Genomic DNA, 40669 nt, shown 5'->3' with positions numbered 1-40669 from the left:
AACTAAATGACGCACAACCTAACTTTCGCGCTCAAATTGACATGAGGCACCACGGGGGTGTGGCCGTCTTTCCGGGGACACAAACCACGCCTGTCATCGGTTTACGGGCAGGCGAGCTATTTCCGGGTGCGAATCCACAGGCGGTCGAATTCCCAAGCGGAGAGTTCCGCGGCGACTTCGCCGTCGCGTTCCATGCCGTGGAGCAAATCCCCGGCTTCGCGCAGCAGCGAAAGCGCCCAGCGGATAGTGGTTTCCCGGTCCGACCCGGCGGAATAAACCAGTTGCACCGCGCATTTTCGCAGGTAGCGAGCCCGCAAGAGCGGTTGTTCGCTGTACAAATCCGCGGCGCAGCCATAGAGCCCGGCGGCGCGGATACCTTGCAGGTCGCGCGCCGCCAAGTCCGCGGCGATGACCGTAAATTCTTGCTCCAGTTCCAGATTTTCGTGGCTTTGCGCCCAAGCCGACACTTCCTCGGCATATTCAATGCCTTTCTTGGCGCGCCCCATTCGCGCTAGCGAACGAGCCAGTATCGCTTTGATGCCGATGCGGCGGGTTTCTCCCAGATTCAGCTGGTCAAATAGTTGGAGGGTTTCGATGCCGTGGACGATGACGTCCTGATCCAGGTGCATTTCGGCGCTGATCTCAGTACGCGTGGCGCTCAGCAGGGCTTGTTGGAGCAGCAGACCCTCTGATTTAGCCTGCTGGGATAACGTTTTCACTCGCTCCAGCGCCGCGGCGAGGTCTCCGCTGTCCTGATCTAGGCTCAGGCGAAACATGCCAATAGTCATGCGGGCACCTTGCACGTCAGAAAATATCCCCGGGTTGCATTCCAAATCGTCAAGGAAAAACTGTGCCTGTTCCCGGTGTCCCTGAGCCAGGAATATTTTCGCTTGTAACAGCGCAGAATCAAGGCGAACGTGAGCCGAGCTGCCGGCCGCTTCGTCGCGAAGGATTTGGGCGGCTCGCAAATCCCCCAGTTCCAGCAGACTGGTTGCCAAAACAATCATCGATTCAGACTTTTCCCGCGAATCGGGGACTCTGATGAGGAACTTAATCAGCTGCGCCGCGGTGTCGGAAGCCTCTGCCGGGGGAATCTGGGGCAAGAGCAGGGCATGGGCTTGCACCAGGGCGTAGGTAGCGCCCTGCAAGTCGTCCAGGTGGTGGCACCACACCGCAACTTGCTTCCAAGTGGAGGCAGCCGCGCCGTTTTCACCGCGAGCCACCAGCATGTCTGCCCAAAGACGCAAAATATTCAGATTTTCTGTCTCGCTGCGATTGGGGCTAGGGGCGAAAGGCTCGGCTAGGGGGAAAGACTGCAGAGCATAGGCGAGCAGGCGCAAGCTGACGGAGTGGGACGCCGTGGCATACTGGTTGGCTAAATCCGGCAGCAGCAGCGTGGTATCCATCCGATTGACCATTATGCTTCGTCCTCCCTAGGCAAATCTGGCGGTAGCTGGGCACTTTCGTCAGACGCTACCGATGGCTGAGCACCCTCCTCGACCTCGGCCATCCAAGCGCGCAGTTCATTCCACTTGGCGAGTTCCGGGGCGGCGAGGCCGCGTTCTCCTTTCGGGGTGGACATCAACAGGGAGAGGGCTTCATCCATGAGGTCTTTCGCTAAGGACAGTGCGGTACGAGCTTCGATGGAATTAATATTCGGGGCAGTCTCGAGGTGTTTTAGAGTTTCAGCGTCCACTCTCGCGGCGGGGGTGTCTGCCGTGTGGGGAACTGCACAAGGTTCCTCGGAGGGCTTTTCGCGGGGAGGTTTCAGTCCGACGGTGGCCAAAATGGCCGCAGATTCTTTGCGGAGGAAACGGGCTTGCAGCGAAATTTCGCCGCCGGCGAGTTCGGCGCAAAAACCGTAGAGGTTCGCGGCGCGAGCCTGGTCCCCACTGATTCTGGCGGATTTCGCTCCCATTTCATAGAGCAGAATGGCGGTATCAACGTCCCCGTGCTCCCGCGCTCGGGTGCCGGCGATTTCAGCACAGTTGACGGCCTGAATGTGACGCCCCAAACTGGCCAAACTTTGGACCAAGACGATGTCCAAGGTTCGCACCACCTCGTTGTTGATGCCGAGATCGTGGGCTACGTCCAGAGCCCACGAAGCCAAATCAACTACGATTTCCAGTTTGTTCAATTCCACCAGGGAAGAAATCTGTTCCATCGCCGCAACGACCGCCATATAGGGCAGGTCGTAGTCGCGGCACAGGTCGGTCACAATTCTGAGGTGGTTAGCCGCGTCCACGTGACGGCCGATAGCCCGATACCAGGTCCCCAGGAACTCGCGCACCTCGACTTGCAGAGCCAGGGGATCCTCGGAATCACGCCCTAAGATAAGCTCGCCGAATTCTAAGGCCTCATCGATCTGCCCGCTGCAAGCCAACAACACGGCGTCAGCCAAGTCCAAACGGGCTTTGAGGGATTCTTTTTCGGGACAGATGACCCGAGCTTGGTCCAGGGTTTCCCGCCCATCGGCGTTGGCACCGATAAGGGCGAACCCGTGAACCAGATGGGCGAGGGTAGCGGTGGTCAAATCTGGATTTTGCGTCATCGCCGCGGGGTTATCCAACAGCAAATCCACGATGTCTCGCAAATCTTGACGAATTGCCCCTACAAAAGGCGAACCGTGTTCGGTGTCATCATCGAGACGGAAAGACCGGTCTACGTGCAGCTGCGCGAGAGCCGCCGCTTGAGACACAATATCGCCCGCCCCCGCGGCTTGGGTGGCGGCGAACTTAAAGATAGCCCGACACGCGCTGACATCCCCCAAAGCGTCCAAAATGGTCGCCCGCAATCGTAGGAACGAAATAGCGTGGTGGGGCGCCACCGCGCTGAGGGGAGCATTGGGAAAAGTCCGCAGCATCCGGTCAGCCAGACGCCATGCGTAAGAGCCGGTGGCATCTGTGTACGCTTCACACAGCTCATCCAGAGAATCTGGAACGGGAGGAAGGGTGAAACGTTGCATGAGGAAAGTTTATCCCGCCAACAGGGACAAATCGTCCAAAAGCGCGCGAGGTTTGTCCGAAACAGTAGCATCTACGAATTCATCAGCTCGCACCAGCCAGTTGCGCGCTGCGCCCAAATCGTTCAACTGCCAATAGGCTTGCACCAGGTAACACGCCAAACGCAGCGATTGACGATGATCATCAATTCGTTCACCAATTTCCAGCAGCAGTTCGCCCGTATCGATAACCGCGTTCCACTTCCCGGCCGCGGCCAGGAACGTCACCCGGTTTGCCCCCAGTACCAAGCGTTCCTTATCAACAGAGATTGCGGCCGGCAGCGCCGAAAAATCGACTAATTCCTCGAAAGCCCGCAACTGTTTCTCAACCGCAGCGGCCTGTGAAAAGTCCAGCAATCGAAACTCTGGAACGGGTTGGCGCAACCAGGACGGGTCATCTAGGTCGGGCAGCACCCATTCCGGACTATTTTCGCTCAAGCCCTGTTCAGCGAGCAGATTTTTCACACCAAAACGGGCGCTCAAAAGGTCTTTTACCGAAGCGAAAGAACACAGCGGGGCTTCGTGCAGGCTTTGAATGACCCGCGTGGACATGGTGTTGTTGGCGTTGCGGGAGTCAAAAGCCAGAGCAAGTTTCATGGCGACCGACTCCAGCCGGGCTTGTGCCAGCGCCAGGGTATCTGTCGGGTTGAGACTCTCGAAAGGAAGCCAGCGATTCGACCCGTTGATAGTAAAACCGAGGGGTGGCACTTTCGTGCCCGTCCCGATGAACGCCCCCACGGCTCGGGAGAGGAAAGTCGCCGCCGAACGGGTCGCCACCAGCAAATCCCAAGGGTCCTCGGGGTTAGAGAACCACTGCGCGTGGGTTTCCAGCAGCTCCAAACCCTCGGAAATGTTCCAAGTAGCCGCACAAAAACGCAGGTGAGAGGCAATGTCGCCGAGGTATTGGGACGTTTCGGTCTGGTGGCGGTAAGAGCGTTCGTGGGCGCGCCACGCCGCGTCGCCCTCGCCCGCCCAAGACAGCGGCAGCATCAAAAGGGGGTTGATGTCATCAGGTTGAATGCACTGCCAATCTGACTCGGCGCAGCGTTCCAATGCGTCGCGGTACAGGGAGAGGGCTTGGGGAAACTCCGAAGCGTTGACCGCCCAGGCGATGCGGGAACGAAAATGGTGCAGGGGACAGTCCGCTTCGTCACGGACCTCGCGAGGCACCTGTTCCAGAGCGGAAATAATATCGAGAGCTTCGCGAGCGGCTTCCCGGTGGCCTCGTCCCAGTTCCACCTGGTGACGGGTAATCCAGCGGGAACGCAAGGAAATACCCGCTTCAGTCGTGAAATATTCCATCCAAAAAGTCAGGTGCTCGAGTAGTTTCGCGTTCACGCCGGGGTGTCGGGCTGCCAGGGTGGGGATTTGCAGCATCTGCTGGGCAATGACCTGGTTTTGAGTCTGGTTGGGAACCATTTGGCCCTGCGCGACCTGCTGCAACACCCACGACAGAGTGGCTAAGGCGGATTCGGTGTCGCCGGATTCGAGAGCATCCCACACGAGTTCCAAGCGGACGGTAGTTTCCGTTTCGTCCAGGCCGTGTTTTTGAGCCAAAGTCGCCAGTTCCTCCAAGCGGTGCAGGCGCTCTAAACTCAAGGGTTCACCCAGGGCGGTTTCCAGATCATCGCCAATCTGCTTGGACAGAATCTCTGGATCCACTCCCGGAACGAAACCGTCGGACTCGAAAATGCTCATCAGCACCCATTCTTGCATATTCACGAGTTCCCCCGTCCGGTTTCCCGGTGTGTCACGCGCGCCGGGGCAACGCGCGCCGGTATGGTGAGTTTAACCGGGATAGTTTAAGGGGGAGTCTGTTGAGCATAACGTTTTCAGATGATGCTTACTCCTTCGACTCCGCATCGGATGATTCTGCCTCTTACAGTGCTGCGGTGTTAGCCACGCAGTTGATGAATGCGGCTTCGATCCCGCCAGGGCTGCCACGCACGAAAGCGACTTTGGACGTGGTGAGTGCGGCGCGTGACGCCGGCTACGATGACTTGCTGGCCGGGGCTGAAATTGAGCTGATTGGCTGCTATTTGGAAGGGCGTAACCCCGGTAAGGCACTGGAAGCATTTTCCTCAACGTTGACGCGTTTGCTGCACCGCCCGGAACTGTATGATTCACGCCAGCTGGAGCAGCTCGCCCGGTACTATCCCGACGTTATTGAAAGCGCTTGCACTCACCCCGACGTTCCCCTGTCACTGTTGAATCATTTACTGGCAGGTTTGCAGGCTTTCCAAGATAGCCTGGGACCCTCGTCAGCGGCCGGAGACTATTTACGCCATCGGATGCGGGAGGCGTTGGGGAACCCCGCTAGTGACCGGTATTTCTTGGACCGCGCTATTGACCGGATTACCCTGGCGGATCATCCGGCGCTGGGACGTGCGGTCGATATTTCTCAGGTAGAACTGGCTTGGGAACGCCACCCTGAACAGGCGCTGCAGGTTTCGTGGCGGATGTTGACTCATGAGCTTCCCGGTCCGCAAAAGGCGCGACTGCTAAGGGTTATGCTGCCCGGGCTGGTAGCCACGGATGCCTGGCAGGTCGCCTGGGAAGCGCACTTGGTGGCTTATGAATATGACCGCGAGGAATCCCGGCTTTCCGAGATTAGTGAACATTTCCGGTTCCTGGGGGTGGCGGGAATGTGGCCGCGCCTGCTCCTGCTGCTGGAGCGGCACCTGGGTTTAATCCGCCATACTCACGACCCGTGGGATTTGTTGGTTGGGATGCGCGCTATCATCGGGGCTTTGGAGTCTTTGGACTGGGCTGGATACGGGAGGTATTCCTTGAAAGTGTCGCTGGCTCCGACTTCGCGTTTCCACGAGATTCCCGCCTTGGTACACCCGACTGTCGCACAGGCTCGCGATTTGCTGGGCCAGGCAGCCGCCACTCTGGCGGCCCGTTATGACGAACGTAACGGCAATGTTGAGGTGTCGTCCTCTCTGGGGCTGCTGGATTCACATCCCCTACCTGACGGTCTGTTGCTGCAAGGAACCGAAGGGGACGCACGGTTCATGGCGCGGCTGCTGCGGGCGCGAGCACTGCTGGAATGCAACCAAGGATTCGACGCTTTGCTGCTGTTGGGAGGGCTGGAACAGACGAATTTCCCCTCCGTGCGGCGCCTGGGCCCCGAGATTCGGATGCTGACATCCCTGGCGCGGATGCAGATGTCGCATGACTCGGCCAGCGCCGCGGAATCATCGGCTGCTGGGTCCCACTCGGAATCCCAATCCGCCTAGCTTTGCCGCGGCCTGGTCAAAAGCGGCGTTAGTGCGGCTGTTCGCCCTGGAGTTTGTGGAGGAACTGGCGAGTGCGCTCCTGAGTGGGGTGGTGAATGAGCTGTTCCGCGGGGCCTTCTTCCAATACGGTCCCGCCGTCCATGAAAACGGCACGGTCAGCGACCTGGGCGGCAAACTCCATCTCGTGAGTGACGATAACCATCGTCATGCGTTCGTCAGCCAGAGAGCGGATAATGGCTAGGATTTCACCAGTCAGCTCCGGGTCCAGCGCGGAAGTCGGTTCGTCAAAGTACAGCATTCGCGGTTTCAACGCGAGCGCCCGGGCGATGGCCACGCGCTGCTTTTGACCCCCGCTCAGCTCGGAGGGGTAAGCGTTGCCTTTGTCTGCCAGGTTCATGCGCTCCAGGAGCTGTTGGGCTTCAGTGCGGACTTCAGCGGGATTGCGATGCTGAACTTTGATTGGGGCGTCGGTGAGGTTACGCATGACGTTCCAGTGTGGGAACAGGTTGAAATTCTGGAACACCAATCCGTAGTCATGCCGGAACCGTTTTTCATCACCGCTCGAGGTTTTTTCCCCGTTTTTCATGGTCAGAGCGGTTTCTCCGAAGTATTCGATGCTCCCGGAATCCATGTAGTCCAGGAAAGTGGCACAGCGCAGCAAGGTGGACTTCCCTGAACCGGAAGGGCCCAGAATCGCCAGGACCTCGCCCTGCTCGACCTGTACGCAGACACCCTTCAGGACTTCCAAATCGCCGAAGCTCTTGTGCATGTCTTTAATAGATAGTGCGGTGCTCATGATTCCCTGCTTTGCTGGTGACTGTTTCAGATTTGATACTTGCTGACGCGTTTTTCCAACTTGTTCATGGTCACGGCCACCACCATGTTAAAGACGTAATAGAAAATGCCGGCAGCGACGAAAGGTGCCATGGAAGCGGTGGTGGAGGCGTATTCCCTGGCGATAGAAAACATTTCCAAGAAGGAAATGACCTGGGCCAGAGAAGTGTCCTTGACCAGGGTGATGACTTCGTTAGTGATGGAGGGCAGCACCGTGCGAAACATCTGGGGCAACTTGATGGTATAGAAAGTGCGCTGCTGGGAATAGCCTAGGACAAATGCCGCTTCAGTTTGCCCTTGGGGGATAGCTTGGAAACCGCCGCGATAAATTTCGGCGAAATAGGCAGCGTAGTTGATTGAAAAGGCAATGATGGCAGCCCAGAAATTGTAAGACGCGCTGATAGGCACTTTGAACAGGTAATAGGGCCCGAAATAAACGACCATGAGCTGCAGCATCAAGGGAGTGCCGCGCATAATCGAGATATAGAACTGAACTATCCAGTTCAGGGGTTTAAAAGGGACCACCCGCCCGGCGTACACCAGTAATCCCAGGGGGAGGGAAATGACCAGTGTCAACGCGAACAGAATCACGGTCCGACCAAAGCCCAAGGCCAGTTCAGGAAGGAAAGTCCACTCGTTCATGTTGCATTCTAAAACTGAGGAGTTTTCGGTGCCGCTGACCGCTGTCCCGCGCTAAGAGGGACACCGAAAACTCAACTTTGGCTACGTTTACTTGGTGATGACGGCGTTTTCCAAGCCGTACTTCTGGGCCAGTTCCATGAACTTACCGTCCGCAATCATCTCATCCAGGGTGGTTTGTACCTGGTCGCGCAGGGCTTCGTTGCCGAGTTTGAAGCCCACGCCGTACTGTTCGGTCTGCACCGGCTTTTCCATGATGGTGAACAGTCCCTTCTTTCGCGTCTCCAGCTGGTAGTTGGCGACACCGATGTCCACGGCCACCGCATCGGCCGCCCCGGCTTCCAGACTCATGAACGCGTTGTTGTAGTCGGGAACTTTGTTCAGGGCTTTGAACGAAGCGAGCAAATCCTTGTTGGCTTCGTCCTCCAGGGCTGCCAAACCGGAAGAATCAGCCTGCACAATGACGGTCTTGCCCTCCAGAGCCGCGGCGTCTTTCAGGTTGTCCGCGCTGCGGGTTACAAAAACAATGGAGTTATCTACATAAGGTTTTGACCAGGTGTACTTGTCCTCGCGGCCGTTCATGGTGAAACCGTTCCACAAGCAGTCCACCGATCCAGAATCGAGTTGCATATCTTTGGCATCCCAGTCAATAGGTTTCTTTTCCAGGGTCCAGTCGTTGCGCTCCGCTACCTCGGCAGCTAGATCCAAGTCGAAACCGGTGTATTCTCCAGTCGTTTCGTCCTTGTAGCCGTAAGGCGGGAAGTTTGCGTCAAAGCCGACCACGAACTTGTCGCCCGCGCTTTTCGCGGTGTTGCCCCCTTCGGTGCCGGCGTTGTTAGATGAATCGCCGCCGCAAGCGGTCAAAGAAAAAGCTACGGCGAGGCCCGCCGCCAGGCTGACAATTTTTTTAAAAACCATTGTTTTTCCTTTAGATAGTGAAAATTGCTTTTGCCTTTCGCAGTCTAACAGTGTGGCCGCCGGGAATTAAACTGCGTCAAAAATCTGAAATTCCAAAACACGCCGAAGCGCATCCCGGTTAATTGCACAACACTCACTAAATTTCTGGCGTCAAAAAGACGGCATTACTTTAACCCTTAAGTTCAAGGTTAAGGTTGGAAGGGGAAAACCATGATGGAACCAGCACCACTGGCAGTCATCCGCGTCGTAGGCGTCGGAGGCGGCGGTGTCAACGCGGTAAACCGGATGATTGAATCAAATCTGCGCGGGGTCGAGTTCATCGCGATTAACACCGATGCACAAGACCTGCTGATGTCGGATGCTGATGTCAAACTCGAGATTGGCAGGGAGTCCACCCGCGGGTTGGGCGCTGGAGCTGATCCCGAAGTTGGCAAAGCGGCAGCGTCTGCTCACGAGGAAGATATCCGTGAGGCGCTGCGCGATTCCAACATGGTTTTTGTCACCGCTGGTGAGGGTGGTGGCACCGGCACGGGCGCGGCACCGATTGTGGCCGGTATCGCCCGTGAGCTCGGCGCTTTGACCATCGGTGTGGTTACTCGGCCTTTCCAATTTGAGGGACGTCGTCGAGAGCAACAAGCCGATCGAGGTATCGAAGCGCTGCGTGAACAAGTTGATGCCCTCATTGTCATTCCTAACCAACGTCTGTTGGAATCTACGGATGCCAACCTCTCGGTACTGGAAGCCTTCCGTGCCGCTGACCAGGTCCTGCAATCCTCCGTACAGGGCATCACCGAAATCATCACCATCCCCGGTACCATCAATGTCGATTTCGCTGACGTGACCACCACATTGAAAGATGCCAAGACCGCGCTGATGGGCATTGGCACCGCTACTGGCCCGGATCGGGCTCTCAGCTCAGTAGAGATGGCAATCTCTTCGCCGCTGCTAGAAAGCTCTATGGACGGGGCTGACCGTGTGCTCATCTTCTTCCAAGGCGGGACGGACCTGGGGATGCAAGAGATGAACGATGCTGCCCAGATGGTTCGCGAACTGGCCGATCCAGACGCTAACGTCATTATCGGTTACGCCCCGAACGAAGAATTTGCTGATGAGATTAAAGTCACGGTTATCGCCGCGGGCTTTGAAGGCAAGGGTGGATATGCCACCTCCGCGCATGCCGCTCAGAAGTCATCTGCCGCCCGTGCCACAGCAGCGCGTCCCGCCCCGGCCGCTCCGAGTGCCAAGCAGCCGGCTTCGCCCCGGACTAACGAACCGAGCCAGCAGACGGCACCGCAGCCGAATGCGGAAGCTCCGGCGACGCCGAAGCCCGCCCCGGCAACTGCTGAACCTGCTTCTGAAAAGGAAGAAATCCTTGACGGAATCGAGGCCCGGCTGGCTCAGCACCGCCACGAACCGGCTGCGAAAGTTCCCGAGTTGAAAGCCCCGAAGTTCCCCGCTGGAACCGAGGCGGTGGGCGCCTTGCGGCCCAAGTCAGAGACGCATCAACCGGAAATCAAACTCACCGGCCTGAACGGAATTCCTGACGCAAAGCGGGAGCCTCTAGCCGTTACCTCAGGGATTCGTCCAGTGTCGCCCGATGCGGCGAGCGTACCGGACTATGTTGATTCCTCCCGGGAACAGCGTGCGCCAGCACTGCGCCTGGAACACGTCTTTGACGACATCGCGGCAGACGATGAACTCGACATTCCGGACTTTTTGAAATAATTCCACTGCGCTCCAGGGGCGATACCGGCGCAGCTCGAAACTTTTTCCTCTCTCCCAAAAGAAACCGTTCCCGTCGTTGACTAACAGTCATCGACGGGGCGGCTTTCGCAATTTTTCGCTCTGATTAGCGACACTCCGTAAAAATTCCCCAATAAACCACCGGTCTTCGCATAGTCTCATTCCAGTTGTCCAAATCACACCGAAACCTAGGGGAGAAATTATGGGTCTGGCGCTGCGTAACGTTTTAGAGAAGGTCGGCTTGCGGGAACCCGACATCGACGATTACGAAGATGAGGAATTCCTCGAAGATGAAGCTCCTTTGGGTGAGCTTCATGAATTTCCCGGTTCCACCGAATCGGAAACTGCTCCGCACACCCACCCGGACGCTCCTGCTGAGGCGCCAATCGGCACTATTGACCGGATTAAGACGGCCAAGCCCACCACGTACTCGGATGCCAAAGAAATAGGAGACTACCTGCGCGACAATGTGCCAGTCATCCTCAATCTGGCTTATCTTTCCGCCAAGGAAGCACAGCGCATGGTGGACTTTGCTTCCGGCTTGACTTACGGTCTGCGCGGTTCTTTTGAGGAAGTTGGCACCCGAGTGTTCCTGCTTTCCCCGCAGAACCTTAAGACTATCGAGGCTAGTCCGAATCGCTCGGCCTCCCTTTTGCAGACTTTGTGACTGCTAATTTCCTTCCATTCTGAGGTTCCCCCATCGCGTCCAGTGATGGGGGAAACTTGGTCTGTTTAGCCGAGCGCTGTCAGGTAGGATTGTCTGCGTGGATATGGTACGACTCATCGGCTTGGTTATTTACTACGTGATAAACGTCTATGTTTTCATCCTGGTTCTGAGGGTAGTTCTGGACTGGGTCCAGATTTTGGCTAGAGATTGGCGCCCCCGGGGAATTATTTTGGTGTTGGCTAACTTGATTTATGCCTTGACAGATCCACCGGTACGCTTTTTTGGGCGTTTGATACCTCCGCTTCGTATCGGCGGATTGGCGCTTGACATGGGGTTTTTAGTGTTCTTCATCCTCCTGTTCGGATTGCAATGGTTGGTGGTCAGGCTCACTTTTATGGTTTAGACGCCGTTTTTCCATTTTCATCGCTCTGGGCAATTAGCAAATTTCCCCTCTTTCGGAGTAAGTTTTAAACCTCAGTATTCACACAAGTAACAAAAAATGTGTAACAATGTCTTTTGTACAAAACGTGCGAATGCCCAAAAGGTTTTGGAAATCGGGGCGCAAGCCCCCTGATACGGACGAGGTGACGAATATGGCGTTGCTCACCACAGATGACATCGTCAACAAGAAGTTTCAGCCCACGAAATTCCGCGAAGGCTATGACCAGGATGAAGTGGACGATTTCTTGGACGAGGTGGTGAATACCCTCGATACCCTGACCAAAGAGCGTGATGCGCTCCGGGCCGAGCTGGATGAAGCAAACCGCAAGATTGCCGAACTGAGCAGCGGTGTGGCGCCAGCGGCAGAAGCAGTTCCCGAGCCGGCCACTCCCGAACCTACCCCGGTGGTGGAATCTGCTCCGGCTACTGCAGAGGCCCCCGAGTCGACTTCTGCGGTCTCCATGCTGGATATGGCGCAACGTCTGCACGACGAATACGTGCAAGACGGCCAAAAGAAGGGCGAAGAAATCATTGCCGATGCTCGCGTCGAAGCCGATCGTATTATTGCCGAGGCAGAGCAAGAGCATTCCCGCGTCCTGGCGCAGTTGGAACAAGAACGCGGCATGTTGGAGCGCAAGATTGAAGAGCTCAAGACTTTTGAATCCGAGTATCGCGCCAAGATGAGTTCGTTCTTGGAAGGCATTCTTTCGGACTTGGCGAGTTCCGCACCGACCAACTAAGTTGTCGTTCAAATCCATCTTTAGTCATCAGCCGACGGGAGATCCCCACCGTTTCTCCCGCTGGCTGATGGTGCTTTTAATCATGGTGGTGGTGGGCGGCATCGACCAGATGACGAAACGTCTGGCCCAGCGTTTCCTGGTTGCCGGTACAGAGCCGCAGCCTCTGCTGGGCTCATACGTGACACTGCACCTCACTCACAACCCCGGTGCCGCTTTGTCTATTGGTCAGGGCCAGACCCTGGTCGTGACCATATTTAGCTTGATATTGGTGTTTATATTGACTGTGTTGTCTTTCTCGACACACAGCCGGATGTGGGCTTACACCTTGGCGGTTGTGTCGGGAGGGGGACTGGCGAACCTGGTAGATAGGTTCCAAGGTCCGACATGGGGTACCGGAGAGGTCGTTGACTTTATCGATTACTTCGGTTGGTTCGTCGGCAATGTGGCTGACATTTTCGTAGTTGTTGGGGTAGCGGTAGTCTTCGTTTTGCTGGTTCGCGGCGTACCGCTGTTCGCCACTCCTCAATCCGAACCCAAACCGAGGTGCGCCGAAGAGGGTACAGATCAGGATGGTCTCGAAAAGGATAAAGATTAGTGAGTCGTTTGTTGCCGGTACCGGAGGGACTTGCGGGGCTTCGCGCTGACGTGGGATTGTCGCGGCTTTTGGGGCTGTCACGAGCAAAAGCGGGAACTCTGTTGGAATCGGGAGCGGCCACGCAAAACGGCGAGACTCTGAAAAAATCCGATCAACTGACCCCGGGAAGTCTGTTGGAAATCGAAATTCCCGAACCTACCGGCTATGTTCCCGAAGTCACCCGCGTGGAAAACTTGGGAATTTTATATGCCGATGATGATTTGGTGGTGGTGGACAAGCCGGCCGGGGTCGCCGCTCACACCGGCCCCGGTTGGGAGGGGCCTACGGTAGTTGGGGCGCTGCGTGCTGCCGGGATTCCGGTGTCAACTTCCGGTCCGGTGGAACGCGAAGGTATCGTGCATCGTTTAGACGCGGGAACATCGGGAGCGATGGTGGTCGCAAAATCGGAACTCGCCTACGGCAAACTGAAAAACGAGTTTCGCTACCACCGGGTCGAAAAAATTTATACCGCCCTAGCTACGGGAAGGGTAAAACCCCCAGTAGGAACTATTGATGCCCCCATCGGACGGGCGCCGGGGCGTGAGTTTAAGATGGCGGTGGTGTCCGGTGGAAAGCCCGCGGTGACGCACTACGACGTCACCGAGGAACTTTCGGGAGCAACTTTGTTGAAAGTCCAGCTGGAGACGGGACGTACCCACCAGATTCGCGTGCATCTCGCGGCTATCGGGCACCCCTTGGTAGGTGATACAGAATATGGAGCGGATCGGAAAACGGCGGCTCGGCTGGGACTGGAGCGGCAATGGCTGCATGCCAGTCGGCTGGCGTTTAAACACCCGCGAACCGGGCTGGAAGTCGCGGTGCAGGCTCCGCTACCAGCTGATTTAGCGGCGGCTTTAGAGCTTTTGCGTCAATAGTAGGGCTGAAAATCTCGACTCGCGTCCCCACCTGGGAGACTAGGGCTGCGGAGCTTCACTAAGCAAAAATCGACTAGGATTAACCCATGCCCAAATCCGATTTCGTCCATCTTCATGTCCACACTGACTACTCGATTTTGGATGGGGCGGCAAAGATTAAGCGGCTGGTCGCCAAAGCGGTAGAAAACCAGCAAAAGGCCGTGGCGATCACCGATCATGGTTACCTGTTCGGGGCTTTTGAGTTTTATCAAGAATGTCATGATGCCGGGATTAAACCCATTATCGGCTTGGAAGCCTATGTCACTCCGGGAACTTCGCGTTTCGACACCACGAAAGTGCAGTGGGGGACTTTGGAGCAGCAAAAGGCCGGTGATGACGTGTCTGCTCGGGGTGCCTATACGCATATGACGCTGTTGTCCCAAACTACCGAGGGAATGCACAACCTGTTCCGGCTGGGCTCGTACGCCTCCCTGGACGGACAGATGGGAAAATGGCCGCGGGCTGACCGGGAACTGTTGGAGCGCTATCACGAGGGGCTCATTGGCACGGCAGGCTGTCCCTCCGGGGAGGTCCAGACCCGGTTGCGGTTGGGGCAGTACCAGGAGGCCCGGCGGGCTGCCGGGGAACTGCAGGACATCTTTGGCAAAGACAATTTTTATGTGGAGCTGATGGATCACGGTCTATCCATCGAAAACCGCGTACGCAAAGACTTGCTGCGCTTAGCTCGGGAAATCAATGCACCTGTCATCGCTACCAATGACTCTCACTATGTCTATAAGGAAGACCGGGAAATTCAAGACGCGATGCTGTGCATCAACTCCGGAGATCGGCTGTCCAACCCGGATCGATTCCGCTTTGACGGCACGGATTATTATCTGCGACCCAGCGAAGAAATGCACGAACTGTTTGCGGAAATCCCCGAGGCTCTGGACAATACCCTGTTGATTGCCGAGCAGTGCAATGTTGAATTCCCAGACGTGAAGGAAGGCACCTTCATGCCGGTTTTCCCGGTGCCAGCTGGAGAAGACGAAGTATCCTGGTTCATTAAGGAAGTCGAACGTGGTTTACAGTATCGGTTCCCGAACGGTGTCTCCGAGGAAGTCCGCAAACGCGCCGACTACGAGGTTGAGATTATTATCCAAATGGGATTCCCCTCCTACTTCCTGATTGTTTCGGACTACATCCAATGGGCGAAGGACAACGGAATTCGTGTCGGACCGGGGCGCGGCTCCGGCGCTGGCTCCATGGTCGCCTACGCCATGCGTATCACGGATTTGGACCCCATCAAGCACGGGCTGTTGTTTGAACGGTTCCTTAATCCGGAGCGGGTGTCCATGCCGGATATCGACGTGGATTTCGACGATCGTCGCCGTCAAGATGTGATTGACTACGTGACCCGCAAATACGGCAAGGACAAAGTGTCCCAGGTCGTGACCTACGGCACGATTAAATCAAAACAAGCCCTTAAGGACGCGGCACGCATTTCGGGCGCGGATTTCTCAAAAGGTGAAAAGCTCACCAAGGCGATGCCGCCGGCGGTCATGGGTAAAGACATCCCGTTGTCCGGCATGTACGATTCGCAGCATCCCCGCTACAAAGAGGCAGAAGAATTCCGCAAAGTCGTGGCTGAAGATCCCTTTAACCGCCAAATTTTTGACCTGGCAGCCGGCGTGGAGGGCATGGTGCGCCAGTGGGGGGTCCACGCGTGTGCGGTCATCATGTCGCGGGAAACCTTGACCGACGTCATTCCGATGATGAAACGCCCGCAAGACGGAGCCATGATTACCCAGTTCGACTACCCGACTTGTGAGCACCTGGGTCTGCTAAAGATGGACTTCCTGGGGCTAAAGAACCTCACCATTATTTCCGATGCCCTGGACAACATTAAGATTAACGGGAAAACCCCACCCGACCTTGAGCGTTTGGAAGTTGATGACAAAACGACTTATGAAATGCTGTCCACGGGCGAGACTTTGGGGGTGTTCCAGCTCGATGGCGGGGGGATGCGCACCTTGCTGAAGCAGCTGCGGCCTACCGAGTTCGATGATATTTCCGCTTTGGTGGCACTGTATCGACCCGGACCGATGGGGGCGAATTCCCACACGAACTATGCATTTCGGAAAAACGGTCTGCAAAAGATTGAGCCGATTCATCGTGAGCTGGAAGAACCGCTGAAAGATATCCTGGGCTACACCTACGGCCTGATTATCTATCAGGAACAGGTCATGGCTATCGCCCAAAAGGTCGCCGGGTTCACACTGGGGCAGGCCGATATTTTGCGTAAAGCCATGGGGAAAAAGAAGAAAGACGTCCTGGCCGAACAGTACGTGAAATTCCACGATGGGATGATTGCTAACGGCTACTCCGAGGATTGCTGTAAAACCCTGTGGGATATCCTGGTGCCTTTCGCCGACTATGCGTTCAACAAGTCTCACTCAGCCGCTTACGGGCTGATTGCGTACTGGACTGCCTATCTCAAGGCAAACTTCCCGACCGAATATATGGCGGCCGTGCTGACTACCCAGACGGATAAAGACAAGCTGGGGATGTATTTGAACGAGGTGCGTCGCATGGGGATTCGGGTCTTGCCTCCTGACGTGAACCAGTCCTATGGGGCTTTTGCACCTGACGGAAACGACATTCGTTTTGGACTGGCCTCGATTCGCAACGTCGGAGAAAACGTGGTGGCGGAAATCATCAAGGCGCGGCAGGAAAAAGGTGCCTACACGTCCTTTTCCGACTTCCTGAAAAAAGTTCCGGCGGAAGTCTGCAACAAACGCACCATCGGTTCACTCATTAAGGCCGGAGCATTTGACGCTTTCGGGGCTTCGCGCCGCGCCCTTACCGTGATTCATGAACAGGCAGTGGAAGCGGTGGTGTCCACGAAACGTCAAGAGTCCAATGGGCAGTTCGACCTGTTCGCGGCCCTAGAGATGGATGGGGCCGAGGCAGAGGATGATTTGCTGGGTTCAGCCAGCATCGATATTCCCGATCTCCCGGAGTGGCCCAAGAACGAACTGCTCGCGTTTGAACGTGAAATGTTGGGAATGTATGTTTCGGACCACCCGCTCTCGGGGATGAAACGGGTGTTGGAAGGCCTGGCTGAGGACCATATCGTGGATTTGACCTCGGACGAAGGCAAAGACAATGATTCCCCGGTCAAAATTGCCGGTTTGGTGACAGCGGTTAACGTAAAAATTTCCAAACGTTCCGGCCAGCAGTGGGCGATTGCGAAAATCGAGGACATGACCGGCTCTGTGGAAGTGCTGTTCTTTGCGAAAACCTACGAAAACATTGCCGCTGACCTGGTCCAAGACAATATCGTGGTGGTCGGTGGACGGCTGCGCCGTGAGGATGAATCCGTTTCGATTTACGCCAGCGACCTGAGCGTGCCGAACTTATCGCTACATCTGGATCACTTGGACGAAGTTGATTTATTGCTACCCGCTGAGCGCTGTACGACAGAGAATATGCGTGCTTTTGGGGCCCTGCTGGAGCGTTTCCCCGGCCAGGCTCCCGTGCGTCTGCATATTTTGGAGCAAGGGGAGCTACAGGTTCTGGACTTGGGTCCCGAACGCCTGGTTAACGCCGGCCCGGATTTCTTAGGCGAGCTGCGCGCCATGCTGGGATATGACTCGATTATCACTCCGGGAACTAACCCCTTAGAATCCACCGCGGCCGCCGAACTGGCCGAGCTGGACCCGAATCCCCCCGTGCCTCCAGAATCCCCGGAGGCCACCCTGTTCGACACCGGCAGCTAGCCGTTTCGCGCTGCGGGTTGTCCCGGTAGTCCCTCACCGTTTCACCAGCCGGGTCTGCTTGACGCACCGGGTTTGCGGGGTTTCCGGGCTGGTCAGTTAGCTGTTAAGATAAATACCGTGTTCAACGTATTGGATTTTTCAAAAGAAAACGTAGATGCCGCGGTGCTACGTGAGCGGCTGCCGCGGGCGGCTCTCAATGTCGAGCGGGCTGTGGAGGCGGTAGCGCCCCTAATCGATGCGGTGCGCCGCGAAGGTGCTAAGGCCTTGCGTGACCAAGCCGAGCAGTTTGACCGGGTGCGACCGCGCCTGTTGCGGGTCCCGACGGCTGAAATTGAGCGAGCTTTACAGGAACTGGATCCGGGGCTGCGCGAGGCGATTGAAACGTCCATTGCTAATAACCGGAAAGGTCACGAGGCGCAGCTGCCTCGCCCGGTCGTTACCGAAATTATTCCCGGCGGCACCGTTACACAACGCTGGATTCCGGTGCGGCGCGTGGGCCTGTACGTTCCGGGCGGGCTCGCGGTCTATCCCAGCTCGGTCATCATGAACGTGGTGGCGGCACAAGTGGCGGGGGTGAGCCAGATTGCTTTGGCCTCTCCGGCGCAGCAGGCTTTCGATGGCTCGGTACACCCCACCGTGCTGGCGACCTGCGCCTTACTGGGCGTGAACGAAGTCTATGCCATGGGCGGGGCCGGAGCGATTGGTGCGTTTGCTTACGGCGCCAAGGGCGAAACGCCAGACGACGGTCAGGTTTTGGTGGAGCCTGTGGACGTCGTTACCGGTCCGGGCAATATCTATGTTGCGGCCGCGAAACGTGTGGTGTCCAGCGTCTGCGGTATCGACGCGGAAGCCGGCACTACCGAGATTGCCATAATTGCTGATAGCAGCGCCACGCCGAAATTTGTCGCTGCGGATCTAATCAGCCAAGCCGAGCACGACCCGGTCGCCGCCTCGGTCCTCATTACCGACTCGACCGACCTTGTGACTCAGGTGAGAGCAGAACTGGAGCGTCAAGTTCCCCAACGCGACCATCACGAACGCATCGCCACCGCCCTATCCGGGCCGCAGTCGGGCGCTATCCTCACTCGAGATATCGAACAATCCATTGCCGTGGCTAACGCTTACGGAGCTGAACACCTCGAAATTCAAACCGCTGGTGCCCGCGAAGTGGCAGCAAAAATTCACAATGCGGGGGCGATCTTTGTCGGCGACTACACCCCGGTGCCGCTGGGGGACTACCTGGCAGGCTCCAACCACGTCTTGCCCACCGGAGGCACCGCCTCCCACGCTTCGGGCCTGAACGTGATGGCATTCCTGAAGTCCGTGCAACAGATTGAATACACCCAACAGGCCGCGGACGCGCTGACCGACCGCCTGGTGGTATTCAGCCATGCCGAGGACCTGGAAGGCCACGGAGCATCCCTGCTGGCACGTCGGGAAGGCAAGTAAATGAGCCCAACAGACGCCATCGTCACGCCGGAAGGCTCCATGCAACTGCCCTTGCGCGAGGACTTGGCAGGGCTCGAACCCTACGGGGCGCCCCAGCTGCAGGTACCGGTGGCCATCAATGTGAACGAAAACCCCTATCCGGTGCCGGCTCCGGTGGTAGAGGCGATTACCGCGGCAGTGCACGAGGCGGCGGGCAGCCTGAATCGTTATCCCGACCGGGATTTTCCGGCTCTACGCCTTGCCTTGAGCGACTATCTGGAGCGGGAATCTGGAGTGCGGGTGGCTCCAGAATGGTTGTGGGCCGCCAATGGCTCCAACGAGGTCATGCATCATTTGTTCAGCGCTTTTGGGGGGCCGGGACATCCGGCGCTGTCGTCCTCACCCACGTACTCGATGTATCCCGAATATGCCCGCAACACCCTGACCGAGTTGCTGGACGTGCCGCGGCGAGAGGATTTCTCCGTGGACGTGGCTGCGTTGAGGAAAGCCGTAGACCGTGCACACCCGGCGCTGCTGGTGCTGGCTTCCCCCAACAATCCCACGGGAACCCACCTGAGCTCCGCGGACGTGGCTGAAATCCTGAATTTTACCCGCACCAGCGGGCCGCAGGGGAGCGCGACCCTGGTGGTCATTGACGAAGCCTACGGCGAGTTTCGCCGTGACGGGGTGCCTTCCGCACTGGAACTGTTGGCGGCGCACCAACACCTGGTGGTGTCCAGAACCATGTCCAAGGCTTTCGCGATGGCCGGTTTGCGGTTGGGGTACCTGGCGGCTCATCCCCAGATTATTTCCCAGCTCATGCTGGTGCGATTGCCCTATCACCTGTCGGCTCTGACCCAGGCGGCAGCTCTGGCGGCGCTATCCCAGTCAGATTTACTGCAAGCCCAGGTGGACAAAATGCGCCACACTCGCGACCAGATGGTGCAAACCCTGCGAGAAATGGGGTTGAGCGTGGCAGAATCGGATACGAACTTTGTTTTCTTTGGAAAGTTCAGCGACCGCCAAAAAGTCTGGCAAGATTTGCTTGACCGCGGCGTGTTGATTCGCGTAGTCGGCCCCGATGGCTGGCTGCGAGCCAGCGTGGGCACCGAGGAGGAAACTGAGGTGTTTCTTTCCGCCCTTAAGGAGGTATTGCAATGAACGAAACTCGGACCCCCCGGGTGGCGCAGGTCACGCGGGAAACGTCAGAATCACGGGTAAAGGTGCGGGTGAACCTGGACGGGACCGGCTCAGCCAACATTCACACCACGGTGCCGTTCTATGACCACATGCTCACCGCTTTGGCACGTCATTCCCTGATTGATTTGGACATCGAAGCCTCGGGGGACACCGACATTGATGTCCATCACACGGTGGAGGATACGGCCATCGTGTTGGGTCAGGCTCTGCGCGAAGCGTTGGGGGACAAGGCTGGTATCCGCCGTTACGGTGACGCTTGTGTGCCGTTGGACGAGGCTTTGGCTCACGCCGTGGTGGATTTGGCGGGACGGCCCTACGTCGTTTGCGAAGGGGAACCGGAAGGCCAGCAGTATCACCTCATCGGAGGGCACTTCACCGGTTCGTTGACTTATCACGTGTTTGAGTCCCTGGCGTTAAATGCCGGGATATGCCTGCATCTGCGCCTGTTGGCAGGACGCGATCCGCATCACATCGTGGAGGCCCAATTCAAGGCCTTGGCGCGGGCGTTAAAGGCCGCGGTGGAATACGATCCGCGGGTGGTGGGCGTCCCCTCCACCAAAGGAACTCTGTAACGTCGGGGAAGGCTAGTGATGAGTGAACCGCAAGAACCCCGAAATCCCGAGGACAGAGGGGACAAACCTGGCGATCAGCAAGCCTACGATGCCGAGTTTGCCGACCTCATCGCCAAATTGGGAGATGTTGACTTTGAGCCCGAATCCCCAGTGACAGGTTCGGACGAAACGCTGGATTTACCGGAAGAATCGGAGCCTCCGCTGGTGAACCGGCGAGCCACCGCGTGTTTCTTAACTCCGGTGGCTTCGGCGGAAGCCTTGGGGGCGCTGTGTGCGTTGAGTGATATTTCGGCCGTGGTGGTGCCGACGGACGCCGGGGCGCTGGTGGTACAAAACCTGGAGTTGACCGAAGAACAGTGGGGAATGGCACTGCTGGTTGAAAGCCTCAATGAGCTGGACTCGGACTTGGATACGGTGGCGTCTACGCTTACTGAGATTATTCGAATGCCGGTGGTGGTGTTTTCTGCCCTGCTGGCTCCCGGCACCGAACAGGAACCCGGAGTGACCGGTCAAGTCCTGGCGGGCCGCTGGGCCAATCAGGCTTTTGAAGTGGATTTGCCGGCCGGCCTGGTCATTGCGCAGATGCCAATGGTCATCGAGGATTTGGTGCTGGGGAGGGTCAATCCGTCAGATGTGGACGGGGCGGTTGATACCGTCGATATGCCCCGCTGGAAAGCGTTGCGGATGCTGGGTAAAGGCATCAAAGATTCCCGCGAGGAACGCCGGCGTCAACATGGTCAGGCAGATTCCTCCGATGACGCGGCCTGGGGTGAGGACTCAGAAGGGCGGGGGGACGCCTCATGACTGACCCTAAAGTTGTCGTTCTGGATCACGGATACGGCAATGTGCTTTCCGTCGCGCACGCCCTGGAGCGGGCGGGAGCCCGGGTGTCTCTCTCGGTTGACGCGGCTGAAGTCGCGCAGGCCGACGGTTTGGTCGTTCCCGGAGTGGGAGCCTTCGCGGCGGTAATGCGTTCCCTGCAGGCCTCGCGGGCGCCGTTGATGATTGAACGTCGGCTCGCTGGAGGCCGCCCGGTGCTTGGCATCTGTGTCGGCTTGCAGGTCATGTTTACTTCCGGAGACGAAAACGGGGAAGTCACCGCCGGGCTGGATCAATGGCCCGGAATGGTGACGGCGCTGCCGGCGGCGCGTTTACCGCATATGGGCTGGTCAAAAGTGCATGTCCCGGCCCAGTCGCAGCTGTTGGCGGGGCTCGACGGAGAGAGATTCTATTTCGTACACTCTTACGCTTGTCTCAGCGACCCCGCTGAGGCCTTGGGAATGGATGAGGAATCACGGCGGCTGTTCCGCCCCCCGCTCGTGTCTTGGGCACATTACGGAGCCGACTTTGTGGCGGCCGTGGAAAACCGAGCCTTGTGCGCCACCCAATTTCATCCGGAAAAGTCCGGACCAGCCGGGGCTCGCGTGTTCGCAAACTGGCTAGAGATGCTCTAGCGCGGATGGGCCATTCCTGGCGGTTTAGTCATCAGTTAGCTACTCCGTAGCTGGAATGTGGATGGGGTGCATATAAGTTTGACACGGTCACAGTTTTTGCATGGAATAGCCCAGGCCGCGCACGTTCACGATTAAATCTGGCTTCGATATCTGTGCCAGGGCCCCCTTACGTAAACGATACACAGTTGATTTAATCATGTCCCGAGCCCCGGAAGTTTCCTGTGTTTGCCAAACTTCGTTTAACAGGTGTGAAATGGGGACGACCTTACCAATCTGAGAAGCCAAAGTGAGAAGGAACCTAAACTCGATGTCAGTCAGTTCCAGACGGGTTCCATTCCAAGTGGCTGTGTTGGTTTGCAGATTCAGTTGCAGAGGACCATTGGATACCATAGCGGCATCCGCGCGGCCGGAGCCGTGTTTCACCGCCAATACTGCACGCAAAGCCAGCTCTCGGGGCGAGAACGGTTTCACAATATAGTCGTCAGCCCCGGCTTCTAAGCCCTCGATGCGTTCGGATTCTTCCCCCAGAGCTGAGACGAGAATTATTGGGAGGGAGTAGGCAGTACGAATCCTTTGTGTCAAAGCTATACCCGAAATGTCGGGCAGCATAACGTCTAAAACTGCCAGGTCGAAATGCTGTTTTTTCAGCAGATTCCAGGCTTCTTTACCGGTTGAAGCTGTCTCCCAGCTGAATCCGCGCGTTTCCAATGAGAAAGTAATGACTGAAGCGATGTGAGGATCGTCATCAAGCACCAAGGCCTTCCATGATTCTGTGGTCATCGGATGGCTTTCCTTTCTGATTGGTATAGGGGAGAATCACGAATATGGTGGTTCCGTGCTGCGCTATTGAATCTACCAGGATTTTGCCCTGGTGGAGATGAATTATTTTTTCCGTAATCATCATTCCGAGTCCGGCTCCGGGACGACCAGTATTTCCGGTGGCAAAAGGTTTGAACAGTTGTTCCCGTTCGGTTTCACTCATACCCGCACCAGTATCGTTGATTTCAATCACGCATCCCTCGTCATTGCGGTAGGGGCGTATCGTGATACGAGCTTCCAATCCCGCATGGTTGATAGCGTTATTAATCAAGTTCGTTAGTGCCTGCCGAATCAAACGCCGGTCAGCTTGAACCCAGATGGGCCGTCCCCTGCGGTTAACTGTCAGATTAGCCTGTCGAATTGAAGCGAGATCGTTGACTACTTGTCGGATCAAGCTGACGATGTCAAAAGTTTGGATTTTTAACTCGAATAGTTGTGCATCCAAACGGGTACTCATCAGAAAATCTTCCGCCATGTCTCGTAACAAATTCGCATTCGTCTCAATCCTGGCGACCATCTCAATCTGGCGGTCGTTGAGTTTACCAACGGCTTCATCACGCAATAGCTCCGAGTTGCCAATCAACACGGTCAGCGGCGAGCGAATCTCATGAGCCAGGATGGAGGGATTCCTGGTGTATTGGTCATGTACTTCGCGTAACCAGGCCAGTTCCGTCTGACATTTGCGGTTTTTCCTCCATAAAAAGAACGACAGGGCCAAAGCAGCCAGGCAAAGTAGCGTCACCACGCCAAGAAGTATCCAGGCCATCTCAGTCCCCTTACAAAACTGTGTCAAGAAAGTCAGTAACGTGCTTGGGTCGCGAAAGGTGAGGCATCAGGAATCGTAGCCTGGGCAAGGCAGGCGGGCTTGTTAGTCCTAAAAACCTGATAGTGACAAAGCTGTCACCGTCTGCCACCCAGCAGACGTACTTTCTGACATTCTATCCGGTCATAATGACTCTAAGCGATTCAACGGAAGAAGCGCTGCCCAAAGACGGGCCTCACTTTTTAAGGAGCAATCATGTTATCTCACAATCAATTAGTTAAGCGTTTAGCTTTGGGCGTGGCGACTCTGGGTATGGTCGCCAGCCTCGGTGCCTGTGGACCGGCAGGAAGTAGCACGGGAGCCTCAGCGGGGTCGCAGGAAGAGTCTCTTACCGTGGTCTGTGGTGCTATGGAAGATTTGTGCCAGGCGTGGACCAAGAGCTTTACTGAAAAAACCGGAATTAAGACAAGTTTCGTGCGTCTGTCTTCGGGTGAAACTGTAGCCCGTTTGGAAGCTGCCAAAGCTAACCCTGAGTTTGATGTTTGGCACGGTGGTCCCGTGGATGGTTACGGTGCTGCAGTCGAGAAGGGGCTGATTAAGGCCTATGATTCTCCGGCTGCCGCAGACATTCCGGAAAAGTACAAGGACCCCGACCATAACTGGACTGGTGTCTATATTGGCGTGTTGGGATTTTGTTCCAATAAGGTGGTCTTGGATGAACTCGGCGTTGATGTTCCTAAGAAGTGGGATGATTTGCTCAACCCCAAGTTGAAGGGGCAGATTTCCACTGCGCATCCTTCCACATCCGGCACCGCTTTCACGACTTTGTGGACTCAAACTATTTTGCAAGGTGGCGAAGACCAAGCCCTGTCTTGGATGAAGAAGCTGAACAACAACGTGCTGCAATACTCTAAGTCCGGTACTGCTCCGGGACAAATCGCTGGTCGTGGTGAAGTCGGCGTAGGCTTGGTCTTTAGCCATGATTGTGTGAAATATCGTGATGGCGGTATGAAAGATTTGGTGGTGTCTTTCCCGGAGGACGGCACTGGTTACGAAATCGGTGGTGTGGGCATGATTGCGAACACGGCACACGAAGAAGCAGCTAAGAAGTACATTGACTGGGCTATTTCCGCGGAGGCTCAGAATATTGGTCAAACTGTGGGTTCCAACCAGGTGCTGACGAATCCGGCTGCCAAGAGCAACGATAAGATGGCGAAACTTGATGAAATCAAACTCATCGACTACGACTTCCTCGCGGCTGCTAAGGCCAAGAGTGGTCTGACTGCACGCTTTGATGAGGAAGTTGCGGGTCAGCCGAAGGAATAAGTTGTTGGCGCCCAGAGCCCGCTCTGGGCGCCAAGCATATGGCTAGTCAAAGCATGGCTGCCTGACTTTTAATCCACAATGTTGAGCTGGAAAGAATCATTATGACTATAACGGCTGAGGTCTCTAAGACTAACGTTCGGAAAAGACAACGTACGAAGGTAAAAGCGGATCCTGTTACTTTGATTTTGGTGGCAATAGTCTGCATATTCCTGTTTTTCCTGGTGGGATTACCGCTGCTGAAGGTCTTGTCCACGGCGCTGTCTGCCGATGGTATGGACGCGCTGGGAAAGATGTTTACCTCAAAATCCAACCTGGTAATCATTATGAATACTCTGGTTTTGGGTTTGACCGTTGCCTCCGTGGGTACCATTGTCGGTTTCCTGATGGCGTTCGTGCAGGTAAAGGTGCGTTGTCGCGGGAAGAAAGTCATGCATTTGCTTTCATTGCTTCCCATTGTGTCTCCTCCATTTGCGGTGGCGACTGCCTCCATCACCCTGTTTGGTAGCCGGGGGATTATTTCTCATCAGTTGCTGGGACAAAACTGGCATATATACGGCTTACCTGGCTTGACTTTGGTGTTGTCCCTATCTTTCTTCCCGGTCGCGTATCAGAATCTTGCCGGTATGTTGCGGTCGCTCGACCCCGCGACGGAAGAGGCCTCTGCTTCCCTGGGAGGTAACGCTTGGACGGTGTTTCGCACGGTGACTTTCCCCATGCTGATTCCCGGTTTCGGGGCGTCTTTCTTGTTACTTTTCGTGGAAGGCATCGCGGATTTGGCCAACCCATTGGTTATCGGTGGAGACTTCACTGTTTTAGCTTTACGGGCATACATTGCGGTGAACGGCGAGTACAACACCGCCGCCGGCGCGGCTTTCTCTCTGCTTCTGTTGGTGCCGGCCTTGTTGGTCTTTATCGTGCAGCGTTATTGGAGTAACCGTAATTCCACTGTGACGGTTACAGGCAAACCTACTGGAAAGCCAAAAATGCTTGAGAACCGGCCGGTTTCCATCATCTTGGCTACCTTGGCTTGGTTGGTGTGTGGACTAATCATCGTTATTTATTCCTCTGTCATTATCGGAGCTTTCGTAAATATCTTGGGTGTGGACAACACCTTCACCTTGGACAACTTCGCTTATATTCTTTCTGGTATTGGTAATGAAGCCATGGTAGACACCACTATTCTGGCCTTGATTGCTACCCCAATAGCAGGCATCTTGGGTATGCTCTTGGCCTGGTTGGTTGTTGTGAAGCTGCGTCGCGGTGCTGCAATTCTAGATTTCATAGGCATGCTGGGAATGGCGGTTCCCGGTACGGTTATCGGCATTGGCTACCTGATTACTTATAATCAACCGGTCACCTTCTTGGGTTGGAATCTCACTCCAGCCTTAGCTGGTGGGGGTTCTATCTTCGGCGGTGCTCTGGCAATCATTCTGGTTTACATTGCCCGTTCCACCCCGGCAGGACAACGGTCAGGTATCGCAGCCCTGCAACAGGTGGATAAGGCTATTGACGAGGCTTCCACTTCTCTGGGTGCTTCGGGCCTGCAAACCTTTACTCGTACCACGCTGCCGATTATCCGTCCCGCATACCTCACCGGTCTGACCTATGCTTTTGCGCGTTCTATGACGACGCTGTCTCCCATCATCTTCATCACCACTCCTACGACGAAGATTATGACCAGCCAGATTCTGGCAGAGGTCGATGCGGGACGTTTTGGCAATGCTTTTGCTTTCTGCACCATCCTCATCGTTATTGTGATGGCTGTTATCGGTGGAATCAATCTGATTCTTCGCGATAAAGCGCCAGTTCAGCGCCAGGTAGGAGGTGGATTGTGATGTTTTTCAATCCAGATAGTAAACCCCTGAGTTATTTGCAGTAATCAGAATCTGAAGACAATTAGAAGGAAATAAAATGGCTACAAACACTGATTTAAGAACTTCCGCCCCGGGCAGCCCAGACACTGATGAACTTGATACCGCCGCCTTGTCGGTATTGACGGAAACTACTGCTGAGAGCACTCCTGGTGCTTTACGCCTGGTTGATATCGTCAAGACTTTTGGGACGGGCACAGCGGAGGTTACAGCAGTTGACCATATTAATTTGGACATAAAACCGGGTGAATTCATCACCTTGTTAGGTCCCTCCGGATGTGGCAAAACCACCACTTTGCGTATGATTGCAGGCTTCGAGAACGCGACCAGTGGTCAGGTACTGCTGGACGGTGAAGATATGGTGAAACTTCCTCCCAATAAACGGCCCATGTCTATGGTATTCCAGTCATATGCGCTCTTCCCGCACCTGAGTGTGCGTCAAAATGTGCAGTACGGGTTGAAACTGAAAAAGATGCCGCGTCAACAGATGGATGAAGAAGTTGATGTGGCGTTGACTGCCATGAACCTGACCATGCTCGCTGATAGGGCTCCCAATCAGCTTTCGGGTGGGCAGCAGCAGCGTGTGGCCTTGGCTCGCGCTATGGTCATGAAACCAAAGGTGATGCTGTTCGACGAGCCGCTGTCCAATCTGGACGCAAAACTTCGTGTTAAGATGCGCCAAGAAATTCGTCGTTTGCAGCGTCGCCTAGGCATTACCTCAATCTATGTGACCCATGACCAAAGTGAAGCCATGAGTCTGTCTGATCGGATTGTGGTCATGAATGCAGGACGCATTGAACAGATTGCTACCCCGGAGGAGCTTTATCGTCGGCCCGCTTCGGTCTTTGTGGCGGATTTTGTGGGCAGAGCGAATTTTGTTCCCGCCGAGTTTGTGTCGCAGCCAGACGTTGCAGATATGACGGAGGTTCCAGCCACTGTACCCGAGGACAAACCGAAGGGCGTGCCGGTAGTGGTGAAAACTCTGAACCAAACTACCACGGTGCGGGCTCAGCCAAACGCATTGCATGGGACCAGCACGACCCTGTTGGTGCGTCCGGAGTCTATCCGGTTACAACGTTTAGGGGCGGAGACCCCGCCATTGATTGGCACTGTGCAGGCAGCGGTTTTCTTTGGCGAAACTGTAGAGTATGAGGTTGATACTGCTTACGGTACCGTGGTGTGCGTCAGTGCGGATCCTAACGAAGCTGACATTTTTCAAGAAGGCGAAAAAGTGGCGGTCGGTTTTGAAACTGAGAGGGCTTGGCTTTTGAGCGATGAACGAGAATGAGGGGAGAACGAAGATATATTTTTGCTATTTCACATTAATTTATTCGCGCTACTGTTAGGCTACACAACATGAAAAAACTAACCACATTAGCGGCCGTTGCTGCCGCAGCATCGTTGTCATTCGGGCTTGCCGGTGTAGCGGTGGCTACTCCACAAGCTCGAATTTCCGGAACGGATCGATATGACACCTCGCTAAACATTGCGAAACAATATTTCTCTGCTGCCAAAACTGTGGTTTTGGCCACGGGAATGAATTACCCTGACGCTCTGGCGGCAGGGCCTTTGGCCGCCAAGGAGAAGGCACCAATCCTCTTGGTGGGCAAGTCTCTTTCCGCTGATCAATTGGCTTATCTGCAAAAGCTGCTGCCAAAGAAGGCCTACCTTATCGGTGGAGACAGTGTGCTGCCCTCTGGCGTGGAAAAGCAACTGGAAGCAATCAAGGGTTTGGAAGTTGAACGGATCTTCGGCAAGGATCGTTTCGAAACCGCCAAGATGATTAGTGAAAAGTTTGCCAAACCGGCAGAATACTTTGTCGCTTCGGGGATGAACTTCCCGGATGCTTTGGCTGGAGGAGCCTATGCCGCCTCGAAGGGAAGCCCGCTCTTGCTGGTAGGTCCCGGTCACGAGGCAACTGTTGCCGGTAAAGCTACCATTTTCGGTGGGGAACAGGTCGTGCCTGATTCTATGGTCAAATCCGCCGAACCGGTTACCCGGATTGGTGGCAAGGACCGCTACGATACTGCGGCACAGATTGCCAAGCTGCAAACTGGTGCAAAGGGCGCATTCTTAGTTTCGGGGGTGAATTTCCCCGACGCGCTGACTGCGGTTCCGGCGGCTGCAATCCAACAGATGCCCCTGTACTTGGCTAAGCCCGACTGCTCCCCGGTAGTCACCGATTTGCCGCTAACCTTTGTCGGCGGCACAGCAGCCCTACAAGATTCGGCTAACTTGGCTTGCGTGGCCCAGCGTACTTTCCAGTACCGCGATGACGGGTCCAATGGAAAGAACCTTCAGGCTAAAGATCTGATTTCTTTCGACTTGGCCAAAAAGACTATCAGGGCTTACTACAGCGCGGATGAGAACGGAATCGCTAACAAGGTTTCCTCGCGTTACATTGAGGACGTGACTTCCATTGCTGCCGAAGCTGCCCCGCGTATTGCCAAGGCTTGCCAGGACGCGGTGGCTCAAGGAAAGAAACCGGCAGCAGTGTTCGACGCCGATGACACCACCCTGTGGACCTACGATATGGAAGACAACTTCATGAACTTCCAGTTCACTCCGAAAGGCCAGGATGAATGGTTTGCTAAGAACCAGATGCCCGCCACTCCCGGAATGGTTGCCCTGGTCAAGCAGGTCAAAGCAGCAGGCTGTGAAATCATCGGCTTGACCGGTCGTAACGATGCCCAAAAGGATTACACGGTTAAGAACCTGAAGGATGCGGGCTACGTTGACGAGCAAGGCAATGCTTTGTTCCAGGCGGACAAGTACTTCACCAAGTTCTTGAAAGATAAGCCGATGCCGAAATACTTGCAGGAGCAAAAGCGCTGTGACCTAGGGAAGAATAAGTGCAACACGGTACAATTCAAAGCCGGCACTCGCCAATATATTCAGGAAAAACTGGGTTACCAAATTGTTGGCAACTTTGGTGATCAGTGGTCTGACTTGATGGGAGGCCAAGCTGACAATTGGGTGAAGCTACCCAATCCTACGTACTACCTGCCCAGCCCCAACCTCCCCGAGTGGGAAGCTAAGGACACCGCTGCGGGAATGCAACCGTCTACGTTGACCTGGACCATTCGCATGGATGGCTCCACGGGCTCTCTGCCGGGGACGCGCGATACACAAATTCCTAATATCGACATGGTTAAGTCGGCTCTAAAAGCGGCAAATCTGCCCTTGAAGTAGCTGAAACAGGTAACTGTAAATGCCATAATTTGCAGTCGCAGAGATAACTGAATCATCCTAGAGGGTGGGCGAAGACACAGGTTTTCCCCACCCTCTAGCATGGTTTGTAGTGAGCTTATTCTTCAAGAATTCGCAATTTATCAGTGGTATGCAAGACTAACGTGGTGGAACCGGGAAAAGATAATCGTTCAGATCGTATGAGCACAGACAACGGAAGGGGAATGGTGTGCAGGCGCAAACTTTGACACTGTTACCGGCGATTGACCTGGTGAACGGGAAAGCGACCCGATTGACCGAAGGGAAAGTCGGGACGGAAAAAACCTATGGAGAGCCGGGGGAGGTCGCGGCGGACTTCCTGGCGGCTGGCGCCAAGTGGTTGCACCTGGTCGACCTGGATGCGGCTTTCGGGCGAGGCTCCAACGCCGACCTGGTCGAATCCCTTGTTAGGGCCTATCCCGATTTGCAAGTTGAGGTCAGCGGGGGATTGCGTGATGATGACTCGCTGTGCCGCATGCTCGATGCCGGAGCGGCGCGGGTAAACCTGGGTACTGCCGCAATCGAAAATCCCCAGTGGTGCGCCACGGCCATTGAGCGATTTGGGCAGCGTATCGCAATCGGTTTGGACGTGCGCGGCGAGCGAGTTTATGGACGCGGCTGGGTCAGTGAAGGGCCGCTGTTGGACCAGATTGTGCGGGATTTGGACGCCTTGGGGTGTGCCCGCTACGTGGTGACGGATGTATCGAAAGACGGCACCTTGACTGGGCCGAACCTGGAACTGCTGGCTCACGTGTGTCAATCCAGTTCGGCAAAAGTTGTGGCGAGCGGGGGTGTGTCTGCCCTGCGCGACCTGCACGCCCTGCGGGACTTGGCGGAGGTTCACCCGAACCTGGAGGGTGTCATTGTTGGCAAAGCCATCTATGAGCAACGTTTCACGGTAACCGAAGCCTTGGCGAGTCTGGCGGAGTAAAACTGCGGGACTCTGTTTGAAAGCGCGGCAACATTCATGAAACATTTGGCAAACAATCCCTATTCGTCAGATTGCGGTGATTTACTGCCCGGAACCGGGCGCGCCCTGGAACTGGCAGCTGCCAAAGATGTGGGGGCAGCGCAGGCTGAACTGTTTTCAGCGCTGCAAACGGAACGCCTCATCGTGAAGGCTCCCGTGGCACTTTCAGGAAACTGCGAATCGCCATCATTTTCGACCGTTTATGCCCCCTACGGGGCTGCCTTGCCAGTGTATTCCAGCGCGGCACGCTTCGCGGAGTTGAGGGATCCGCGACACCATCGGCCGCTGCTGGTCAACCCCGCGCGAATAGCTTTGGCGGCGTTGGCTATTGAGGGATTTCTGTGGTTGGATGCCCCGGTGGCGCTGGGTGGTGCTACTCAAGCGAAGCCGTTGGCGAAAAACCCGGAGTGGATTCACGCCTATGCGCCGAGCATCATGCTAGGACCGCCCGCTTTGAACGCCCTGGTCAGCGGCGACGATTGGCTTCCGGCTTGGCATGATGCCGAACTCGCGACACTGCTCAGCTCGCTATCAGCCCATACGGGCGCCGAAATTGAGACCATCGCAGCCGGTCCGGCGGGGGGACTGGTCGTCACAGTCCGCACCCCTGACGACCGTGACGCCGCGAAACTTGCCGTCAAACGCTTTTACAGATCCCTGTTGCGTTCGCCAGAAATCCCCCCACGCGCCACTTACGTGCAGCTTCTCCCCGTGCGCTGACGGCTTCCGTACGAGCCACACTCACACCAGGTGACGCGACGTTACCGGAAGGGTGGGCGGGAACGCTTGCGAACCCGAAACGGGACGCTAGTGCTACCAGCGCCACCACCCTTGTGAAAGACCCTAGGCGTGGGGAATATCGCCCAGCCAGTCCACGACGTGTTGAATCAGGGCTTCGTCAAAGACATCGTCCGAGTGGTGTTCGCCAATCCATTTCTGAATCGAACCGCCGGCCGACGCGTCCATTTTCTTTCGAGCCTCCGCGGGTTTAACCAGGACCTGCCACAACATGTTCTTGGCTTCTTCCACTGACTTATAAAAGAACGGGTAGTCTGCCGGCACCAGGGCGTGAGCCCATTCGAGGTCAGGAAAGACGCCGATGACTCCCGCGCCCAAGGCTTCTACGTACTCGATGCCGTAGGATTCTTCCTCGGTGGTCGCCAGGAAAGCGGTCGTATGTGCCAGAGCCTCCCAATAGGACTGACGCGTGGCGGTCAAAGGTCCCACCCAAATCCAGTCGCGATGGGAAAACTTCATGGCGGCTTCGCTGACCAGGTGGGTTTCGTGCAAACGCATCTCGACCCGCAGCGGAATCTGGCGGTGTACCCAGTTGACCACATCCAAGAAAATATCCGGGCGCTTCTTTGCTGAAAGGTAAATCGAGGGGTAGAGCACGACGGGGACCTCTGTCTCAACCCGCGGTCGGACGTGAGCCAGGCGGAAGCCCAGGTTTACCCACCCCAGCTGCATCTGTTCATGCAGCGGTTTCACGGTCCATTTCTCGGCAATCTCCCGGACTTCCATGGCGGTACGTTCCGAGTTTGCAAAAGTGGGGAACAGGGCGCAAGACAGGGCCATCGAGGCAATGCCCTCTACCGTAGTCATTTCGCGTGGAGACCACCACATAAAGTTCATGATGTGCGGTTTTTCCGCGCCTGCGTTGTGCATTTTTTGCCACAGTCGGGGCGAGTCAATGACGTCCATATTGATGACGGCCGTGTCAGTCGGGTCGAGCATCTCAATCGGAGCCACGCTGAAGTTTTCGGCGCGGCGGGCGGAGCCGCCGATGAGGATGGAGTCGGGGAAGTTCCGTAAGATCCGTCGCACCAGGGTGTCTCCGGCAGAGTGTCCGGACACTCGCCCGGCTTCGTCAACTTGGGCATTTTCCCATTTAATTGCCAGTTTCATGGTTATTCCCCTTTCCTTTCTGCAGCCTGGTCAGGTGGCTGCGGGGGATTGCTTGGCGATGATTCTTCCGTTAGTTCAAGGTCGGGAACTTGATCCAAGAGGTCGGTGTCCGGGCTGTCATCCGTTGGTGAGGAGTCGAGAATCTCGTCTAGCGCGGCCGCGTCAATGGGGGCTTCGATACCACCGGGACGCGGCATAATCTTCATTGCCGGCCGGGTGACCCGGTCTTTCACGCTGGGGATTCCGTTCAAAGCCGTGTCGACCGGAGGTTCGTGATCGTGCATGGAGTCACGAGAGGCGCCGCGGATACGCATCTGATAGAAACTGCACCACACGAAGTAGGCTGAAGCCACGAAAAAGACCCCGGCCAGGATATGCACCAAGCGCGCCTGACCCTGGTTCGTTAAACTCACCGCTAACTCCACAGCCAACAGGCCAAACAAGGTGGTGAATTTGATAATCGGGTTCAGAGCCACCGAGGACGTGTCCTTGAACGGATCGCCGACCGTATCCCCGACGATGGTTGCATCGTGCAGTTCGGTGCCTTTCATGTGCAAATCGACTTCCACGACTTTCTTTGCATTGTCCCAAGCCCCGCCAGCGTTAGCCATGAATATAGCCTGGTAGAGGCCAAAAATAGCGATAGAAATCAAGTAGCCGATGAAAAAGAACGGCTCGACAAACGCGAAAGACAGTGTGGCAAAGAACACCGCCAGAAAGATAAGCAACATGCCCTGCTGGGCGTACTGCGTGCAAATCTCGACGACCGCTCGGCTGTCCTTTTCGGAGGCACGTTCGTTGCTGGCATCGAGGTGAATATTCTCTTTGATAAACGCCACAGCTCGGTTTGCCCCGGTCGTTACCGCCTGGATAGAGGCCCCAGAGAACCAGTAAATGACGGCGCCCCCGGTAATCAACCCCAGCAGGAACGGGGCGTGAAGCAGTGAAAGATTGCCCACGGCTTGTGCATCTTGCAGACGATCTGTGAGCGTCATGATGATAGAGAAAATCATGGTGGTGGCGCCTACCACGGCGGTACCAATGAGAACCGGCTTTGCCGTGGCTTTAAAAGTGTTACCGGCCCCGTCGTTGTCCTCCAGCATGAGTTTCGCGGTGTCCCAAGCGGGTTTAATGGTGAAGTCAGCCATCAACTCGGCTTCGATGTTTTCTACCGATTCGATACGCGACAGTTCGTAGACTGATTGGGCATTGTCGGTGACCGGACCGTAGGAATCAACGGCGATGGTCACCGGACCCATCCCCAAGAAACCAAAAGCTACCAGGCCAAACGCAAATACTGCCGGAGCTGCCATCAGGGATTCCGGTATCAGCAGGGAAATCAGGAAAGCGATTCCCATCAGACCCACAATCGTAATTCCCAGCCAGTATCCGGACATGTTGCCGGCAACCATACCGGACAAAATGTTCAATGAGGCACCGCCCTCACGAGAGGATTTCACGGTTTCCCGCACGAAACGCGCTTTGGTAGAGGTAAACACTTTCACCAGTTCTGGAATTAAGGCTCCCGCGAGGGTTCCACAGGTAATGATGGTCGCCAGTTTCAGCCACAGGTGGTTGCCTTGTTCGCCCATCACAAAGAAGGTCACCAGGAAAATCAGCACGATGCACAGAATCGAAGTCAGCCAGACCAGTGTCGTCAGCGGGGTTTCAAAGTTCATGCGTTTCGCGTCCTCGTAACGCCCCTTGACCCACAGGGCGTTGATGGCGTAGGCCAGCGCCGCACCGAGAATCATTGCCGCGCGCACCGTAAAGATCCACACCAGCAGCAGCGCCTGAATAGAAATGTCCGGCACTGCCAGAATGACGTAAGTCACCAGAGCCACGCCGGTGACGCCGTAGGTTTCAAAACCGTCAGCGGAAGGACCTACCGAATCTCCGGCATTGTCGCCGGTGCAGTCGGCGATAACGCCGGGGTTACGCGGATCGTCCTCATCGATTTTGAACACGATCTTCATGAGGTCCGCACCGATATCGGCAATCTTGGTAAAGATACCCCCGGCGATACGCAGCGCGGACGCCCCTAGTGACTCCCCGATAGCAAAACCGATGAAACACGAACCGGCCACGTCAGCGGGCAGGAACACCAGAATAACCAGCATCATGAACAGTTCGAGGGAAATCAGCACGGTTCCGATGGACATCCCGGCCTGCAGTGGAATCTGGTGGACGGGGTAGGGCTTGCCGCGCAGCGAGGCAAAAGCCGCCCGGGCGTTAGCGAAAGTGTTGACCCGAATGCCAAACCAGGCCACGGCAAACGAACCGCCCATCCCCAGCAGGCTAAATAACACCACAATCCCGACTTTGCCCCAGCTAAAACCCACCAGCACCTTGTAATAGACCAGGATGATGACCGTGATGAAAGCCCACAGCAGCAACAGGAACTTCCCCTGTTTCACCAAGTAGGCTTTGCAGGTGGAATAAATGAGTTCGGCGACGTCCAGCATGGATTGATGTACCGGCAGGCTGCGGAGTTTAAAGAACGTCACTATGCCAAACACCAGACCGGCGACGCACACTACCATGCCGAAAATCAGCAGGCTGGTACCGGCTATGCCGTGTATGTTGGCGAGGGATAAATCGGGAAGTATCAGGTTTGCCTCGCCGCCGCCGGGTCCGTCTCCCTGTCTCGCGCCAGTCTGCGGGAGTGCCCCCGCGAAGCTTGCAGCCAGAGCTTTCAGGTTAGGAATCATCGGTCAGCCTCGTTTCCCTAGGTCGATACCTCAATTGTAATTTTAGGCGGCATTTCCGGGATTTTTGGGGATTCAGAGCGTTAGCTTGGGTTGCACCGGACAATCTCAAATGGGCAGTCACAAGCCCGGTCGTGTTCGTAGTTTTTTTAGGCGACCCTTGGGTGGTCCCGTTGCTGCTTTGGTTTCGAGATGCTTTGGAAACACGAAATGTGCGAAAATCCCGCGGATAGGCTAGAATCTACTCTGTTCGGCTGTATGCCGAAGCAAGCGGAAAGTTTTCCCACCTCCACCCGGTGCAGTTTTCCTTCGGAGACGCACGTCTTGGGTTACGGTCTAAAGCGCTCGGCTGTGCTTTTTATGACACAGACGTGGGGTAACTTTGTGTGTGCTTTGGCTCGCGGCGTGGTTACAAGCAAGGAGTCCTCATTACTGACGTAAGGATTAATGACCAAATTCGGGTGCCAGAAGTGCGCCTGATTGGTGCTAACGGCGAACAAATCGGAGTGGTGGCCACTATGAAGGCTATCACCTTGGCCGATGACGCCGGTCTGGACCTGGTGGAAGTTGCCCCCGAAGCGCATCCTCCGGTGTGCAAACTGATGGATTACGGTAAATACAAGTACGAAGCCGCGCAAAAGGCTCGCGATCAACGCCGGAATCAGGCCAGTACGCAGCTGAAAGAAATCCGCCTGGGACTGAAGATTGACGACCACGACTACGAGGTGAAAAAAGGCCACATTCTGCGTTTCCTCGATGGCGGAGACAAAGTCAAAATCATGATTAAGTTCCGGGGACGGGAACAGAGCCGCCCTGAAATGGGCATCAAACTTTTGGAACGTTTGGCTGAAGACATCGCAGATGATGGTGTTGTTGAGTCCGCCCCCCGGCAGGACGGTCGTTCCATGACTATGGTAATCGGCCCGGTTAAGAAAAAGACTGACGCCGTGAGCCAACAGCGCAAGCGCCGCGAAGACGAACGTCAAGCGAAGCGTGACGCCAAGGCGGAACGGGCTTTGCGCAACCAGCAACGCGTGGCTCAACAAGCGAACGCCCCGGTTTTGAAGCCGCTGACTTTCGATCAGCTCGGTTCGGGCAACCTGGCCGCCGCGGCTTCCCAGGCTCCTGAGCCTCTCGCCGCGAAGCCGGCTGCCAAATCGCCAGCACGAAAGAAACCGGCCAGTTCTACCACGTCCGAAACCTCGGAGCCAGCGGCGAACCCTGTGGCTGATACAGACCAAAGCCCGGATGACGCAAAACCGGCCACTCGGAAAGCGCCGGCTCGGAAAACGGCTGCGAAAACCACTGCGGCGGCCGATAAACCTGCTGCCACCAGTGCCAAGGCTCCTGCCCGGAGAACGACTGGCACCACCAAGAAAGCTGCCCCCAAGACAACCGCGGGCAAAACCGATAAACCGGCCACCAAGAAGGCCCCGCTTAAGAAAGAGGAGAAATAATATGCCAAAGAATAAAACCCATTCTGGGACTAAAAAGCGGATTCGTGTTACAGGCTCCGGAAAGCTGATGCGCGAACAGACTAACAAACGCCACCTGCTGGAACACAAGTCGTCTCGGCGGACTCGTCGCCTCAGCCAGGATCAGGTCGTGGCTCCCGCTGACGTGAAACGCATGAAGAAGCTGTTGGGTAAGTAAAGGAAAAAGGAGATAAATCATGGCACGTGTCAAGCGCGCAGTAAACGCTCACAAGAAACGTCGCACCACTCTGGAACGGGCCGAGGGCTACCGCGGCCAGCGTTCTCGCCTGTACCGTAAGGCTAAGGAACAGGTCACCCACAGTTTTGTGTATAACTATCGCGACCGCAAGGCGCGCAAGGGCGACTTCCGTCGGCTGTGGATCACTCGCATCAATGCGGCTTGCCGCGCCCAGGGCATGACCTACAATCGCTTCATGCAGGGTCTGCGTTTGGCTGGCATTGAAGTCGATCGGCGGATGCTAGCGGAACTGGCAGTTAGCGACATTGCGGCTTTCAACGAATTGGTTAAAGCTGCACAGGCTGCTCTGCCCAAAGATGTAAACGCTCCCGCGGCTGCCTAAAGCCCGGCGTTTATCAATCAAAAATTCTATGGTGGAACGTCGCGAAATCCTCGACAACCCCGGAAGCGAACGCATCCGGAAGGTGGCGGGGCTTTCGCGGCGTTCCGCGCGTTTGCGTTCGGGTTTAACGCGGGTGGAAGGTCCCCAAGCGGTCACTGAGCTGCTGCATAGTGCCCCTCAGGGGGCGGTGACAGATTTATTTGTGACCGAGGCGGGCGCCGAGACTCGCCCGGAGCTGTTGGATTTTGCTCAGTCCACAGTATCTGCGGGGGGGCTGCATATTCATATTATTTCCCCGCAAGTTGAGAAGGTGCTGAGTGATGCCGCACAAGGGTGGATTGCGGTAGCGCGTTTTGAGGCTTTTCCGTCCGTGCCGGCCTCGCCGGAGGGGACCCTGGCTTTGATTCTGCCCGCTACTCAAGACCCGGGCAACGCGGGGACACTGATTCGACTGGCTGACGCTTGTGGTGCGTCGACGGTGTTTATGGGGCAATACTGTGCCGACGCAACCAGTCCGAAAGTTATTCGCGCTTCGGTGGGCAGTGTGTTTCATGTTCCCACGCCGCGGTTTCAGGATTTAGAGGCAGTGGTGGCGGCTCTGCGTGCTGAAGGGTGGACCATTGTGGGCACGTCCCTATCCGGTGACGTCATGCTGACCCCGGTTACGGCCGCGACCTGGAGTGACAAGAAGGTCGCTTGGGTCATGGGCAATGAAGCGCACGGGCTGGACGCGACCGAGGAATCCTGGTGCGATGTGTTGGTGTCCATTCCCATGTTTGGGCGTGCCGAGTCCCTCAATGTGACGTCCGCGGCGACCTTGTGCCTGTGGCTGAGCGCGGCCGCGCAGCGGCTGTAGCCGGTGGTTTTGCCGGTCGCCGCTGAACCACAACGAAAACGGGGGAGCCTAGTTCAGTGCTTGCAGAGCCGATTCAAAGTCAGGATCCGTGGTGATTTCGTCGACCAGCTGGGTGTATTTCACCACGCCGTTCGAATCAATAATCACGATGGAACGAGCGAACAATCCGGCCATAGGGGAGTCTGCTAGCTGGACACCGTAGTCCTGGCCGAAGTTGGAACGGAACGCCGAAGTCGTGATGACGTGGTCGATACCTTCCGCGGCGCAAAAACGCCCTAGGGCAAAAGGCAGGTCGCGCGAAACACAGATGACTTCCACCCCGTCGAGCTGGGCTGCTTCAGCGTTGAAACGCCGTACTGAGGCTGCACAAACCCCCGTATCAATGGAGGGGAAAATGTTGAGAAGCACTGTCTTGCCGCGGAAATCAGACAGTTTCGCTTCAGACAGGTCCTGTTTGACAGTCACGAAGTCCGGGGCGGGAGAACCCACCGCGGGCAGTGAACCAACAGTATTTACGGGATTACCTTGCAAATGAGTTGTAGCCATATCCCCATCCTAACAGTGTCTTTTCCCGGTCAGGTTGAAACCGTAGTGAGACTAAGCGAAACGCCCCGCTCGCGATATACCCGGAAAAGACCCCTAATTCGGGGCTGGAGTCTAAAAAGGTAGTTGCCTCGGCCGGAAACCGAGGCAACTAGTGTCGAATTTTTCAGAAAGTATTTATATTGCCCCAAAGGGTGCCCATCCAGTGTAGAACTCTATGGAGTCTTTTGCCACCCAGACAATAGCGGCCACGATAATGACCGCTAGAGAACCGTAGACTGCCCAGCCTAGAGCTCGCATCTGCGGCGTTGGCTCAGTGTCAGCGATAACTTCACCGGTTTCATCACGAATGGGATCCCCGGCATGAGCGCGCATCCCTAGGGCATAGAGCATGGGAATCCCGGCTCCAAAAATGAGGGCCAAAGCGGCCACTCGAACGATTGCCCAAGCCATTTCGACAGTCATTTTTCATCCTTTCCGAGGTTACTTTTCCGGCGATTCCGAAGCAGTGGCGGCAACCGTTTTACCCGCGCTGGCGCTGGCCGTGACGGGAACGTTACGTTCGCCCTTCAGATGCTCGTCTGAAAAGAGCACTTCTTCGAGTTCACGATCGAGTTTGCGCAGCTGCTCAATCAAGTCGTCGCGCTGGTGTCTCAGCTCGGTTATCTGGTCAGCTCGCGACTGTGAGGTCACCAGGGCGGCTTCGGCGGCTTTATCCAAGCCCTTTTGCATGATTTCGTCGATGTCCTCACGCAGGTTCGCGTCGACCTCGCGGGTCGGCGCGGTTTGTAGCGAAGAATCAATCGACTCGGCGTTCGGATCCCACTCTTCGTTCACGTTGTGAGCCCCCACAGAATTCTTGCGCGAACGCAGCACGATGAGGACCACCATCACCAGCAGGATGGCCAGGTCAAGCAGCGCCCCGACTATGGGGTGCGCCCGACCCGCCAGAGCGGCAATCCACCAGGTTGCATAGCCGACCACACCGGCGCAGGGTAGGGTGATGACCCAAGCTGACGCCATCCGCATGGCGACTCCCCAGCGCACGGTAGCGCCCTTCTTGCCCAATCCGGTGCCTAAGATAGCACCGGTGGTCACGTGGGTAGTGGACAAAGCCATCCCCCCAGCAGCCGAGGTAAGAATGATAGCCGCGGAGGTCGCTTCTGCAGCCATTCCCTGGGGAGGCTCCAGGTCGACCAGACCTTTACCCAAAGTGCGGATAACCCGCCAGCCACCGGAGAGCGTTCCTGCCGCAATTGCTACCGCGCAAGCCAGGATGACCAGGACGGGGATCCGATCCTCCGCACTTGCATTACCGGTCGCGATGAGGGCCAGGAAAATCACGCCCATCGTCTTTTGGGCATCGCCCGCGCCGTGAGCCAGTGACACCAGGCAAGCGGTGATGACTTGGCCGTGACGGAAGTGGGAGGCTTTTCGCTCTTTTGGAATCGTGTTCGTAATCCAGTAGACCA

Annotated in this window: 36 protein-coding genes (1 of these 36 cut by a window edge); 23 read left to right on the top strand and 13 right to left on the bottom strand. The window is 56.2% G+C overall.

All coding sequences use genetic code 11. The features are described from left to right. Positions 1-116: 116 nt before the first annotated feature. The 3 genes from RQ935_RS01940 to RQ935_RS01930 are packed head-to-tail and all read right to left on the bottom strand — an operon-like array spanning position 117 to position 4717. On the bottom strand, positions 117-1418 hold the full coding sequence (locus tag RQ935_RS01940) for an exopolyphosphatase (protein WP_311496957.1): 1302 nt from the start codon (positions 1416-1418) through the stop codon (positions 117-119). Continuing rightward, a complete protein-coding gene (locus tag RQ935_RS01935; protein WP_297346601.1) occupies positions 1418-2965 on the bottom strand; it encodes a hypothetical protein in 1548 nt (515 codons plus the stop codon). Before RQ935_RS01935 ends, RQ935_RS01940 begins: the two co-directional genes overlap by 1 nt. 9 nt (positions 2966-2974) lie before the next feature. Further along, the gene (locus RQ935_RS01930) at positions 2975-4717 is read right to left on the bottom strand and encodes a hypothetical protein (RefSeq protein WP_311496974.1); all 1743 of its coding nucleotides are present in this window, start codon (positions 4715-4717) and stop codon (positions 2975-2977) included. Positions 4718-4818: 101 nt separating this feature from the next. Here RQ935_RS01930 and RQ935_RS01925 point away from each other — a divergent pair, with 101 nt between their 5' ends. Continuing rightward, the gene (locus tag RQ935_RS01925) at positions 4819-6243 is read left to right on the top strand and encodes a hypothetical protein (protein WP_311496956.1); all 1425 of its coding nucleotides are present in this window, start codon (positions 4819-4821) and stop codon (positions 6241-6243) included. A gap of 28 nt (positions 6244-6271) precedes the next feature. Here the strand turns inward: RQ935_RS01925 and RQ935_RS01920 are convergent, their stop codons facing one another. The 3 genes from RQ935_RS01920 to RQ935_RS01910 form a co-directional block, all read right to left on the bottom strand. Beyond that, positions 6272-7039, bottom strand: coding sequence for an amino acid ABC transporter ATP-binding protein (locus RQ935_RS01920; protein ID WP_296182261.1), 768 nt, complete (start codon positions 7037-7039; stop codon positions 6272-6274). 26 nt (positions 7040-7065) lie between these two features. Beyond that, positions 7066-7719: an amino acid ABC transporter permease gene (locus tag RQ935_RS01915; RefSeq protein ID WP_295027130.1), complete on the bottom strand. Its 654-nt coding sequence runs from the start codon at positions 7717-7719 to the stop codon at positions 7066-7068. Positions 7720-7806: 87 nt separating this feature from the next. Next, entirely contained in the window at positions 7807-8634 is an 828-nt protein-coding gene (locus RQ935_RS01910; protein ID WP_295027127.1) for a transporter substrate-binding domain-containing protein, read from the bottom strand. Positions 8635-8847: 213 nt separating this feature from the next. Between RQ935_RS01910 and ftsZ the strand changes: the two genes are divergently transcribed. From ftsZ to hisH, 12 genes are all read left to right on the top strand, one after another. Continuing rightward, positions 8848-10359: a cell division protein FtsZ gene (gene ftsZ / locus RQ935_RS01905; protein WP_295027199.1), complete on the top strand. Its 1512-nt coding sequence runs from the start codon at positions 8848-8850 to the stop codon at positions 10357-10359. Between the two features lie 220 nt (positions 10360-10579). Further along, entirely contained in the window at positions 10580-11044 is a 465-nt protein-coding gene (locus RQ935_RS01900; protein WP_282921736.1) for a cell division protein SepF, read from the top strand. A gap of 103 nt (positions 11045-11147) precedes the next feature. Beyond that, positions 11148-11447: a YggT family protein gene (locus RQ935_RS01895; protein WP_307741753.1), complete on the top strand. Its 300-nt coding sequence runs from the start codon at positions 11148-11150 to the stop codon at positions 11445-11447. A 130-nt stretch (positions 11448-11577) separates the two neighbouring features. After that, entirely contained in the window at positions 11578-12225 is a 648-nt protein-coding gene (locus RQ935_RS01890) for a DivIVA domain-containing protein (RefSeq protein WP_307741752.1), read from the top strand. Positions 12226-12292: 67 nt separating this feature from the next. Beyond that, positions 12293-12820: a signal peptidase II gene (locus RQ935_RS01885; protein WP_307741732.1), complete on the top strand. Its 528-nt coding sequence runs from the start codon at positions 12293-12295 to the stop codon at positions 12818-12820. Further along, positions 12820-13734, top strand: a complete 915-nt coding sequence (locus tag RQ935_RS01880) for an RluA family pseudouridine synthase (RefSeq protein ID WP_295027123.1) — start codon at positions 12820-12822, stop codon at positions 13732-13734. Before RQ935_RS01885 ends, RQ935_RS01880 begins: the two co-directional genes overlap by 1 nt. 86 nt (positions 13735-13820) lie before the next feature. Further along, positions 13821-17495: a DNA polymerase III subunit alpha gene (gene dnaE / locus RQ935_RS01875; RefSeq protein ID WP_307741731.1), complete on the top strand. Its 3675-nt coding sequence runs from the start codon at positions 13821-13823 to the stop codon at positions 17493-17495. A gap of 117 nt (positions 17496-17612) precedes the next feature. Then, positions 17613-18944 (top strand): histidinol dehydrogenase, encoded by a 1332-nt coding sequence (gene hisD / locus RQ935_RS01870; protein WP_311496955.1) that lies wholly within the window; start codon positions 17613-17615, stop codon positions 18942-18944. Beyond that, positions 18945-20084: a histidinol-phosphate transaminase gene (locus RQ935_RS01865; RefSeq protein ID WP_311496954.1), complete on the top strand. Its 1140-nt coding sequence runs from the start codon at positions 18945-18947 to the stop codon at positions 20082-20084. Beyond that, the gene (hisB, locus tag RQ935_RS01860) at positions 20081-20695 is read left to right on the top strand and encodes an imidazoleglycerol-phosphate dehydratase HisB (protein WP_311496953.1); all 615 of its coding nucleotides are present in this window, start codon (positions 20081-20083) and stop codon (positions 20693-20695) included. The genes RQ935_RS01865 and hisB overlap by 4 nt, the downstream gene beginning before the upstream one ends. 18 nt (positions 20696-20713) lie before the next feature. Continuing rightward, complete coding sequence (locus RQ935_RS01855) at positions 20714-21499, top strand: hypothetical protein (protein WP_311496952.1); 786 nt, start codon at positions 20714-20716, stop codon at positions 21497-21499. Next, positions 21496-22149, top strand: coding sequence for an imidazole glycerol phosphate synthase subunit HisH (gene hisH / locus RQ935_RS01850; protein WP_295027107.1), 654 nt, complete (start codon positions 21496-21498; stop codon positions 22147-22149). The genes RQ935_RS01855 and hisH overlap by 4 nt, the downstream gene beginning before the upstream one ends. 87 nt (positions 22150-22236) lie before the next feature. Here the strand turns inward: hisH and RQ935_RS01845 are convergent, their stop codons facing one another. Continuing rightward, the gene (locus RQ935_RS01845; protein WP_295027105.1) at positions 22237-22929 is read right to left on the bottom strand and encodes a response regulator transcription factor; all 693 of its coding nucleotides are present in this window, start codon (positions 22927-22929) and stop codon (positions 22237-22239) included. Beyond that, on the bottom strand, positions 22895-23734 hold the full coding sequence (locus tag RQ935_RS01840) for a sensor histidine kinase KdpD (RefSeq protein WP_297346408.1): 840 nt from the start codon (positions 23732-23734) through the stop codon (positions 22895-22897). The genes RQ935_RS01845 and RQ935_RS01840 overlap by 35 nt, the downstream gene beginning before the upstream one ends. A gap of 252 nt (positions 23735-23986) precedes the next feature. Here RQ935_RS01840 and RQ935_RS01835 point away from each other — a divergent pair, with 252 nt between their 5' ends. From RQ935_RS01835 to RQ935_RS01810, 6 genes are all read left to right on the top strand, one after another. Beyond that, positions 23987-25057: an ABC transporter substrate-binding protein gene (locus tag RQ935_RS01835; protein WP_295027101.1), complete on the top strand. Its 1071-nt coding sequence runs from the start codon at positions 23987-23989 to the stop codon at positions 25055-25057. A gap of 101 nt (positions 25058-25158) precedes the next feature. Beyond that, the gene (locus tag RQ935_RS01830) at positions 25159-26892 is read left to right on the top strand and encodes an iron ABC transporter permease (protein ID WP_311496951.1); all 1734 of its coding nucleotides are present in this window, start codon (positions 25159-25161) and stop codon (positions 26890-26892) included. A 76-nt stretch (positions 26893-26968) separates the two neighbouring features. Next, entirely contained in the window at positions 26969-28216 is a 1248-nt protein-coding gene (locus RQ935_RS01825; RefSeq protein ID WP_297346409.1) for an ABC transporter ATP-binding protein, read from the top strand. A gap of 68 nt (positions 28217-28284) precedes the next feature. Beyond that, entirely contained in the window at positions 28285-30120 is a 1836-nt protein-coding gene (locus RQ935_RS01820) for a cell wall-binding repeat-containing protein (protein ID WP_311496950.1), read from the top strand. 226 nt (positions 30121-30346) lie between these two features. Continuing rightward, positions 30347-31087 carry a bifunctional 1-(5-phosphoribosyl)-5-((5-phosphoribosylamino)methylideneamino)imidazole-4-carboxamide isomerase/phosphoribosylanthranilate isomerase PriA gene (priA, locus tag RQ935_RS01815; protein ID WP_311496949.1) on the top strand — a complete coding sequence of 247 codons (741 nt, stop codon included), beginning with the start codon at positions 30347-30349 and terminating at the stop codon, positions 31085-31087. Between the two features lie 36 nt (positions 31088-31123). Then, positions 31124-31846 (top strand): SseB family protein, encoded by a 723-nt coding sequence (locus RQ935_RS01810; protein WP_311496948.1) that lies wholly within the window; start codon positions 31124-31126, stop codon positions 31844-31846. Between the two features lie 123 nt (positions 31847-31969). Here RQ935_RS01810 and RQ935_RS01805 read toward each other — a convergent pair whose 3' ends face one another. Further along, positions 31970-33034 (bottom strand): glycosyltransferase family 1 protein, encoded by a 1065-nt coding sequence (locus RQ935_RS01805; protein WP_295027090.1) that lies wholly within the window; start codon positions 33032-33034, stop codon positions 31970-31972. A 2-nt stretch (positions 33035-33036) separates the two neighbouring features. Further along, entirely contained in the window at positions 33037-35745 is a 2709-nt protein-coding gene (locus tag RQ935_RS01800) for a sodium-translocating pyrophosphatase (RefSeq protein WP_311496947.1), read from the bottom strand. A 383-nt stretch (positions 35746-36128) separates the two neighbouring features. Between RQ935_RS01800 and infC the strand changes: the two genes are divergently transcribed. Genes infC through RQ935_RS01780 form a run of 4 tightly spaced genes read left to right on the top strand, consistent with a single transcriptional unit; the run spans position 36129 to position 38654 of the window. Beyond that, positions 36129-37199 (top strand): translation initiation factor IF-3, encoded by a 1071-nt coding sequence (infC, locus tag RQ935_RS01795; protein ID WP_307741716.1) that lies wholly within the window; start codon positions 36129-36131, stop codon positions 37197-37199. Position 37200: 1 nt separating this feature from the next. Next, the gene (rpmI, locus tag RQ935_RS01790) at positions 37201-37395 is read left to right on the top strand and encodes a 50S ribosomal protein L35 (protein ID WP_004006656.1); all 195 of its coding nucleotides are present in this window, start codon (positions 37201-37203) and stop codon (positions 37393-37395) included. 19 nt (positions 37396-37414) lie between these two features. Then, positions 37415-37798: a 50S ribosomal protein L20 gene (rplT, locus tag RQ935_RS01785; RefSeq protein ID WP_282921720.1), complete on the top strand. Its 384-nt coding sequence runs from the start codon at positions 37415-37417 to the stop codon at positions 37796-37798. A 28-nt stretch (positions 37799-37826) separates the two neighbouring features. Beyond that, positions 37827-38654 (top strand): RNA methyltransferase, encoded by an 828-nt coding sequence (locus RQ935_RS01780; protein ID WP_311496946.1) that lies wholly within the window; start codon positions 37827-37829, stop codon positions 38652-38654. 48 nt (positions 38655-38702) lie between these two features. Here RQ935_RS01780 and tpx read toward each other — a convergent pair whose 3' ends face one another. From tpx to RQ935_RS01765, 3 genes are all read right to left on the bottom strand, one after another. Continuing rightward, a complete protein-coding gene (tpx, locus tag RQ935_RS01775) occupies positions 38703-39200 on the bottom strand; it encodes a thiol peroxidase (RefSeq protein ID WP_311496945.1) in 498 nt (165 codons plus the stop codon). A gap of 174 nt (positions 39201-39374) precedes the next feature. Next, the gene (locus RQ935_RS01770; RefSeq protein ID WP_282921717.1) at positions 39375-39662 is read right to left on the bottom strand and encodes a hypothetical protein; all 288 of its coding nucleotides are present in this window, start codon (positions 39660-39662) and stop codon (positions 39375-39377) included. An 18-nt stretch (positions 39663-39680) separates the two neighbouring features. Further along, positions 39681-40669 carry the 3' portion of an inorganic phosphate transporter gene (locus RQ935_RS01765; RefSeq protein ID WP_311496944.1) on the bottom strand. 508 nt of this gene lie beyond the right edge of the window, so only the last 989 of its 1497 coding nucleotides appear in the window; its start codon lies off the right edge, out of view; its stop codon occupies positions 39681-39683.

This window comes from uncultured Mobiluncus sp., from assembly GCF_963511525.1.
GTDB lineage: Bacteria > Actinomycetota > Actinomycetes > Actinomycetales > Actinomycetaceae > Mobiluncus.
This window is presented reverse-complemented; position numbering and strand designations above follow the sequence as displayed.

Coding starts and splice junctions, on each gene's coding strand:
- RQ935_RS01830 (WP_311496951.1), top strand. CDS start 25,159: ATGACTATAACGGCTGAGGTCTCTAAGACTAACGTTCGGAAAAGACAA.
- RQ935_RS01915 (WP_295027130.1), bottom strand. CDS start 7,719: ATGAACGAGTGGACTTTCCTTCCTGAACTGGCCTTGGGCTTTGGTCGG.
- RQ935_RS01845 (WP_295027105.1), bottom strand. CDS start 22,929: ATGACCACAGAATCATGGAAGGCCTTGGTGCTTGATGACGATCCTCAC.
- RQ935_RS01820 (WP_311496950.1), top strand. CDS start 28,285: ATGAAAAAACTAACCACATTAGCGGCCGTTGCTGCCGCAGCATCGTTG.
- RQ935_RS01900 (WP_282921736.1), top strand. CDS start 10,580: ATGGGTCTGGCGCTGCGTAACGTTTTAGAGAAGGTCGGCTTGCGGGAA.
- RQ935_RS01895 (WP_307741753.1), top strand. CDS start 11,148: ATGGTACGACTCATCGGCTTGGTTATTTACTACGTGATAAACGTCTAT.
- RQ935_RS01805 (WP_295027090.1), bottom strand. CDS start 33,034: ATGAAACTGGCAATTAAATGGGAAAATGCCCAAGTTGACGAAGCCGGG.
- ftsZ (WP_295027199.1), top strand. CDS start 8,848: ATGGAACCAGCACCACTGGCAGTCATCCGCGTCGTAGGCGTCGGAGGC.
- RQ935_RS01835 (WP_295027101.1), top strand. CDS start 23,987: ATGTTATCTCACAATCAATTAGTTAAGCGTTTAGCTTTGGGCGTGGCG.
- RQ935_RS01940 (WP_311496957.1), bottom strand. CDS start 1,418: ATGGTCAATCGGATGGATACCACGCTGCTGCTGCCGGATTTAGCCAAC.
- RQ935_RS01810 (WP_311496948.1), top strand. CDS start 31,124: ATGAAACATTTGGCAAACAATCCCTATTCGTCAGATTGCGGTGATTTA.
- hisB (WP_311496953.1), top strand. CDS start 20,081: ATGAACGAAACTCGGACCCCCCGGGTGGCGCAGGTCACGCGGGAAACG.
- rpmI (WP_004006656.1), top strand. CDS start 37,201: ATGCCAAAGAATAAAACCCATTCTGGGACTAAAAAGCGGATTCGTGTT.
- RQ935_RS01930 (WP_311496974.1), bottom strand. CDS start 4,717: ATGCAAGAATGGGTGCTGATGAGCATTTTCGAGTCCGACGGTTTCGTT.
- RQ935_RS01910 (WP_295027127.1), bottom strand. CDS start 8,634: ATGGTTTTTAAAAAAATTGTCAGCCTGGCGGCGGGCCTCGCCGTAGCT.
- RQ935_RS01780 (WP_311496946.1), top strand. CDS start 37,827: ATGGTGGAACGTCGCGAAATCCTCGACAACCCCGGAAGCGAACGCATC.
- RQ935_RS01920 (WP_296182261.1), bottom strand. CDS start 7,039: ATGAGCACCGCACTATCTATTAAAGACATGCACAAGAGCTTCGGCGAT.
- tpx (WP_311496945.1), bottom strand. CDS start 39,200: ATGGCTACAACTCATTTGCAAGGTAATCCCGTAAATACTGTTGGTTCA.
- RQ935_RS01800 (WP_311496947.1), bottom strand. CDS start 35,745: ATGATTCCTAACCTGAAAGCTCTGGCTGCAAGCTTCGCGGGGGCACTC.
- RQ935_RS01885 (WP_307741732.1), top strand. CDS start 12,293: ATGGTGCTTTTAATCATGGTGGTGGTGGGCGGCATCGACCAGATGACG.
- RQ935_RS01825 (WP_297346409.1), top strand. CDS start 26,969: ATGGCTACAAACACTGATTTAAGAACTTCCGCCCCGGGCAGCCCAGAC.
- RQ935_RS01840 (WP_297346408.1), bottom strand. CDS start 23,734: ATGGCCTGGATACTTCTTGGCGTGGTGACGCTACTTTGCCTGGCTGCT.
- RQ935_RS01855 (WP_311496952.1), top strand. CDS start 20,714: ATGAGTGAACCGCAAGAACCCCGAAATCCCGAGGACAGAGGGGACAAA.
- RQ935_RS01770 (WP_282921717.1), bottom strand. CDS start 39,662: ATGACTGTCGAAATGGCTTGGGCAATCGTTCGAGTGGCCGCTTTGGCC.
- hisH (WP_295027107.1), top strand. CDS start 21,496: ATGACTGACCCTAAAGTTGTCGTTCTGGATCACGGATACGGCAATGTG.
- RQ935_RS01890 (WP_307741752.1), top strand. CDS start 11,578: ATGCCCAAAAGGTTTTGGAAATCGGGGCGCAAGCCCCCTGATACGGAC.
- rplT (WP_282921720.1), top strand. CDS start 37,415: ATGGCACGTGTCAAGCGCGCAGTAAACGCTCACAAGAAACGTCGCACC.
- RQ935_RS01935 (WP_297346601.1), bottom strand. CDS start 2,965: ATGCAACGTTTCACCCTTCCTCCCGTTCCAGATTCTCTGGATGAGCTG.
- RQ935_RS01865 (WP_311496954.1), top strand. CDS start 18,945: ATGAGCCCAACAGACGCCATCGTCACGCCGGAAGGCTCCATGCAACTG.
- dnaE (WP_307741731.1), top strand. CDS start 13,821: ATGCCCAAATCCGATTTCGTCCATCTTCATGTCCACACTGACTACTCG.